At 67.2% G+C, this 41,197-nt stretch carries 32 protein-coding genes and 1 pseudogene (1 of these 33 running past the window's edge); 12 read left to right on the forward strand and 21 right to left on the reverse strand.

All coding sequences use genetic code 11. From position 1 onward, the window contains the following. A protein-coding gene (locus AC5L35_RS33955; RefSeq protein WP_495063874.1) for a helix-turn-helix transcriptional regulator crosses the window boundary here: on the forward strand, positions 1-1,581 show its 3' portion. It extends 1,125 nt beyond the left edge of the window; the window shows 1,581 of its 2,706 coding nt (coding positions 1,126-2,706); its start codon lies beyond the left edge, outside the window; its stop codon occupies positions 1,579-1,581. A 511-nt stretch (positions 1,582-2,092) separates the two neighbouring features. On the opposite strand, the gene AC5L35_RS33960 is transcribed toward AC5L35_RS33955, so the two are convergent. Together AC5L35_RS33960 and AC5L35_RS33965 are read right to left on the reverse strand one after the other, a co-directional pair. After that, a complete protein-coding gene (locus tag AC5L35_RS33960) occupies positions 2,093-2,674 on the reverse strand; it encodes a carboxymuconolactone decarboxylase family protein (RefSeq protein ID WP_495063842.1) in 582 nt (193 codons plus the stop codon). Between the two features lie 399 nt (positions 2,675-3,073). Then, on the reverse strand, positions 3,074-3,202 hold the full coding sequence (locus AC5L35_RS33965) for a hypothetical protein (RefSeq protein WP_495063843.1): 129 nt from the start codon (positions 3,200-3,202) through the stop codon (positions 3,074-3,076). A 327-nt stretch (positions 3,203-3,529) separates the two neighbouring features. Between AC5L35_RS33965 and AC5L35_RS33970 the strand changes: the two genes are divergently transcribed. The 5 genes from AC5L35_RS33970 (at position 3,530) to AC5L35_RS33990 (ending at position 9,113) form a co-directional block, all read left to right on the forward strand. Next, entirely contained in the window at positions 3,530-4,141 is a 612-nt protein-coding gene (locus AC5L35_RS33970; RefSeq protein ID WP_495063844.1) for an FAD-binding protein, read from the forward strand. A gap of 685 nt (positions 4,142-4,826) precedes the next feature. Next, entirely contained in the window at positions 4,827-5,681 is an 855-nt protein-coding gene (locus AC5L35_RS33975) for a LysR family transcriptional regulator (protein ID WP_495063845.1), read from the forward strand. An 832-nt stretch (positions 5,682-6,513) separates the two neighbouring features. Continuing rightward, on the forward strand, positions 6,514-6,954 hold the full coding sequence (locus AC5L35_RS33980; protein ID WP_495063846.1) for a DUF3574 domain-containing protein: 441 nt from the start codon (positions 6,514-6,516) through the stop codon (positions 6,952-6,954). 512 nt (positions 6,955-7,466) lie between these two features. Continuing rightward, positions 7,467-7,964 carry a cupin domain-containing protein gene (locus AC5L35_RS33985; RefSeq protein ID WP_495063847.1) on the forward strand — a complete coding sequence of 166 codons (498 nt, stop codon included), beginning with the start codon at positions 7,467-7,469 and terminating at the stop codon, positions 7,962-7,964. Between the two features lie 720 nt (positions 7,965-8,684). Continuing rightward, positions 8,685-9,113, forward strand: coding sequence for a transposase (locus tag AC5L35_RS33990; RefSeq protein WP_495063848.1), 429 nt, complete (start codon positions 8,685-8,687; stop codon positions 9,111-9,113). A gap of 285 nt (positions 9,114-9,398) precedes the next feature. Here AC5L35_RS33990 and asnB read toward each other — a convergent pair whose 3' ends face one another. Further along, positions 9,399-11,234 (reverse strand): asparagine synthase (glutamine-hydrolyzing), encoded by a 1,836-nt coding sequence (asnB, locus tag AC5L35_RS33995; RefSeq protein WP_495063849.1) that lies wholly within the window; start codon positions 11,232-11,234, stop codon positions 9,399-9,401. 962 nt (positions 11,235-12,196) lie between these two features. On the opposite strand from asnB, the gene AC5L35_RS34000 reads away from it, so the two are divergent. Beyond that, positions 12,197-13,174: a GlxA family transcriptional regulator gene (locus AC5L35_RS34000; protein WP_495063850.1), complete on the forward strand. Its 978-nt coding sequence runs from the start codon at positions 12,197-12,199 to the stop codon at positions 13,172-13,174. An 893-nt stretch (positions 13,175-14,067) separates the two neighbouring features. On the opposite strand, the gene AC5L35_RS34005 is transcribed toward AC5L35_RS34000, so the two are convergent. The 12 genes and pseudogenes from AC5L35_RS34005 to glyA form a co-directional block, all read right to left on the reverse strand. Further along, the gene (locus AC5L35_RS34005) at positions 14,068-14,889 is read right to left on the reverse strand and encodes an alpha/beta fold hydrolase (RefSeq protein WP_495063851.1); all 822 of its coding nucleotides are present in this window, start codon (positions 14,887-14,889) and stop codon (positions 14,068-14,070) included. A gap of 371 nt (positions 14,890-15,260) precedes the next feature. Then, positions 15,261-15,470: a hypothetical protein gene (locus AC5L35_RS34010; protein WP_495063852.1), complete on the reverse strand. Its 210-nt coding sequence runs from the start codon at positions 15,468-15,470 to the stop codon at positions 15,261-15,263. Between the two features lie 119 nt (positions 15,471-15,589). Further along, positions 15,590-16,207, reverse strand: a complete 618-nt coding sequence (locus AC5L35_RS34015) for a hypothetical protein (protein WP_495063853.1) — start codon at positions 16,205-16,207, stop codon at positions 15,590-15,592. 1,281 nt (positions 16,208-17,488) lie between these two features. Next, positions 17,489-17,907: pseudogene (locus AC5L35_RS34020) on the reverse strand (IS5 family transposase); the annotation flags it as partial. Next, positions 17,861-18,436 (reverse strand): hypothetical protein, encoded by a 576-nt coding sequence (locus AC5L35_RS34025; protein WP_495063854.1) that lies wholly within the window; start codon positions 18,434-18,436, stop codon positions 17,861-17,863. The pseudogene AC5L35_RS34020 and the gene AC5L35_RS34025, both read right to left, overlap by 47 nt. 25 nt (positions 18,437-18,461) lie before the next feature. Beyond that, entirely contained in the window at positions 18,462-19,409 is a 948-nt protein-coding gene (locus tag AC5L35_RS34030) for a xanthine dehydrogenase family protein molybdopterin-binding subunit (RefSeq protein WP_495063855.1), read from the reverse strand. Between the two features lie 3 nt (positions 19,410-19,412). Next, complete coding sequence (locus AC5L35_RS34035; RefSeq protein ID WP_495063856.1) at positions 19,413-19,769, reverse strand: hypothetical protein; 357 nt, start codon at positions 19,767-19,769, stop codon at positions 19,413-19,415. A gap of 283 nt (positions 19,770-20,052) precedes the next feature. Next, positions 20,053-21,084: a PAS domain-containing sensor histidine kinase gene (locus AC5L35_RS34040; RefSeq protein ID WP_495063857.1), complete on the reverse strand. Its 1,032-nt coding sequence runs from the start codon at positions 21,082-21,084 to the stop codon at positions 20,053-20,055. A gap of 1,076 nt (positions 21,085-22,160) precedes the next feature. Then, positions 22,161-23,534 carry an L-serine ammonia-lyase gene (locus tag AC5L35_RS34045; protein ID WP_495063858.1) on the reverse strand — a complete coding sequence of 458 codons (1,374 nt, stop codon included), beginning with the start codon at positions 23,532-23,534 and terminating at the stop codon, positions 22,161-22,163. Positions 23,535-23,576: 42 nt separating this feature from the next. Beyond that, positions 23,577-24,548 (reverse strand): dihydropteroate synthase, encoded by a 972-nt coding sequence (gene folP / locus AC5L35_RS34050; protein ID WP_495063859.1) that lies wholly within the window; start codon positions 24,546-24,548, stop codon positions 23,577-23,579. Beyond that, positions 24,533-24,706 (reverse strand): hypothetical protein, encoded by a 174-nt coding sequence (locus AC5L35_RS34055; protein WP_495063860.1) that lies wholly within the window; start codon positions 24,704-24,706, stop codon positions 24,533-24,535. Before AC5L35_RS34055 ends, folP begins: the two co-directional genes overlap by 16 nt. After that, positions 24,703-26,025 carry a serine hydroxymethyltransferase gene (gene glyA, locus AC5L35_RS34060; RefSeq protein ID WP_495063861.1) on the reverse strand — a complete coding sequence of 441 codons (1,323 nt, stop codon included), beginning with the start codon at positions 26,023-26,025 and terminating at the stop codon, positions 24,703-24,705. Before glyA ends, AC5L35_RS34055 begins: the two co-directional genes overlap by 4 nt. A 568-nt stretch (positions 26,026-26,593) precedes the next feature. Here glyA and AC5L35_RS34065 point away from each other — a divergent pair. Next, positions 26,594-27,328, forward strand: a complete 735-nt coding sequence (locus AC5L35_RS34065) for an IclR family transcriptional regulator (protein WP_495063875.1) — start codon at positions 26,594-26,596, stop codon at positions 27,326-27,328. Positions 27,329-27,696: 368 nt separating this feature from the next. Here AC5L35_RS34065 and AC5L35_RS34070 read toward each other — a convergent pair whose 3' ends face one another. After that, positions 27,697-29,421 carry a BCCT family transporter gene (locus AC5L35_RS34070; protein WP_495063862.1) on the reverse strand — a complete coding sequence of 575 codons (1,725 nt, stop codon included), beginning with the start codon at positions 29,419-29,421 and terminating at the stop codon, positions 27,697-27,699. Between the two features lie 633 nt (positions 29,422-30,054). Between AC5L35_RS34070 and AC5L35_RS34075 the strand changes: the two genes are divergently transcribed. Continuing rightward, positions 30,055-30,501: a hypothetical protein gene (locus AC5L35_RS34075; RefSeq protein ID WP_495063863.1), complete on the forward strand. Its 447-nt coding sequence runs from the start codon at positions 30,055-30,057 to the stop codon at positions 30,499-30,501. Positions 30,502-30,666: 165 nt separating this feature from the next. Here the strand turns inward: AC5L35_RS34075 and AC5L35_RS34080 are convergent, their stop codons facing one another. The 5 genes from AC5L35_RS34080 to AC5L35_RS34100 are packed head-to-tail and all read right to left on the reverse strand — an operon-like array spanning position 30,667 to position 37,548. Further along, positions 30,667-32,364, reverse strand: coding sequence for a formate--tetrahydrofolate ligase (locus AC5L35_RS34080; RefSeq protein ID WP_495063864.1), 1,698 nt, complete (start codon positions 32,362-32,364; stop codon positions 30,667-30,669). Beyond that, positions 32,364-33,260 carry a methylenetetrahydrofolate reductase gene (locus AC5L35_RS34085; RefSeq protein ID WP_495063865.1) on the reverse strand — a complete coding sequence of 299 codons (897 nt, stop codon included), beginning with the start codon at positions 33,258-33,260 and terminating at the stop codon, positions 32,364-32,366. Before AC5L35_RS34085 ends, AC5L35_RS34080 begins: the two co-directional genes overlap by 1 nt. Before the next feature lie 30 nt (positions 33,261-33,290). After that, entirely contained in the window at positions 33,291-34,265 is a 975-nt protein-coding gene (locus tag AC5L35_RS34090) for an electron transfer flavoprotein subunit alpha/FixB family protein (protein WP_495063866.1), read from the reverse strand. Further along, the gene (locus tag AC5L35_RS34095) at positions 34,262-35,032 is read right to left on the reverse strand and encodes an electron transfer flavoprotein subunit beta/FixA family protein (RefSeq protein WP_495063867.1); all 771 of its coding nucleotides are present in this window, start codon (positions 35,030-35,032) and stop codon (positions 34,262-34,264) included. The genes AC5L35_RS34090 and AC5L35_RS34095 overlap by 4 nt, the downstream gene beginning before the upstream one ends. A 5-nt stretch (positions 35,033-35,037) precedes the next feature. Continuing rightward, on the reverse strand, positions 35,038-37,548 hold the full coding sequence (locus tag AC5L35_RS34100; RefSeq protein ID WP_495063868.1) for a GcvT family protein: 2,511 nt from the start codon (positions 37,546-37,548) through the stop codon (positions 35,038-35,040). Between the two features lie 340 nt (positions 37,549-37,888). On the opposite strand from AC5L35_RS34100, the gene AC5L35_RS34105 reads away from it, so the two are divergent. Genes AC5L35_RS34105 through AC5L35_RS34115 form a run of 3 tightly spaced genes read left to right on the forward strand, consistent with a single transcriptional unit; the run spans position 37,889 to position 40,468 of the window. After that, positions 37,889-38,659, forward strand: coding sequence for an IclR family transcriptional regulator (locus tag AC5L35_RS34105; protein WP_495063869.1), 771 nt, complete (start codon positions 37,889-37,891; stop codon positions 38,657-38,659). Next, complete coding sequence (locus tag AC5L35_RS34110) at positions 38,656-39,072, forward strand: cobalamin-dependent protein (protein WP_495063870.1); 417 nt, start codon at positions 38,656-38,658, stop codon at positions 39,070-39,072. The genes AC5L35_RS34105 and AC5L35_RS34110 overlap by 4 nt, the downstream gene beginning before the upstream one ends. Before the next feature lie 49 nt (positions 39,073-39,121). Further along, positions 39,122-40,468, forward strand: a complete 1,347-nt coding sequence (locus AC5L35_RS34115; protein WP_495063871.1) for a glycine cleavage T C-terminal barrel domain-containing protein — start codon at positions 39,122-39,124, stop codon at positions 40,466-40,468. The last annotated feature ends 729 nt before the right edge of the window (positions 40,469-41,197 follow it).

A 41,197-nucleotide genomic window follows, 5' to 3' on the forward strand; every position in this document is an offset into this window, starting at 1 on the left:
GCCGAAATCCTCATCGACGCCAGCCGGATCAGTCCCGACCGGGCCGAGCGGGAGAACCTGCTCATCCGGGCGGTCGACGCCCTCGCAGGCGCCGGCCTGATCGGCCAAGCGGTCAACGCTCTCCCCGACATCGAGGCGCTGCCCCCGGGAGCCCGGCGCGACGCCGTGCTCGCCTACGTCGCCGTCCAGCGCGGACGCCGCACCGAAGCCGCCGACTACCTCGACCACGCCTGGGAACAACGGGGCAACGACCGACAGGCCGCGGCAACGGTGTCCCACCGGCACGTTCTGCACGCCCTCGCCGAGTGGGACGGCGACCAGCTCGTCCGATGGGCAGGACGCGCGCTCGAGCACGCTGAACCTGGCGCGCCCGCAGCCGTCGAGACATGGGCGATCGTCGGGCTCGGCCACGCCGCCCGCGGCGACATCGACCAGGCCTTTCACGCCTACCACGTGGCCATCGCCCAGAGCCCCGCTGGACCGCAGCACCAGCGCGCCCGGATGGGGCGAGGCTGGCTCCTCATGGCCCAGGACAGGCCGGAGGCCGCCCGTCACGATCTCGAGTACGCCGCATCCACCGTCCGACGCACCGGCTCCAACCGCATCGCACTGTGGGCGCTGATCTGGCTCGCCCGCACCCGATTCGCCCTCGGGGACTGGGCCGGGGCAGTGCGCTGTATCGACCAGGGCGAGATCCTCCTGGGCGCTACCGACCTCGAACTGCTGCGCCCGCTCGTCCACTGGACCGGCGCCCAGGTCCACGCCCTACGTGGCGAGCCCGAGGCCGCCGAGCGACACCTCGACCTCGGTGGGGCCGCGGACCACGACTACACCGTCATGATCGTGCCCGCCCTCCTCGCCCGCGCACACGTCGCCGAGGCCCGGTCCGACTACGAGGCCGTCGTCCGCCACCTCGCCCCGCTGGCCGCCCGCAGCATCCACGGCGGACTGGACGAGCCCGGGTTCTGGCCGTGGCACGACCTCTACGCCAACGCGCTGGTCCTCACCGACCGCCTCACCGAGGCCGACGAGTTCCTCATCCCGCTGGAGGCCCTCGCGAACAAGCGGGAGCACCGGTCCACTATGGCCAGGCTCGGATACGCCCGCGGCCGGCTGCTCGGGGCACGTGGAGAGTCGTCGGCCGCGGACGAGACCTTCCGGCACGCCCGGGCACAGCTCGAGAACCTGCCCTTACCGTACGAGCGTGCGCGGATCGACTTCGCACACGGGATCACCCTGCGCCGAGCCGGGCAGCGCCGGGACGCCGCAACCGTTCTGACGACCGCGCGGCAGGCGTTCGCAGCCCTCGGCGCACAGATCTACGTCCAGCAATGCGACCGGCAGCTCAAGACCGCCCGGCCCGGTGCCCGGCTGCACGAGAGCGAGATCAATACGCTGACCGAACAGGAGCGCAGCGTCGCCGAACTCGTCGCCAGAGGCATGACCAACAAGGAGACCGCCTCGACGCTGATGCTGTCGGTCAAGACCGTGCAGTTCCACCTCACCCGGACCTACGCCAAGCTCGGCGTGCGCTCCCGATCCGAGCTGGCAGCGCACTTCCCGCGCCCCTCCACCCGCTGAGGATCGTGGGCTCACCGCTGGACGCGCCTGGCAGCCCCGCAGCGGCCTGCCGAACTCCTGGGGCAGCTGACCATCAAGCTGCAGCTGCAGGCGGTGAGTGCGACGCAGCACCAACCCTTGCAGGCCGCTGGATTGGCACGCGGGCTGAGCGTGCGATCCGCAGCCGCGGCAATGCGCGACAGCTTCTCCGCCGCATCGCTGAGCGCGCCGCCGGTAGCCCGCACCTGGCCCTGACATCGAAAGGGCGCCCGGTCATGTTGCCAGCTCGCTAGCACCGCGGGCGTAGCGCAGGCGTCCCACGGACCAGGCAACGGGCCGGTCCCGGGTGACCACTGCAGTCGTGGTGGGTGGGATCGCCCCTGGGGCTGGTACGGCGTCCGCCGGCCACGATCCTCCGCGCTCGCCGCTGCGCACGTAATTCTAGAAGGGAAGCGACACTCGAACTGCTGCAGGAGACCCGGCAGGCGGTTGACATCGCCCGGGTGTGGGGAATGGCTAGGCCCGGGTGTCGTCAGTCGTCGAGATGTTCTTCGCGGCCCGGCACGGAGGCATCGAACGCATTAAGCGTGACACCGACCATTGAGAAGCAGCCGACCAGGTAAACGATCTCAGCCAGGCCGTGCTCACCGAAGGCGTTGAGCGCCGCCTCGTACGTCGTCTCGGCGAGAGTTCCACCTCGGCCAAGAGCCGCGGCCACGTCATAGGCGACGTGCTCGTCGTGGCTGAGGTCCGCTGGGCGCTCACCCGCAGCAATGGTGGCGATCACCTCCTCACGGAGGCCTGTCCGCCGCGCGAAGTACTCGTGCCCGTAGACCTCGTAGCGGGCACGGAACCTCGCCGCCGTCACCAGGATGACGAGCTGATGGATCGACGGCGGCAGGACGGTGTGCTCGTACATTGCCCGGTTGAAGGCCCAGGCTGCCTTCCCGAACTCGGGGAAGTGCAGCCACACGTTGAACGGCCCGATCAGTGCGCCATCTCTCCGGCGTGCCACGAGGTCGCCGAAGCTGTCCGTGATCACTTCCATCATGTCGTCATAAAGTGCTTTCTGCTCGGCACTCAAACTGGCGGGAGGTAGAAGCGGCAAACGCATCTGGTGCTCCTCACATCGTGGATTGACCGGTCCTGGTACACCGGAACATCGTGCAGGGACCATGGAAACCCATTGTCCACGACGTCGGGCGACAAGCCGGACGTCGGTCAACACTCACCGGCGTCCTCATCCTGGCGTGCAGTGGTGAGCAAAGCTAATAGTACGCCCAGTCCGTGAACAGTTCCCGTAGCGGCGTATCCATGCTGCACGCACATAGATGAGGGAGGCGTCTTCGACGTGAGGTTGAGGCTGTCGCCCTTCCGATCTCGCGCCTTATGCAGGTGCAGGCGTACCTGTCTACAGTTCGACTCGTTAACCACGGCAACTACGTCAGGTGATCCCGCCGGAGCGTTGGATCTTCGTCCCGGTGCTGGTGTGCTCGCCGACGGTCCTGCGGATTTATTGATCCTCTTGCGACAAGGCGCTGATGGCCGTCATGAAGAACGAGCCCGTCACGTTCGCGGTGCCGATGAGCGCGCACGTCAGCAGTGCACTCCGGTTCGTGATCCCGTTCAGGGTCTTGCTCACTCACCTCCGGTGGCACGGTCATTGTCTGACTGGCAGCCGCGGCGCTCTCGGTCGCCACCGGCAGCGCGACATGACGGTGTGTTCCGCACGCCACGGCTGGCAGCAGACCCAGCCGACGCTCCGGACGACGATAGCGGTGCCGAACCGTGTGTCCGTCAGGGGCATCCACGTGATCTCGGCCGAGCCTACGTGCTCGGCCGCCACGCACCTTCGCGCGTGGGACTCGCCGAGCATCTGAAGAAATGTTACGTCGGAGACAGTCGACATCACGGGCACGGCGCCCACCTGCGTTAGGAGGCGGTGCCTACCAGTGCTCAGCGATACGTCGTGGACGCGCTCGAGTGCGGCGAGTTCCCTCAAGGTGAACGGACCGTCCCGAAAGGAGCGCCGATGCAGTTTCGTCGGTACGTCGGCACAGGTGTCGCTGCGATGCGGGTGGCGGCCCGGGCGCGAGCCGCAGTGCTGACCAAGCCGCATCCCAGGCGGTGGCCCACGGGCACGGCCCAGGGCGGCATGTGTACGGAGCGGCCGGACGTCGACGGTGACAGCCACGAGCGGCACGCGTTCGACATCGTCGAAGGCAGTGACTACCTGTGCGTCGCCGGGCTAGGACGCCACCAAGGCTATGGTCGCGAAGCCATTGACGCGGCGCTGTGCAGCCTGACCACTGAAACGGAGTCCGGACCGGTCGCGTCGAGCGGTGTTCTCCTCGGCCGCGCACCCCGGGCACGAACGCAGTGCCGTCACCGTGGGCAAACGGTGGACGGGCGTGCTGCGGGAGTGCCGGACAGCCACATCCCGCAGCCGCCCGGGGCGCCGTCGAGCCTCGCGATCGATCCCGAGGTCGGACAGTTAAGCCGATCCACGCGCATCCCTCCGACCGACCTCACCACGCAACCGCGACCCCGCTCCGTCGGGCTGCCCCAGAGACCCTTATGAAAAGCCGCCGGATCGTGATCGTCGGTCATCGAAGAACGGAGGAAACTCCGTCCCGGTCGACTGAATACGACCCACTGTACTACAGGCGCATGGCCCCCTATGTACATAGGATTGAATTCCGGCGGGCGTCCTCAACATTGGTCAGCCTTGCTGGGGCGGTGCTCACCTCAACACCTCCGCTCCAGGAAGGCCTGGAACACGCACGGCGGCCCAGTCGGACGGCCGCCAGCGGACTGACCCGACCACGCGGTGACCGACGTAGGGCTGTCGTCCACTCACACGTGCCGCCAACGCGGCGATATCCGAAGCACGACCAACTGATTACATCAACCGCAAGTCCTGAGCACGGACGCGTACCGCCCACGGCAGCTAACTGTGCGCCATCGGGGCTCATGCCGGTTTACGGCAGTCGCGGCTGCAGACCCAGGACCCTTTTCGCCTGCCGGCTCCACCCATCACTAGTGCCTCTTTCTAGCCTCCGGCACCCTTCCTTCGATACAAGATATCCGTTATGTCGCGCGTCAACTACGATTCTTGGAAAACTAAACTTCTGCTCAGAGGCGATCGATTCCAGCCTTCACCCTCGGAAAGCAGGTGGTGCGGTAGTCACGTCGAGCGGGTCCGACACTCCGCTCCGATACACACGCAGGAATACGCAGGGGCGGTCAATGTGCATCCGCTCCTCATGAACGTGGACCTCGAGTTGCGTCACCTGCGCGCCTTCGAGACGGTGGCCCGCCTCAAGTCCTTCACCGCCGCGGCCAAGGAGCTCTTGATCACGCAGCCAGCACTGAGCCGGACTATCCGCCAGCTCGAAGCGGAGCTGCAGGTAACCTTGCTATACCGCAGCTCCCGCCATACCGAGCTGACCGCAGACGGGGAGTTGTTCCTCGGGCATGTCGAGAAAATCCTTGAGCAGCTGGACAGGGCTATCGGCGTTGTTCGTCAACGGATCACCATCAAGCTCGGCTTCAGTTGGCTGCTACCGGATCCATGGGCACAGAACGCTATCGAACGCTTCGAACGCCTGACCTGCGGCGAGGTTAATCTGATACGCAGCGACGATCCGCTCACCGCCCTACACGAGAACAAGATCGATGTTGCGCTCATCCGCGGACAGATACGCTCATCCTCGGTGCGCGCGGTGCATCTATTCGACGAGACACGAGTGGCGGTCTGCTCGGTGAAATCGACAGTAGCCCACCTCGAGCAGATGGACTGGCGCGAGGTCCCACTGTGGCCGCTCGTAGTGAACGTCGTCAGCGGTACCACCGGTACATGGTCGTGGCCAGAGGATGAGCGGCCCCCGAAGGTTGTCGAAACGAGAAACTTCGACGAGTGGCTGGAGTCGATCGCAGCCGACCGAGGTATTGGTGTCGTCCCGGAGGTCGCAATGCGACGGAACGTTCATCCGGCCGTGAAGTTCATCCCGCTGTGGAAGGCCCCGCCGAGCCCTGTCTTCGTGGCCTTCCAGCCTTACGCCCAGAGCGGCCTCGTTGACCCCTTCCTCAAGGCGTCGGTCGACGCCGTGGAGACCTGAACGCTTCCACCTCACTACAGCCAGACTCGCGACATTCCGAGCCGGCCAAAAAATGATAGCACTAAAGCTTCGGATGATCGGTATTCATACTGCTGCGTGCGTCAGTACAAGCTACGATGTCACTGCTGGACGAGGCAGCCCGCGCTGGTAGACCCAAGGTCTACTGAGGACCTTCCAGGGTTCACGGCAATTTATCCGTCAAGACGCCACAGCTTGACCATTCCGAACGCTCAAAAGGGAAAGGCAGAATTAACATCAGCACTCGAAGTAGGCAGCGGGAAGATGACTCACAGCAGATCGCCGCGACAACACTGATACTTCCGCGAAGGACGGGACGATCGTGGTCGCGCCGAGAAGAGGGCGGTGGCGATCTCCGGGCCCGGCGCATCGAGGCCGCGCCCGGGAATTCGCCGCGGTGCTTACGCAGACCGCTGGCCGTTGCGCGATTCTGCCCGAGGACATCGCCTGCTGCCGGCGTTCCGCCAGTCGATACGGCTGTCCCGTCCTCCCGCTGTGGGCGGCCGTAGTACGAGAGTCTAAGTGGCCTTGACAGGGAGCCTGGTCGGTGCCGGATCTGATCTTGCATTGTTCTGCAACGGATCCTTGATTCGACGCGAGTCACGATTGAGCCGGTGATACCGCTGCTCCACCAACTGACCACGGGCCAGTCGCAGCACTCGAACCGCGCAGAATGTAAGTCATCATCAATGGAGGAACGGTGAATTTCATTCACAGCCAGATCCGTCCAGCAGGACGAGGTTGGCGGCGGCCATCGGAGGCGTCCTTCCGCTGGATAAGAGCTCTCACGGCTTCGCGCCGAGTGTTCTTGACGGTGACTCTGATCGGGATCTGGATGGCGCTGCTCGGTGGATTTTCCGGAGCGAGCGCGGCCTCAAGTCCCGGGAAGCACACCATCGCCGGCCACCCGGAACCGCCCGGCTGCCTGCGCTACGCGCTGACCGAGTTGTTTTTCGGCACCAACAAACCTGGCGGGGTGGTGAGTGAACGGCAGTTTCAGGAATTTGTCGATACGAAAATTACACCACGGTTCCCTGACGGTCTGACTTTGCTGACCGGGTACGGACAATACCGAGGTTCGGACAGCAAGGTCGATCGGGAACGCAGCAAGGTACTGATCCTGCTATACCCAGAAAGCACTGGCATGGATGACAACAAAAAGATCGAGCAGATCAGGAACCTGTACAAGCAGGCGTTCAGTCAAGAGTCGGTGCTGCGAGTAGATGAGCCCGATCCCGCTTGCGTCACGTTTTGATGCGGCTCTCCTGGGCGGAGCTATCAACTACCAGGTACCGATTCTCGGCGGGTGGCTATTATTCGAATTCTCAGCCGACGAGAACTCCTCCGCCCGCTCCGGGGAGGCAGTGCACCACTCGCCCAAGGAGAGCGTCACGTGATTCGCTATACGTCTATTTCCAACCTGACTCGGGACGGCGGTCGCCAAACCATATCAGGGTGTCAAGAGTGGGACGTCGATTATCGATCCTGCTGAAGCCTGATAGCTGCGATGTGGCGCACTCCAGCCAAGGCTAAACTGGCAATGATCGATGGTTGGCGTCTTTTATTCTTCCGCTCGAGCGGATGGATGATTAGTGTCCACGCCTGTCGACGCCCTGGAGGTGCGTGATTCGTTCCGTCGGAGCGAGAGGTCGAAGGCCGACACCTACTAATGATGTCAACAAGACCTGTCTTCCACCCTGTGATCCATTCGGCCGGATGTGAGCATTAAGTGGCGATCAGTTCCAAGCAGACGACAATAAAGGAGGAATGTTGAAAGAACAGTCACGCGATTGGGGTCCGGATGGCTGGGCTGTACCACCCGACGGCGGAGAGCACGTTATTCTGAACGGTCCCCACTGGCCACAGATCCTGGTTCGAGGCGACCAGGTGGACGGGGCCCTTGGTGTCTTCCTGTTCCACCACGGAGTCATCACAGAGAACCCACCGCATGCTCACCACAAGTTCGCGAAAATCGCCTACGTCCTGAAGGGAACGTACGAGTTCCGGGTCGGAACCGCGGTCTTCTCCGGTGGGCCTGGCACGACGGTGGTGGTCCCGCGTGGCTCTCAGCACACCTTCGTGACGGCGACCGGGGGCAAGATGCTATTTGTTTCCTCGCCCGCCGGTAACGAAGAGTTGTTTTTAGAACTGGGTCGGATCGGACCTAATGCGACTGCGGCAGAGCTCGCTGAGATCAACGCCAGGTTCGCCACCACCGGACCGGAGGGCGACGCCGGCCGTCCGTGGCAACAGCTGCGAAAGTGACTTTTGTGCCACGCCTGGCCTGCCGCGTGGAACAGTCGGCCGACGACCGGTACATATTTCAGTTAGTCGGCGGGCCGGGGCGGCGCAGTGAACCGAGGGAAGCACACCTTAATCTGAGATGATCTTGATCTGAGCCTCGGCATTGCACGCTGAGGTCAAGGCTTCGCAGCGGATCCTTGCGTGTAATGCGCGACCTTCCAGGTCGCCACGGTCGCGCAGAATTCGCCGCGATCGGCGGTTCCCCGTGGATCGGCACGGCTTGCGGCGGTGCTCTTATCGGTGATGTAGGGCATGGCTGAGCAAGCGCGCTGGACGGCCGGATCACTTGCTTGTGCAGGCAATAGGCGCCGACCTGCTTGCCCTCGTCGGTGGTACCGCTGCGCGGTCGGCGTTCCTGATCCCCGACGGGACCCCGTTGTGGATCGACCGGGGCAGCCGGGGCCACGCGGCTCGGTGCCCGAACATGGGTGAGGTCTCCGCTAGGTGATCAACGACCAAGAAGACCATCCGTCCGGAGACCTCGTTGAGCAGCCTATCGATCGAAGCACGTAAGGACCTGACGGACCGGCAGTGGCGGATCCTGGAACCGCTGCTCCCGGCTGCGGCAGGCAGGCGCCCAGCCCCGGAAGTGGAGCCGCCGCACGCTGATCGACGCTATGGGCACTGGCAGTCGATCATGGGTTGTTCCGATGTTGGCAGCGGCAGAAGGTGTGGGCGCTGGTGTGGTCGACACTGCTGGCGTGGGCTGATGCCGGCGGAGTGATTCGCTGGGACATCTCGGTCGACTTCACGATCAGCCGCACCCACCAGCACGGCGCCGGGGCTCGATGTGACCCCGGCGCTGAGGTCGAGCCGCCGGGTGACGAACAGGCCGATCACAGGATGGGGCGATCCCGCGGCGGCCTGTCCACGAAGATCCACCTGGCCTGCGAACAGGGCCGCGCCCCGGTGACTGCGTCAATCACCGCGGGCCAGTGCGGCGACTCACCGCAGTTCATCCCGGTCCTACACGCGCTGCGGGTGCCTCGGCTCGGTCCGGGACGACCGCGGACCCGGCCGGAGCCGGTGTTGGCGGACAACGCCTACTCCTCGACGGCGAACCGCAACTACCTACGCCGCCGCAAGATCGCCGCGACGATTCCGGTCTAGCTCGACCAGCAGGCCCACTGACAGGCCCGAGGCTCCGCCGGTGGTCGCCCACCGGCTTTCCACGCGCAGATCTACCGGCAGCGTCACGCCGTCGAGTGCGGCATCAAGCCGGTCAAACAACACGGCCTAGCGAGCGCCACACTAAGTGGGCAGAAGTGGACGACGGGTCAAGCAAATCGAATGCCCACTCCCCCACGTAACGATGCAGGCCTAGACGATGGGCCAACCCAGACGGTGCTGGTTGAGCGGTGCGGCCACGTCCAATCTCATGCAGTTTCTGCAACATCAGATTTTCAGTGTCGGCTTGTAGAGATCGAGCCAGATGGCCATGTCGATCGTGCGTTCCAAACCGCGGCGGGTGCTCGGGCTCGCAGGCCCGTCTTCCGTGACCGCGCTGGTCAGCCATTGCCGGTCGATCACGGCGAACACGGGATGCCCGGGACCGGTGATGTAGTCGCGACATATGTGCCGCAGCTTGGTGACGTAGGTGGGGTCCTGCGTGGACGGGTAGTTGGCCTTCTTGCGTCTGAGTACCGAGGCGGGGAGAAGGTCGCGGGCGGCTCCCCGCAGCAAGGACTTCTCCCGTCCATCGTAGGTTTTGAGCGCCCACGGCACGTTGTAGACGTATTCGACCAGCCGGTGATCACAGTACGGCACCCGAACCTCCAAGCCGACGGCCATGGACAACCGGTCCTTGCGGTCCAGCAGCATGCGAAGGAACCGGGTCAGGTACAGGTTACTGATCTGGCGCATCCGGTACTCGCGCTCGTCTTCCCCGTCGTGGCGTGGCACAGCAGCGATCGCGGTGTCGTAGGTGTCCTGGACGTAGTCGTCCAGCTGCAGCAGGGCCCGCAGTGCTGGATCGAGGCTTCCGGTGTCGAGGCCCCTCATCGGAGTCACGTCCGTCATCCAGGGAAAGGTCCGGGCCTGGAGTGCCACGTCACTGAAGAACTCCCGGTAGCCGCCGAAAATCTCATCGGCCGACTCTCCGGACAATGCCACCGTGGAGCGCGCCCGGATTTCTCGGAACAGCAGATACATCGAGGTGTCCATATCACCGAGGCCCTGCGGCATGTCCCGGGAGCGCACCACCATGGCGCGAACCTCTAGGTCAGTCAGGTCGTCGGGATCTAGCAGGATGTCCTGGTGCGCCGTGCCGGCATGAACGGACACCTCGTGGGCAAACGGCGTGTCAGGAGCGTCGCGAGCACCATCGGCGATGAACCGCTCGGTCTGGCCGGCGTAGTCGACGGAGAAGCTCCGCAGGGTCTCGCCGATGGGGCCCAGCTGGGCTGCGGCGATCGTGGTGATGACAGACGAGTCGAGGCCACCGGACAGTAGGGTGCAGCGCGGCACATCGGACGCCAGCTGACGGAGAACGATGTCCTCGAGCAACTCCCGGACGTGTGCGACGGTGGTGGTCTGGCTGTCGGTGTGTTCGCGGGTGGGCAAGCTCCAGTAGCGCGTGGTGCGGATGCCACCGCGGTCCACGGTGACCACGCAGCCCGGCTCGACCTCGCGCATGCCCTCCCAGACGACCGCACCCGGCGACTTTGCTTGGCTGAACATTTCTCGAAGTCCGTCTAGACCCACGACGTGCTCAGCTAGTGGATTGGCCAGGATCGCCTTCGGCTCCGAGCCGAACAGCACACCGTCAGCGGTTTCGTAGTAGTAGAGCGGTTTGACGCCCAGCCGGTCGCGGATCATGACAAGCTGCTGGATCCGGGAGTCCCACACAACGAACGCATACATCCCATTCAGGCGCTCGGCCACCGCAGCACCCCATTCCAAATAGGCACGCAGAACGACCTCTGTGTCAGAACGGGTCACAAAATGGTGACCTCGACCGACGAGTTCGGTGTGCAGTTCCGGGAAGTTGTAGGTTTCCCCCGAATAGACGAGAACTACTGGACCATCTGGGGTCTCCGCAATCATCGGCTGCTGGCCACCCGCAAGGTCGATGATCGACAGGCGGCGATGCCCCAGGGCCGCGTGTTCACTCATCCACGTACCGTGATCGTCGGGCCCTCGACAAGCCAACGTCGCGGTCATTGCATCAACGACGCGCAGCTCTGAGCGCAGGTCGTCATCAAACGCTACCCAACCCGTGATTCCACACATCGAACCCTCCGGTTAATTGTTCCTCGGATCGATGCCGCGAGAAAATTCGCCACCGAACTTTAGAGGAAGCAGGTGCTTTCCTTACCAAACGCAACGAAGCTCAGGCCCTACGCCGAGTGGACCTGGGCACTGAACCTGCATATCGACATCCTCGCTCACAGCGCGATAGCTTTAGGGAATCTGCATGACGAAACCGATCACGCTACCCGTTCCCAGTGAACACACGCCAAGAAAAACCAATTACCCCTCCTTCCGTTATACCACCTCCACCCTGCCATCGTCGGGGTGAGGTATCTCTCTTCGTCGAAATGCACACCGGTACCTCCTACAGTCAGCTCACCTTCCCCATATGGCGCAGCTTGAACCAGCCAGATTCCGATCGATTCCGGCCGTCCCGACGCTGCCCTCCACTCGTGGAGCAGGCCCGAACCTCCACACGGCCGTCGCCAGTGGTCAGCTAGCGCGCAGGACGACGTCCGGGCGCCCGCCTCTCCCGTTCCATGCCGGTCAGGCATAGCTGTGCCACCGAAAGCATTTCTCATGGCTATCACTCGTCGCTAGTCTAGGGGGCAGCAAGGGGACCACTTCTCTCGTTGGGAGCGAGCAGATTTCCCGGCATGTACGGACATTGTTGTGTCAGGCTGCTGATCGAATTTCAACTCGCCGCACTGATGTCAGCAATGTGCGCGAATATCGAATAATATTGAGCAGTACGATCGACTGCCTAAAGCGTCGCGCCGGCCACGTCGGCCGATTTAAACCACTCACGTTGCAAGGATGTGTGCCTAGCCTCGCGGATTTCGAGGAATGTGTCCGCGGGCTTGCTGCGGGATGATCTCCGTTCCGGCCCGTCCTAGGTCCGACCTATTCGGCTTCCCGACCTGTTCGGTCCGGACAGTCCCGAGAGATGTTGTCCGGCGCGGCCCGGATCCAAGTCGGACGACGCGAGGTTGGGAGGCCTGATGACTCGCGACAAAGCCAGCATCGCGGTGGTCATGTTCGACCGGGCATCGATGTTCGAGATGTCAGTGCCGATCAGTGTCTTCGGCGTCGAGCCTACGATCAACGGACAGTTGCGGTTCAACCTCCTGTCGGTACACGGGGAGCCGGGCGTGCTCACCACCAGCGGTGGCATCCGGCTCCGGGCCCCCAATGGTCTGGAAGCGGTGCAGAACGCCGGGATCGTGATCGTCCCGTCATGGCGCAACCCCCGGGAACGCCCGCCAGAACCATCGCTACGGTCGTTACGAGAGGCACACGAGGGCGGTGCGCTGATCGTGGGCCTGGGCATGGGCGCGTTCGTCCTGGCCGCCGCCGGGCTGCTCGACAGCCGACACGCAACGACCCACTGGTATCACGCTCCGGTCCTCGCGGCCATGTATCCCCAGGTCACCGTCGACCCGACCATTCTGTACAGGGACGACGGCGACGTCGTCACCAGCGCCGGAGCGGGCGCTGGAATCGACGCCTGCCTGCATGTCGTGCGCCGCTACTGGGGAGCGGAAGCAGCTACGGCGATCGCCCACCGGATGGTCGTGCCACCCCACCGAAGCGGTAGCCAAGCCCAGTACATCAGCCAGCCTTTTCCCGAGATCCCCAGCGATGACGACCTCGGCAAGGTGATGGCCTACGCCGTGGAACACCTCGACGAGCGCCTCGGGATCGAGGCCCTGGCCGCCCGCACCCAACTCAGCCGACGCACGTTCGACCGACAGTTTCGGGCGGCGACCGGCATCTCCCCCCTGCAGTGGCTCCTGCACCAACGCATTCTCCGGGCGCAACACTTACTCGAACACACCGGCCTCTCGGTCGAGACCATCGCTCGGCAGGTCGGATTCTCCGCCGCCGTCTCCTTACGCCCCGCGTTTCGCCGAATTGTCGGGGTTAGCCCACATGAATACCGTGCAACTTTCCAAGCAAGGGAAACCAGGCACTACTGACTGCATTCATTCAGAAATCCGCCGGGTGACACTCTCAGCGCAATGCAGCTCGACTTGGATGCAAGGATTACAAGTCGCACTGGCAGGCACCGACATCTATGCTTTCCGACGCCCAAATGCCTTGACGGCAGATCATGGAATTCACCAGAGATCTGGATTCGCCACTCGATATCCGCGCTGCTGGACGCGGCAACCCCGGTCACCCTCGACACCCTCGGTGCCAAGGAGTTCGCCAGCGGCGATCACGCCATCTTCCCTGACCCTGACCCTGCCGGGCTGCCGCCGGCAACACGGATCCTGACGACGACACCGACCGCCTGCCCGACATCTCCACCCGCGCGGTGCTCACCCGCCTGGGCACGATCGTCGCCAACGGCGACGAGGAGACCGCTGACTACTTGTGCCCGCCTCCGCGGTGCGGACCCTATGGGACAAGGGGCCTCGGCATCGTGGGGTTTACACGCGTCGACTCAACCATCAGGCGTCACGCTGATCTGGATCACTGCTAGCGAGCCTTCGGGGGCGTCGCCCGTTATGCCGGTGTCGCGGCAGCTCACGGACGCTGGCCGGATGCCCCCGCCCTCGTGCTCAGCCGCTGCTTCAACGCACTCGCCCGCAACCCGGCCGGGCACCGTGCTGTTCAACGCCTTCACCTATTCGGATATCTTTGCTGCTCAACATGTTCGGCGATCCGGTGGCCCACACGTTCTACATCGACTTGCAGCACGGGGTCGCTGCGAGCACAAGACGGCAGCTGCAGCCGCGCTGCTGACAGGGTCTAGCGCATGTCAGCTCGTCATCTGCCGCGGCTCAGGACGGGCTTCCCTTCCGCCTGGAAGCGACCGCCATCTTTACGACTCGTTCCCGCGGCCGCCGGACCCGCGTCGTTCTTGTCAGCCCTCGAGAGGGTGCTGGCGGACGAAGTTCAGAACGGTTTGTGCCACCAGAGACGGGTTCTCGAGAGGCATCGCATGACTGACCCCGCGGAGACTGACACGCTCGGCTCGCTTCAGGCGCTCAGCGAGCGCCCGGTTGCGTGCCCGGTAGGGGCTGTCGAGGATCTCGCCCTCGGCTCCGTCGACGAGAAGAACCGGCTGCTCGATAGCCTCGATGCCCGCGGCGTCCGAATCCCATCCCGCTAAGGCCTGAATTTCGTGGTCGAAGAAGTAGCGACTGCTGTGCACGGCTGCCGCGAGTCCCGCCTCGCCGAGGGTCCGGACGAAGACCTGCCGATAGCCCGGGCTACACACGCTCCCGAGGAAGTGGTCGAACGCTTCGTCGAGCTTGTCCTCTTTGGCGGCCCCTATGGCGAGACGCATGGCGTTGCTCTTCGGCTCGTCGGGCGCGTACGGACGAGCCGGCTCCAGCAGGACCATCGACCGAACCAGCTGTGAATACGTCGAGGCCAACTGCAAAGCAATGCTGGCGCCACTGGAGTGACCGACTACATGTGTCCGCTCGATACCTTGAACCTGAAGCACCTCGGCAAGGTGCCGCGTGTGGTCGACCAGGGTCAGCTGTCTATTTTCGTCCCGACTCTCCCCGTAGCCTGCCCGGTGCGTACGGACAACCCGATAAGCGGGCAGTAGCCCACCAAGGGGCGCAAACCAGTCGGCCGAGAAGGAGGCGTGCACCAGGAGGATCGACTCACCGTCACCTTTGTCCCAGAAAGCGATGTTTGAGTCCCCGAGGTTGAAATAGTTGGCGATTGTCACGGATGTATTCCTCGTCTAGGTGAGATGTGAGAAGCGCGAGCGTCCTCGGCCGGATACCTGGCGGAGGAAACGCGCGAATGCGTGCGACCGCTAACGTTACCCGGTTCGGCCAGCGTATGGCGACACCTCTCCGGTCCGGACGAAGTTGCAACCTGGGTGAATATACGGCGAATCTCCCCGTTCTGCCAGAAAGTCGCCATGCGATGAAAGGCAAAATCGAGGCTCGCCGCCGTTGCTGCAGCTCCGGGGCAAGACCCTCTTCGTCGAGGTGGAGACGAACGTGCCGCCATAGGTAGACCTGATCGGCGGGCATCATCTACCAGGGGAAACCCTCTCGAGACTGGCCAAGCTCCTTGGAGTGGGCTGCGGATTCACCCTGTGACCACCTGACTATCTTCGAGTTCGGTTCGTTCTTCGAGGCGACGGTCGGGCGTCGATTGGCTGACGCAGACGGCGAGCAGCCCAGCCGCGGCGAACTGCGCGTGCAGCGGACGGGACGGCACACCGGGAAAGGCGCTCCTCGTCGAGTTCGACGGCGGCGGCCCTACGGCAATCGCGGCGTCCCAGAACCTGCTGATCATCTGCCAGCTGGCACGCGATCAACAACACTCATGGGCACTACGGTGAGGTGCTGATGGGAGACGTCGGCCTGAAGGGCGGTCGGGGTCGCTGCTCCGGTAGATCGACCCGCGCGCACAGCTCAGTGGCTGGGCCAGTCACGTTGCACGGCGGCCCGGACCACGATGTAGGCCTTTGTGCGCCAGGACTTGGCTGCGGACCGCTCCAGCGCCTCGTCCCGCAAGTGGTCGAGAAGTTTCTCCATGCGCGCCGCGCTGTCCTCGTCGCGCCATGTGGTCATGAACACGATATTGCCCGAGCTGGGGTCGACGAGCAACTCGGCGCTGGAGAGGCCGGGGACGTTCCGCACTGACGGCATCGCCTCGATCTGGAAGAACTCGATGCCGTCTGCGAGCCTGGCCGGCTCGATCTGAAACCGCGTCAGCCGGGCCGCGGCTCCTGCCATCGGCACCGACAGCCGCTCGGCGATCATGACCTCGTAGCGCTCGACGACCATGTCATCGTCGGCCGCAGCGGCGATTCTCTCCCGTGCTGTGGTCAACACGGCGCCCGAGGACTGCAGGGGCTCGTCCCAGTAGGAGATGGCGACGATGACCCCGTCCTCCCGGTTCACCAGTGTCGTCAGCCCCCAGTTTCCGCCGGCCACCTCGACAATGCCCCGTTCGGCATCCTCGATGTGAGCGATCCTGGCGTCGACCCGCTCCGCCGCACCGAAGATGAAGTTGACCCGCGCATACATCCGATCTCCCTTCCCGAACTGGCCCCCGTGCGCCACGATCGTCCTGCGCTCAGCCGCTCGGCAAGGGACGTGACCCGACAGGCACACACGTGCCTCGCCGGGTGTCACCGGGGACGTGCTGGACGCCGTGTCCGGCGCGACGCGGGGCACAGCGGACCTGTCGTTGCAGCGGAGCCGTGGTCGACATGGGGAGCGCACCGGCGGCGCGTGGCGCCCAGCAGCATGCCCGTTGATCGGGGGGCGAATCTCCGGCAGCGGATCCGCCGCCGTCCTGACCACCCGTACCAGGACGAGTCCACGGCTCCCGGCCCACCGCAGTCCCGTCCCACCACGTGTGCGCACGCGAGGCGACGCCGGCAGAGTCGCCGGCGCCTGGTTCGGAGGAGCCGTCCGCCGGCTGGTGCTCGACACCGCCGCCCCCCGGTCACCCGGTCCACCGGACGCCCGAGGGGCGGATCGGGCCTTGGGGATCGGGACTTGCTACCGCGCTCGGTTGCTCGATCGGTGGGCTGCTCGGGCGTATTTCGTCGGCCGCGCAGCCCGGGGTGCGCGGGACGCCGACGCGGGTGACATCGCCGCGACGGCGACCGAGTGCTGATGCTCGCGCTGGTCGGTTTCTCCCCGACCTATACAGCCGGCCCGATGACAAATGCGTAGCGGTCCCCCGCTACCTTCTTCGTCATTCCTGATCAAGGAGCTGTGAGCTGTGAGCTGTGGCCACCGGTCTGGATTCCCTGTCCCCCGCGCAAGTCGACCTCGTATTTGCCGGCGGTTCCGCAATGGGAAAGGACATGCCGCGCCGCCCGGCTCGAACCACCGACGGTCCGCGAGGTCACCAGCTGGATCATGACCCACCAAGACCGCATCGAGCCGTCGCCCCCGCGCAGCTCCACGTCGAAGGGCTTTCCACACCGCGGACATGTCCGGCGTGCTCGGCTCCGTGCGTCCCGCGAACGCGGGGGTGGTCCCGCGACGATCGAGTCCCAGTTGGTGACGATCAGGTGCGCCACCGCGGGCGCGGGGGATGATCCCGGATAGGGGTGTGTCGCTCTGCTCCCGTAAGTGCGCACCGCAGAAGCGGGCTCCCTCGGTGATGCTGCTGGGTCACATTGCCCGATCGATCAGCGCTGACCGGACCGTATGAATCGACTGCTCGCCGGACACCTTCGAGATCGCACTCCAGACCTCGCACCGGCCGTCTCCCGATCGTCCGGCCTGCGTGCGCAGGAGATAACCCTCAGTCCGGATGCGCCCAGAACGTCACCGGATGCGGAGGGTTGGCATCGGCAGCCCGCGCCCGTCGACGGCGAGGTGGATTTTGCTGGTCAGGTCCGCCGAGGGATCGTCCGAGGGTTTCTCCGACGACGGCGAGGGCTTCTGCCCATTCGGTGGTGCAGCCCCTCTTTCCGGGCCCCGGCGGAGTGCTGGTGGGCCCGGACGTTGCTGGAGTCGATGCTGAAGGTCCACTCGACGTTCCCGACGGAGTCGTCCTTGACGATCACGTCGTCGAGGATGCGTTGCCAGGTGCCGTCCGCGGTCCAGATCCGCAGCCGCTCATGGGCGGTTTTCCAGGGGCCGTAGCGTTCGGGTAGGTCCCGCCAGGGTGCGCCGGTGCGGAGTTTCCACAGGATCGCGTTGATCACCTGCCGGTGATCACGCCACCGGTGCCCGACTGCGAGCGGCACGGCTACGGGCTGAACGCCAGTTGCCGGGAGAAGAACGGTAGGACCTTCTCCTCGAGGCGCTGCGGGACCCCGCTGTTGTGGTCGCCCTCGTAGGTCTCGAACGTGTGCGACACGTCGAACCTGGTGAGGCGGTCGACGAAGACCTGGTTGCCGGCGAGCAGGCTGTCCTGCAGTCCGATGTCGAGCGCGATCGCCTTGTACTTCTTGAGGTTCCCGACGTACTGGTCGAGCATGACAACCGGCGAGTTCGCCGCCCACTTCTCGGCGATGTCCGGTTGCACCTCGCCGTTCTTCGTCGGCAGGTCGAAGAAGAACGGCGGATTTGCCGGATTCGGGCCCAAGCGGCGGCCCGGGCCAGCGTGCCCATCACGTCACGATTACCCTTCGCCTCTTCAGGACTCCTGATCGCCTCAGCCAGGGGGGTCACACCGCTGCCCGGCGGGCGGATGGTCCCTTCGTTCAGGCAGCAGGAACTGAGGGCGTAGACCGCGCTGAACACGTCGGGGCGCTTCATGCCGATGCGGATCGTCCCGTAGCCGCCCATCGAATGGCCCGCGAGCCCGCGGCTCTCACGCGTCGCGCATCGACCGGGGCTCGGGTGTGCGCCGGGACCACCCGAACCGTTCGGCGCCGACCGTGTAGCACTCGCGCAGCGCCTTGCTCGACCACGGCAGGCCCAGCGCCGGATGCACCTCGGCGTAGTTACGCAGTCGCAGGTCCACCGGATCCATGCGCAGCGCGTACGCCAGCTCGTCCAGCGCCGATTCCAGTGCGAAGTTGCCCTGCGCCTCGGCAGGTGCCCGCATCGAGACGGGGGGCGGGACGTTCGCCCGCACCTGCTGGTCCCTGGTGATCACGTTGGGACACGCGTAGGCGGTGGCCGAGCCTGCCGCGCACGGTTCGTAGTCGTCGTCCTCGGCGCCGAGCAGCGACCGGCTGCGGTGTTCGAGCGCCAGGAGGCGGCCGTCGGCGGTGGCGCCGAGCCGTACCCGCTGCACCCCCTTGGGTCGATGCCCGATCGAGGTGAACATCTGCGGGCGGGTCAGCACCAGCTTGACCGGCCGACCAAGGTCCCGCGCCGCGTGCACGGTCAGGATGACGTGTGGCCAGGCCCGCAGGCCGGCCCCGAACCCGCCGCCCAGGAACGGGCTGAGCACCCGCACCGACGCCTCCGGTACGTCGAAGATCAGCGCGAGGGTCTCTCGCACCATCGACGGCCACTGCGTCGCGTCGTGCACGGTGAGCCGGTCGCCGTCCCACTCGGCCAGGGTGGCGAACAGGCCGAGCGGGTTGTTCGTGTTGTCCGGCGTCGTGTAGACGGCCTCGACCGTCGCATCCGCGGCGGCCATCCCGGCCTCGACGTCGCCCCGTCCGCTGTCCTGGCCCCACGGGTTGTCGTCGGTGACTGCCCGCGGATCGTCCAGATCCAACACCGGTTCCGTGGACGCGTACTCGACGCTGACCAGGCGCGCCGCCGCGGCGGCCTGCTCACGGGTCTCCGCGACGACGAGTGCCACGTGCTAGCCGTGATGCAGAATGCGATCGTCCTGGATCGGGGCAAGCGGCGACGCCCCGAGCAGGGTCAGCGGTCCCCGCTCCAGCCGCGGCACATTCAGGTGGGTGAACACCTTGAGCACGCCCGGCGCCGCCTCCGCGGCGACGGTGTCGATCTCGACGATCCGGCCGGCCGCGACCGTCGGATTTCGACAGGCCGGGCCAGGCGCACTGTCGAGGAGACGCAGATACGGCGGCCGCACTTGCCCACCCATGGCGGGCGCCAGCGTCCGCGCCTCCGTGTGACTGCGGCCAAAGCGCACGAACTGGCTCGGACGGAAACGCGCCCGGGAGCATCGCACCCCGTTCGAAGTGAGCGTCAATCGGCTGCACCCCATTGCCCGCGGCCAGACGATGCAGTTGCCGATGCGGGTGGCGCTGCGCGACTACCGGCACGAGGCCGTCGAGGGCTTCTCGGCCGGTTGCTCCGCGTCGTCGTGCTGCCGGGCGGGGCGCAACGCAAGACCTGGTTGCTGCCCAGCCGTTGGCAACAGGCCGCAGCCGCGACACCCTGCTTGGCTGTGATCCAGGCAGGTCGCGGTCCCGCTGGACGTCAAGATGCTTCCGGCCGTCGTGGAGACCCTGCGCTACCGCTCTCGTAGGCCGTCACGGGGACTCGAGGGGCAGTGCGACCTGCACCATCGTGCCTTCGCCGCTCGGACTGTCCAGCGAGATCCAGCCACCGAGCGCCTCGACCCGGTCCTTGAGCCCGACCAGGCCGGACCCGTGGCCGAAGCCCGCGCCGCCCCGTCCATCGTCACATATCCGGATCCACAACACGCCGTCGCGGGCGGCGACCTCCACGCCGGCGGCGGAGGCGTTGGCGTGCTTCGCGATGTTGGTCAGCGCCTCGGAGACCACGTAGTAGGCAGCGGTCTCGATCGGTTCGGGCAGCCGATCAGCCGACGGGACGTCCAGGTGGACAGGTACGGCAGACCGTCGGGCCAGCGCCCTCAGCGCCGGGCGGACGCCGCCGTTGGTGAGGACGGCGGGATGGATGCCGCGGGCTACCTCGCGCACCTCGTCGAGCATGTCGTCGAGCTCGTCGGCCACCTCGTCGAGCTGGGCGTGCAGCTCGCCCGCCTCCGCCGGCACCGCGGCCTGCACGGTGCCGCGCAGGTGCAGCGCGAGGGAGACCAGCCGCTGCTGGACTCCGTCGTGGAGATCGCGTTCGATCTTGCGGCGAGCGTCGTCCGCGGCCTTCGCGATCCGCGCGCGGGAGGCCTCGACCTCACCGAGCCGCAGCCGCTCCGAGACATCGTGGAATGCGACAACCGCCCCGCGTCCGTCCGCGAGGTCGATCGGTGCGGACGAGTACGAGACGACGACCTGCGTCCCGTCCTTGCGCACCACCGTGTCCCGCTCGATGTGCACCGCCTCTCCGGTGAGACGGGGACGCAGCAGCGGGCACTCCGCGACAGGAAACGGAGAGCCGTCCGGGCGGAGATAGTGCACCGTGTCGTGGCTGACCCGGCCGAGCAGCTCCCGCTCGTCGGCGTAGCCGAGGAGCTTCAGAGCAGCAGGATTCAGGAAGAGGATGCGTCCTGCCCCATCGACCACGTACAGGGCGTCCGCGACCGACGCGACAGCTCTGACGAGGGTGTCGGCGTCCCAGTGCCAGCCCACGAACGCGGCCACACCGGACATCCTCGCCTGCTCACACCCGCGACGTCTACCTGGCTGACACTGTTCGAGAGTCGATGAACTCCATGCTGATCTGACATGTCGACCTCGTGATCGACGGACTGGGCTGCCCGCAGGTAGCGTCGTGCACGACAGGTGCCGCCGCCGGACTGCTGCGCGTCCCCCAGCCGCACGAGAGCTTCAGAGCCAAAGGACCGCCCGCGGGTCCATCTGACAGTCGATGTGAAGCTCGCCGTCGACAAAACTCGAAGCCACCCCGCTCGGCAGCGGGTTCATTGACAGCAGGTTCATCGACCTGCCGGTCGACGGGCGCGCCACGGGCTGACACGACCTTCGTCGTACAGACCGAGCAGTTGCGGCCGGGCGTTCTGCTCGGCCGGGTGCCCGCAGCTGGCGAAGCTCCCTCACCGACAGCCAGCCTGCCGGGCTCATCGCGGTATCGGCGGGTCTTCGCGCTCGGCGTCGAGGGTCCGGATCGAGGACATCTCCCGCCTGGTCGGGCACAGCGGCACCGCGGTCACCGAGCGGGTCTACCGCCATCAGCTGCAGGCCGTGCTCGACGAGGGCACCACCGCGATGGACGCCCTGTTCCCCCACAACGAGCCCGACAGTCACTCACATAGTCATTGAGCAAGAAACCATGATCGAGAACAAAGCGCCACCCGGCTTCAGCCCGAGGCGACGGGCGATCCCGTCAGCGCAGCCTTTCCGCAGGTAGAAATGCTGATGGGCGGCTCCCCCGACGAAAGGGAACCGCCCATCATGCCGTCGGGACGACAGGATTTGAACCTGCGACCCCTTGACCCCCAGTACGTGCGGCCCACTATCCGTGCACGTCACAGGCGCTCATCTGGACGCAAGACGCTCGCGTCGGCTCCGCACGCGCAGGTTCGCGGACAACGTGCAGTCCCCGCTGGTCCCCGACTTTCCTCGAAGCCACGACCGGTCGCGGAAACAGTCTCCAGTCCCGAGTGGTTCGCTCAACTGCGTCCAGCCTCCGCCCGGACGCTTTGACAAGCGGTTCGAGCACCCGACCAACAGTTCCGAACGTGGCCTTCGCGCCGAGTTCCTCAGCACTCGACGACGTTGAGAGCGAGGCCGCCCCGGGCCGTCTCCTTGTACTTGTCCTTCATGTCAGCCCCCGTCTCACGCATTGTCTTTATCGCCTTGTCCAGGGAGACGTAGTGACTGCCGTCACCGCGTACGGCTAATCGAGCAGCGGTGATTGCCTTGATAGATGCAATGGCGTTTCGCTCTATGCAGGGGATCTGCACGAGGCCGCCGACGGGGTCGCAGGTGAGTCCCAGGTTGTGCTCGATACCGATCTCGGCGGCGTTCTCGACCTGCTGCGGAGTGCCTCCGAGAACCTCGGCGAGCCCTCCGGCGGCCATCGAGCAGGCTGAGCCCACCTCACCCTGGCAGCCGACCTCGGCACCGGAGATCGAGGCGTTTTCCTTGAACAGCAGCGCGACCGCCGCAGCGGTGAGCAGAAAGCGGACCACGCCGTCTTCGGAGTAGGAGCCCACGAAGTCGCGGTAGTAGTGCAGGACGGCGGGAACGATGCCAGCGGCTCCGTTTGTGGGCGCGGTGACCACGCGGCCACCGGACGCGTTCTCCTCGTTCACGGCCAGCGCGTAGAGGGTGACCCAGTCCATCGCCCGCAGCGGGTCGTGCTCGTCGCCGCAGGCTTCCAGGTTCCCCCGCAGGGTGGCCGCCCGGCGCCGGACCCGCAGCCCGCCCGGCAGCACCCCGGTCGCCTGGGTGCCGCGCTCCACGCACTCCTGCATCACCGACCAGATATCCAGCAGCCCCGATCGGACATCATCCTCGCTGCGCCACGACACCTCGTTGGCCAGCATGATCTCGCTGATGCTCAGCCCGGTCTCCCGCGCGCGCTGCAGAAGCTGCCCAGCGGTGGTGAACGGGTATCGTACGGGCGTCGACTTCTCAACGATGACGGGACGGCCCGCCTCGTCCTGGTCGAGAACAAACCCACCACCGACCGAGTAGTACTCGCGTTCCAGGAGCGTCCGCCCGTCACCGTCCATTGCGGCAAAAAGCATTCCGTTGGTGTGGAATGGGAGCCGCTTGCGCCGGTGCAGGACGACGTCGGCGCCGACGGCGAAGGCGATGTTGTGCTTTCCGCCCAACCGCAGTGCTCCGTTGGCGCGCACGACCGCGACCCGCGGCTCGGCGGCCGTGGGGTCGATGCAGTCCGGTTGCTCGCCTTCGAGGCCGAGCACAACGGCCTTCACGGTTCCATGCCCATGCCCGGTGGCACCAAGCGAGCCGAACATCTCCGCCCGAACCCGAGCGGTGTGGGCGAGCAGGCCGTCGGATTCCAGGCGAGTGACGAACGAGTGCGCGGCCCGCATCGGTCCGACCGTGTGGGAGCTTGATGGCCCGATGCCGACCTTGTACAGGTCGAATGCGCTGATGGTCATGTCTGCCTTCCCCGAAGGAGCCAGGTTGGTGCCCGGAGCGGACTACGGTGGTTCCTCGTGGTGCTCGACGGCGGCCAGCACCGCCAGCACGTCGCGGGTGGCGGCGACGTCGTGGACGCGGAAGACGCTCGCGCCGCGCTGGGCGGCGATCATGGCGGCTGCCACCGAACCGGTCGACCGTTCTTCCACGGGACGCCCGGTGACTGCACCGATCATTCCCTTGCGGGACAGTCCGACCATGACGCGGACGCCGAGTTCCACCAGTTCGTGCAGCTCCCTGAGGAGCCGCAGATTGTGATCGAGGGTCTTGCCGAACCCGAATCCGGGATCTACCACGAGTTGCCCGCGCTCCATGCCGACGCGCTCGCAGGCCCGTAGCCGCTCGGCGAGGAACTGTTGGACATCGGCGACGACATCGTCGTATACGGGGTGGTACTGCATGCGGTCCGGCTCACCCAGCATGTGCATCAGGCAGACAGGTAAATCGAGCTCAGCGGCCGCCGCGAGGGCGCCGGGCAGACGCAGTGCCCGCACGTCGTTGATCATGGTTGCTCCAGCCCGTGCCGCTTCCCGCATCACCTCCGGCCGGGACGTATCCACCGACAGCGGGACAGCGACGGACCGGGACAGCGACTCGATGACCGGAACCACACGGGCCAGTTCGTCCTCGACGGTCGGCGGCCGGGCACCCGGTCGGGTCGACTCGCCTCCGACATCGATCAGGTCAGCTCCCTCGGCCGCGATTCGGCGGCCGTGCTCCACCGCTGCGGCTTGATCGGTGTAGCGGCCGCCGTCGTAGAAGGAATCGGGGGTGACGTTGAGAATCCCGCACACGAGAGCGCGCGACGAGGCGAGCACCGCAGCCGCCGGAGTGGACGCCGCAGCGCGGGTCGAGGGGGGCCCGGTAGCCGGCAGGGGCAGCCGGCCGCGTCCGTCGCGGTCCACACGCTCGGACTGGTTGCCGCGCAGCCCCAGCTCCGTGCGGCCCGCGCTGCCGATCACCTGTCCGGCCATCGGTGTTCATCGCTTTCTGCCGCCGCGCCTGGCTTCGAGGCGGGCGAGGGGATGCGGAACGGTGAGCAGGAGACGTAGTCGGGGCCGACGTGGTGGAGGTAGTAAATCCCGAGGTAGATCGAGAAGGGCCGGACCGGGTCACTGTCGACCGACGTCATCGCCAGGTCTCCTTCAGCATCGGGTAGAGGGGGTGGGCGGCCGCCACCGCCGCTACGCGGTCGCGCAACGCATCGAGCGCGCGCTCGCCGGTCGACGGACGTAGCGCCTCGGCGACGATGTCGGCGACCATCGCGAACGCGGGCGCATCGAGGCCCCGCGCGGCGAGCGCCGGTGTCCCGATCCGGACACCGGAACTGACCATCGGCGGCCGGGGGTCGAAGGGCACGGCGTTGCGGTTGACGGTGATGCCCACCCGCTCCAGGCGGTCCTCGGCCTGCTTGCCGTCAAGCTCCGAGGCCCGCAGGTCGACCAGGACCAGGTGCACGTCGGTCCCGCCGCTGACCACGCCGATGCCGGCCGCACGAGAGTCCTGAGCGAGCAGGCGGTCGGCGAGCAGCCTGGCGCCCTCGATCGTCCGCAACTGACGGTCGCGGAACGCGTCACCCGCGGCGAGCTTGAACGCCACGGCCTTGGCAGCGATCACGTGCTCGAGGGGGCCGCCCTGCTGCCCTGGGAAGACATTCGAATTGAGCTTCTTGCGCAGATCCGGCTCACACTCCGTGGCCAGGATGACCCCTCCGCGCGGCCCGCCGAGCGTCTTGTGCGTGGTGGAGGTGACGACGTGGGCATAGGGCAGCGGCGACGGGTGCAGACCTGCGGCAATGAGCCCGGCGAAGTGCGCCATGTCCACCATCAGATAGGCGCCGACCTCATCGGCTATCCGGCGGAAGGCGGCGAAGTCGAGGTGGCGCGGATAAGCCGACCACCCTGCGATGATCACCCTGGGCCGCTGTTCGCGGGCCAGTCGTCCCACCTCGTCCATGTCCACGAGGTGGTCGTCCTCCCGGACGTGATACGCCGCGGCCCGGTACAGCTGGCCCGAGAAGTTCAATCGCATGCCGTGCGTGAGGTGACCGCCGTGCGCGAGGTCGAGGCCGAGGATGGTGTCGCCGGGGTGTAGGAGCGCGGCCATGGTGGCAGCGTTCGCCTGAGCACCCGAGTGCGGCTGCACGTTCGCGTAGTCGGCACCGAACAACGCCTTGAGGCGGTCGATCGCCAGCTGCTCGATGACGTCGATGTGTTCGCAGCCGCCGTAGTAGCGACGCCCCGGGTAGCCCTCGGCGTACTTGTTGGTCAGGACCGAACCTTGGGCCTGCATGACGGCGAGCGGAGCGAAGTTCTCGCTCGCGATCATCTCCAGGCCTGACTCCTGGCGCGCCAGCTCTGCCGAGATCGCCGTGTGCACCTCAGGATCTGTCTCGGCAAGGCCCCGGCTCAACACCGGGTCAGCCCCGCCGCGTAGCTCGGTCGTCTGCACGGCCATGACTCTCACCCGTCCCTTCTCGGGAGTTTCGCGATCCGGATCTTGTTCGCGCCCGTGACCCGATCCGGTGGTCACCTCGGGCTACCAGCGGGTGAGCAGCAGGGCTCGCTGGGGGCGGTCGATGCGGCGGGCCCGGCCGGCGCCGGCCGGCAGAACCTTCATCGGGGCGTCGGTCCACTACGCGTGTCCGACGTGGATCGAGCTGCTGGTGACCCACCGTGGTGCTCGCCGGGCACCAACACCCCGCCGGTGGCGTACGCCCTCGAGTTGGCCGCGAGCTGGCACCGCTCGGCGGTGGCGAAGTTCTGCTCGCAACCCGGTGGATTCGATGGGTGTCGATGCGACGAGACGCCTTGGCCGTAGCGCGGCGAGAGAGGCTCCGTCGACGGTGCGGTGTTCCACATTATGCAACCAATCGCGATCAGCGCAACGCGATGGTATGTTTGTGCTGGGGCCGTGTCAAGGCTCGTGCTCGGTCGCTGTGGCTGGGTATTCGACCCGGAAGGTGGCGAACAGTGCCGTGAGCAGTGGCAGCGAGTCCGGGCCGTCGCAGGTCCAGTCGGTGGATCGGGCTATCGCGGTCTTGCATCTGCTCGCGCAGCGGGGGGGTGCGAGGGTCACCGAGGTGGCCGCCGAGCTCGGCGTGCACAAGTCGACGGCTTTCCGAGTGATCGCCGCGCTCGAGAACGGAAGCCTCGTCGAACAGGACGGCGAGCGGGGCAGGTACCGCCTCGGACGTGGCGTCCTCCGGCTGGCGGCGGCGACGGCCGCACAACTGGAGTTGCCGACCGAGAGTCGGTCCGTGTGCCGGCGCCTGGCCACGGAACTGGGCGAGGCGGTCGACGTCGCGATCCTCGATAGCGGCGAGGCGACGAGCATCCTGCAGGAGTACGCGCCGTCGGCGATCACCGGTCGCAACTGGCTCGGGCAGCGCACTCCGCTACACGCGACCGCGAGCGGTAAGGTGCTCCTGGCCTGCACGGACGCTGTGACCCTGAAGAAGATTCTGGCTTCTCAGCTGCATCGCTACACCTCGCACACCGTTACGAAGCCGACATCACTGAAGGCGGAGCTGGCGAAAGTGCGTGAGCAGGGTTGGGCCTCCACGGCCGAGGAGCTCGAGATCGGCCTCAACGCCATCGCCGCCCCGATCCGCGGCGGGACCGGGGAGGTGGTTGCTGCGGTCGGAGTGTCCGGGCCCGCCTACCGGCTCATAGCCGAGTCCTTTCCCGCCGTGGCTGTACACCTCGTCGAGGGCGCCAGGGAAATAAGCGCCCGGCTCGGTCACTTCGGGTAGGGGCCTTTGCAGTCGCAGTAGCGGCCCAAGCGTTCGATGCCGCTGACGGCGGCCACCTCGTGCACCCGTCACGGGCACGACGCCCGGTTGAGCCGTATCACCGGCTCGTTGCGCGCCGGGTCGTCCACGCTCGGGACCACACCGAAGGACCCAGCGCGACGACGGGCCGCGGCCCGGAACCCGGGACAGGCCCAGCACGACGAGCCACGCGCACGGCAACCCCAGTGACGGAGCATCACCAGTCGGCCGTGTCGGTCAAGTGCGTGTGCGTACTTCGTCGGGCCCGCGCGCCTTGCTTACCCGCCCCTGTCGGCCAGGTCGACGCGCAACACGGCTGTCGGGTCGTTCTCCTGCGCTGGACCCGCCGGTTACTTCGCGCCGTCCCTGGATCTGGAAGCGGACGCCCCATCCGGGTGCGGTTTGACTGGGAGGTAGAAGCGGTCGCCGTAGTTCTGCGTGCCGAACTCGACGGCCTGCTCGACGGCGGTGGTGCAGCGGTGCGTCCGGCGCATCAGTGGGTCGTTGCGCAGGTCCTTCGTCAATGCCACGCACATCAGGACCATGACGATCACGAACGGTGCCGCCATGATGATGGTGATGTTCTGAATGCCGGACAACGCGTCGTTCCCGCCGACCAGCAGCATGATCGTCGCGATGGCGCCGAGCACGGCGCCCCAGAACACGACGATGCCGCGCGAGGGATGGATGGTGCCGCCCTGCGACAGCGTGCCCATGACTACGGATGCCGCGTCGGCGCCCGACACGAAGAAAATCGCAACCAGTGTCATGGCGACGATGCCGAGCAGACCGCCGAGGGGCAGGGTGTCGAGTAGCCCGAAGAGTTGGCCCTCGATGGACTGCGACGCGAGGTCGATGCCGCCTCGCTGGGCGGCGATCGCCGCGCCGCCGAAGACCGCGAACCAGAGCAGGCTCACCGTGCTCGGGATGAGAACGACGCCCGCGACGAACTGGCGGATCGTGCGGCCGCGGCTGATGCGCGCGATGAACATGCCCACGAACGGCGTCCACGAGATCCACCAGGCCCAGTAGAAGACCGTCCAGCCGGATAGCCATTCGGCTGTGGCGTCACCGCCGGTCGCCGCGGTGCGGGCGGCCATCTGGGCAAGGTTGCCGAAGTAGTCTCCGATCATCGTGGGTAGGAGGTTGAGGATGAACACGGTCGGTCCGCCTACGAACACGACGATCGTGAGCACCGCGGCCAGCACCATGTTGATGTTCGAAAGCCATTGGATGCCTTTGGCCACCCCGGTGACGGCGGAGGCCAAGAAGGCGATAGTCAGCACCACGATGATCGCGACGAGCAGCCCGGTGCCGACCGAGGCCATGAACCCGCCCGCCACCAGGCCGCCGCCGATCTGCAGCGCCCCGAGCCCGAGCGAGGCGGCTGAGCCGAACAACGTCGCGAAGATCGCCAGGATGTCGACGGCGCGCCCGAACGCGCCGCTGGAGCCCCGCCGGCCGAACAGCGGCGCAAACGCGGAGCTGATCAGCTGGCAGCGCCCGCGTCGGAAGGTGCTGTAGGCGATAGCCAGGCCGACGACGGCATAGATCGCCCACGGGTGCACCGTCCAGTGGAACAGCGTGGTCGCCATCGCGACATCCAGCGCCTCCGGTGTTCCGGGCTGCGCCGTCCCGGGCGGGGGCGAGACGAAGTGCGCCAGGGGCTCGCCGACGCCGTAGAACATCAGGCCGATCCCCATCCCGGCGCTGAACATCATCGCGATCCAGGAGACGGTGCGAAATTCCGGCGGCTCGTTCTCGCGGCCCAGCGGGATCCGGCCGTACTTGCTGAACGCCAGCCACAGCGCGAACACGACAAAGCCGCTTGCGGCGAGCACGAAGGCCCAGCCGCAACCGGTCATCAACCCGCCGAGCACGGTGCTCGCGACCCTGCTCAGCGACTCGGTGCGGAGCGTGCCCCAGGCGATGAACGCGATGACGAGCACGGCGGCCACACTGAAGATCACTCGGTCGACTGGGTAATGCTCCTCAGCCGAGGCGGCGAGCGACGGTGGCTCGAACGGTGGCGGAACCCCAGCGTCGGCGTGCTCGTGGTGGTGGGGTAAAACCATGACAGCAGCCTCCTCGCGACGTACAGGTCGGACGGTCGGGTCGTGGGCTGAAGTGAGCTTCGTCTCGCGCTGCACGGGGAATCTGGCGTCGTCCTCGGAAGCGAACCGGGCCGCTGGCGGTCGTCAGCACAAAACTGCATTGGAGTGTGCCGGTAACGCCGATTGCAGCTGGACAGGTGAAGGCAGACGGCATACATGTCAGTGCCCCCGGCGCAATCCCCTTCACCGGGTGCGGCACCTCCGCGCTGGCCGCCGGATTCACGTGGTAGCCGTGCTCGTACGTACGCCATCCCAATCACCGGTGTCCGCCGACCCCGAGCGCGATCTTCTCGACGTCGTGCGCGGCGTCGATGACGATCCCCTCGTTGGCGTCGCCGACGATCCACATGTTGAGGTCGACGTCCCACGGGCCACTGTCGAGGGAGAAACGACGATCGCTGCCTTGAGACCCAGCGATCGGCAGGTGGCCGCGACCTCCGTCCGATGAAGCCGGCCCCGGTGGCGGGGGCCACGTGCTCGGCACCATCGGTCAGCTCGGCACGGAGAACGTCCGCATGCTCCACGGTGCGCAAGGCGTGCACGCCCAGCAGCCCGTCGGCGGCCGGCAGCCGGCGCGGTACGCCACCGGTAGCAATGACGACTCCGTCGGCGCTGAACGACGGCAGTTTCGGCAGATTAGTCATCATCTGCCGCGTGGGCCTGCGCGAACTCGGGCAGCACCGCCACCCGGCCAACGTCCTGGAAGAGCGCCGGCTGCAGGAGCGTGAATCGCGGCGGTCCTCGAACTTCGCAGCCTGCTCATGGGCCTGCTGCCAGGATTCAGGCGGTGGCGGACCGCGCGACGCCACCCCCGTGGCCCGCCGAGATGATGTTGGACAGCGCCTCGCGCAACTCATCACAGCGCAGGTCAATACCCGCCCCCCAGCCACAGGGCGCCTCACCGGAGAGGTGTCCTTCGGCTTGTACGACGTGCCGTGCAGCAAAGAGCAAGGCATGAAGACGCTGATCATCATCCGCCACGTCCTTGTGCGGGAGTGTCAGTATGCCACCGACATCGCTGTCGCAGGTTCCACGACGTGAAACCCGCGGTGGCCCGACCGACGAACGGCCGCGGGTAAGCCCGATCGGGACGACTTGTGCCTGGCATTCAGAACTCGTGTGCCGGTGTCCGAGTCGTTGATCCTCCTCGGCCAAGACGCCTCGGCAGCAGCGACTGATCGACGACCGGCTACTCGCGGAATCGGGTCAGGAGAGGTTGACGATGTTGCCCTCGGCGTCGATGTCGATCTGGTGGGCGTTCGGGTGCGCGCCGAGGCCGGGCATCGTGCGCATGTCGCCGCAGATCGGGTAGATGAAGCCTGCGCCGACCGAGGCGCGCACCTCGCGCACCGGCAGGCGCCAGGCGGTGGGCGCCCCTTTGAGCGACGCGTCGGAGGACAGCGAGAGGTGCGTTTTGGCGATGCAGACCGGGAGGTCGCCGAATCCGTTGTGCTCGTAGACAGCAAGCTGGCGGGCTGCGGCGGGGTGGTAGTCGACGCCGTCGGCGCCGTAGACCTTCGTGGCGATCGTCTCGATCTTCTCCGTGAGCGACGCCGAGTCCGGGTAGAGGAACCGGAAGTCCGACGGCTCGTCCGCGGCCTCGGCCACCGCCTCGGCGAGCTCCCGCGCCCCGCGCCCGCCCTCGGCGAAGTGGGTGCACACGGCGACCCGCGCGCCCATCTCCGCCGCGATCTCCGCAATTGCCGCGTGCTCGGACGGGTGGTCGTCCGGGAACGCGTTGATCGCCACCACCGGCGATACCCCGTGCAGCCTGATGTTCTCGATCTGCTTGCGCAGGTTGGCCCCGCCGATGTGCACCTCGTCCGGGTTCTCGATAAGCAGGCCCTCGGGCAGCGGCCTGCCTGCGATGATCTTGTGATGCCCGGAGTGCGCCTTGAGCGCGCGGACGGTCGCGACGACGACGGCGGCGTCCGGGGTGAGGCCCGACGCCCGGCACTTGATGTTGAAGAACCGCTCGGCACCCATGTCGGCGCCGAAGCCTGCCTCGGTGACGAGGAAGTCACCCCCGTGGATCCCGATGAGGTCGGCGACCACCGAAGAGTTGCCGTGCGCGATATTGCCGAACGGGCCCGCGTGCACGAGCACGGGAGTGTTCTCGAGGGTCTGCATGAGGTTGGGCTTCAACGCATCGCGCATGATCACCGTCATCGCGCCCGCGCCGCCGATGTCCTCCGCCGTCACCGGCTTGCCGTCCTCGGTGTAGCCGACGACGATCCGGCCGAAGCGCGTCCGCATCTCCTGCAGCGACGACGCGAGTGCGAAGATCGCCATCACCTCGCTGGCCGCGGTGATGTCGAACGCGGTCTGCCGGGGGATGCCATCCATGCGGCTGCCCAGTCCGACGATCACGTTGCGCAGCGCGCGGTCGTTGACGTCGAGCACCCGGCGCCAGGTGATGTTGTGATGGTCGAGACCGGCATCGTTGCCCTGGTAGAGGTGGTTGTCCAGGATCGCCGTGAGCAGGTTGTGCGCCGCGGTCACTGCGTGGAAGTCGCCGGTGAGGTGCAGGTTGAGGATCTCCATGGGCACAACCTGGCTGTAGCCACCGCCCGCGGCCCCGCCCTTGATCCCGAACGTCGGACCCATCGACGGCTGGCGGATGGCCACGGTGGCCCGTCGACCGATGTGCGCCATTGCCTGGCCGAGCCCGACGGTCGTGGTGGTCTTCCCCTCACCCAGCGGCGTCGGTGTCACCGCGGAGACCACGACGTACTTGGCCCGCGGCCGGTCGGCCAGCTCGGCGATCGCCTTGAGCTTGATCTTGGCGACGTTCTCGCCGTACGCCTCGAGCAGGTGTGGCCCGATGCCCATCCCATCGGCGATGTCACCGAGCGGCTTGAGCAACGCAGATCGGGCGATCCGGAGGTCGGGTGGGAAGGACATCAGGCGCTCCTGCTCGATCTCGGGGTGTGGCGGGTGCGCAGGCCCGTCGCCCACTCTGCGGTCGGGACCAGCGACCCGAACGGGAAGAAGTGCACGGCATGGATGAGGCTTCCGGGATCGGCGGCCACGGCGGCCGCCACGTCCAGCAGGGTCTTGTCGGGGTGGTAGGCCGATGTGGTGGCGAGCTTGAAGAGACCGCCGGTCTGTTGGCGCAGCACCTTCAGTGAGGGGCCCACCCCGCAGGACAGGCCGAACCGCAGCAGGTTGGTCGGCGAGGCGAGCCCGGGCAGGCCGACGCGGATGGGAAGCTCGTTGCCCGCCTCGCGGATCCGCCGTTCCCACGCGATGATCGGCTCCGGGGCGAAGCAGAACTGGGTGACCAGATGGACGTCGAGCCCGCGCTCGCGCGCGATCCTGTTCTTGGTGGCCAACGCGCGTGCCAGCTCGTCGTCGGCGACGTCCGGGTGCCCCTCGGGGTGGCCCGCGACGCCGATGCGGCGGATCCCGGCCTCCTCCAGGCATCCCGAGTCGAGGATCTGGGCCGACTCGTGGAACTCCCCGACGGGGTCCACCCCGCCGGCGACGACCAGCAGGTCCGCGACACCGACGACGGCGAGGTCGGCCAACATGCGGCGCAGGGAGTCGTCGTCGGGCACCGCACGGGCCGCGAGGTGCGGCACAGGCCGCATCCCGGCGTCCGCCACCCAGCGGGCGGCCGCCACCGTCTGCTGCCACCGGTTGCGCGGCAGGAACGTGAGGTATACGGCCGTGCCCGGGTCCAGGACGTCCGACAGCGGCGGCAACTTCGACGCCTCCCGTGGCGTGATCTCCACGCTGAACGGGTGCAGCAACCCGCGCAGCGCCGCATTGACGGCCGTCTCCGAGGGTGTGGTCATCGCATCCTCCCCAAGGCCTGTTTCGCCCGGTCAGCCGCGCCGTCGCCGGATCTCGGCGTTGATCGCGGGCACGACCTCGGCCATGTCGCCGATGACGACGTAAGTCGCCTTGGTGACCATGGGCGCGTTCTCGTCCGTGTTGATCGACAGGATGGTCTTGGAGCTCGAGCAGCCCGCCCAGTGCTGGATGGCGCCGCTGATCCCGCACGGGATGTAGAGCTCAGGAGAGATCCGGCTGCCCGTCTGCCCGATCTGCTCGTGGTGGGGGCGCCAGCCCAGGCTGGTCACCACCCGGGAGACGCCGAGCGCGCCGTCGAGCAGCTCCGCCAGCTCGATCACGCCGTCGAACCCGCCCGCGCCACCGGCGCCGCGCCCGGCGCCCACGACGACGCGGGCCGAGGTCAGCGCCCCCGACTTGTCCGGCTCGGCGGACTCGGTCGCCACGACCCGCGCCAGCAGGTCGGCCGCGGCCACCTCGAGGTAGTTCTCGCGCAGCGTGGCGGGGCCGGGTTCGGCGGCTTCTGCCGCCTCGACGGCGTGCCCGGCGACGGTGAGCACCGCGGGCTGCTCGGACAGAAGCATCTCCTCGAGCACGGCGCCACCGAGCACCTGCCGGGTGACCTGCATGGGCGCCGTTGCGCTGACGCCGACGACGTTGGCCGCCATCGCCACACCGAGCCGGGCGGCCACATGGGCCAGCACCTCCATGCCGCGCGGAGTGCCTGCCGCGAGCACGGCGTCTGCGCCCGTGGCCGAGGTGACGGCCTGCACGGCCGCGGCCCAGGCCGCCCCGGCGTAGGCCGAGAAGGCGTCGCCGATGACGTGGTGCACCTCGCTCACTCCGTACGCGCCGAGCTGGTCGACGAGCTTCTCCGGTCGCGCGCCGACGACGACGGCGCCCACCGGCCCACCTGCCCCTGCAGCGAGGGCGCGCGCGAACGTGACAGTCTCCAGCGACACCTCGGTCGCGCCGTCCGCGTCGGTCTCCACGAACACGAGGATCATCGGGTCACCCCCAGGCGCTGCAGCAGGTCGACCACGGCGGGCGCCGCGCCCGACCCTTCGCCGAGCACCTCGACGCTGCTCGGCTGGGCGGGCGGCAATGTGAGCCGCACGCGCCCGGAGCCGCGCGGCGCACCCCGCGGCGATACGGTCTCGATGGTCGTCTTCTTCGCCTTCATTCGGCCGGTGATCGTCGGGTAGCGCGGCTCGACGCCACCCTCCAGCACCGTGACGACCGCAGGCAGGGGGACCACGGAGGTCTCCACACCGTCGATGCCGTCGCCGCGCGCGGTCGCGACGCCGTCGCCGACCTCGACCGTCCGCACGCCGTTGACCACCGGTCGGCCCAGCTCGTAGGCGAGCCGGATGCCGACCTGGAAGTCGCCGGTGTCGGCGGCGTCGTTGCCGAGCAGGATCAGGTCGTAGGTGTGGCCCTCCGCGGCGTGCGCGTTGACGACCGCCGCGATCTCCCGGGACACGTCCGCGGGCCCGAACCCGACCGGGTCGGTTTCGATCAACACCGCCGCCGAGCAGCCGACGCCGAGCGCCGATCGCAGTTGCTCGACGGCCGCGTCGCTCCCCAGCGACAGCACGGTCGCGGTGCCGCCGCCTGCCGAGGCGACCCGCACCGCCAGCTCGACGGCGCAGTTCTCGTGAGCACTGACGGTGAACCCGACGAACCGGGCGTCGACGGCCTGCTCGTCGGCCGTCAGCAGCACCTCGCCCGCGGTGTCGGGCACCCGTTTGATGCAGACCAGCACGTTCGTCATGACGGTCAGCCCTTGATCCGCTCGTTTGCCGGGTCGAACAGCGGCGTGGCGTCGTTCGCCCGGACGGTCACCGGGTAGAGCTCCTCCATGTAGGAGACGGCGAGCGCGTTGCCCACCACGGCCTGGTCCGGCGGCAGGTAGGCCATCAGCAGGTGCTTACCCAGAGACGGGGCCGATCCGGCCGAGGTGACATACGGGTGGTGGCCGTGGCCGTCGATGAGTACGCCGCCGTCGCGGGTGAGGATCGGCTCGCCGCCGAGCATGTACCGCCTGCCGCCGCCCGCGGAGGTGTGGTCGTCCACGGTGAGCGTGCACAGCACCGCCGCCGGCTCGGCGGCCCGCTGCGCGAGGTAGGGCTCACGCCCGACGAAGTCCGCGTTCTTGACCTTCGGCCGGGCCGTCCCCGCCTCGACGATCGTCCGCTCGCCGTCGAGCTCGAACCCGAAGGCCCGGTACCCCTTCTCGAGCCGGCCTGTGGTGCCGTAGACGCCGATGCCGACCGGGACGACCCCGTCGGACCTCCCCACCTCGTGCAGGAGGTTCCACACCCGCGCGCCCTGCTCCATCGGGACGTAGAGCTCCCAGCCCAGCTCGCCGACGTACGAGATCCGCGAGGCGAGCACCCCGAGGCTGCCGAGCTCGATGCCCCGGCAGGTGAGGAACGGGAAGCCGGTGTGGCTGATGTCGTCGTCGGTGAGGCGGCCGAGGATGTCACGGGCCTTCGGGCCCCAGAGCCCGATCGTGGTGAACGCCGAGGTCTGGTCCACCACCTGGGCGCCGGGTGGAAGATGATCGACGAACCACTTCATGTCGGCCATGCCGTGGAGGCCGCCGGTGACCACGCGGTAGCGGTCGTGCGCGAGACGCATCACCGTGAGATCCGACCGGAACCCGCCCTTCGCGTCGAGCACCGGGGTGTAGATCACGCGGCCCTCTGCCACGTCGGCCTGGGCCACGACCGTCCCCTGCACCGCCTGGGCGGCGGCGGGCCCGACGACGTCGAAGATGGCAAAGGCTGACAGGTCCACCACCCCGGCGCGCTCGCGCATCGCGAGGTGCTCGGCGTTGATGATCGGCGACCACCAGCGCGAGTCCCACTCGTGCTCTCTCGGCATGACGGCGTCGCCGTACTCGCCGAGCACGGCCTCGTTGGACGCGTACCACATCGGCCGTTCCCAGCCGACGGTCTCGAAGAACACCGCGCCCGCCTCGCGCTCGGCGGCGTGCATCGGGGCCAGCCGCTTGCCGCGCTCGTGCGCCCACTGCTCGGACGGGTGCACGATGCCGTAGGTCTTGTTGAAGCTCTCGTTCGTCCGCGAGCGCACGTGCGCGCGGGTGCGCTGGTGCGGATAGAAGCGCGCGATGTCCGAGTGGTGCACGTCGATCTCGGAGTGCCCGTGGGTCATCCACTCCGCGACCGCGCGCCCGACGCCGGGGCCTTCCTTGATCCACACCGCCGCAGCCGACCAGAGACCCTTGACCTCCGGCGTCTCACCGAGAATCGGGGCGCCGTCGGGGGTCAGCGAGAGCAGGCCGTTGATGGCGTAACGGATCTCGGCGCCCTCGGCGCCCAGCGCGTCCGGCATCAGCTCGAGCGCTCGCTCCAGCTGCGGGTCGAAGTCGTCGGCCGTGAACGGCAGCTCGGTCGGGGAGAGCCTCGCCTGCTCGATGGACGGGATGTCCTGCGGGTCGTGCAGTATCGGTCGGTGGGCGTAGGAGCCGACCTCCATGTCGGCACCGTGCTGGCGCTCGTAGCAGAACGTGTCCATATCCCGGACGATCGGGAACGAGATCTCGCCCGGACGCTCGGCCAGCTGCGGGATCGGCCCCACCGAGATCATCTGGTGCACGGCGGGGGTGAGCGGGATCGCCGCGCCCGCCATCCGCGCGAGCTTCGGGCTCCACACCCCACAGGCGATCACCACGGTCTCTGCCTCGATGTCGCCGCCCGTCGTACGCACCCGCCAGATGCGCCCCTGCTCCACATCCATGCCGAGCACCTCGACGGTCGAGACGACCGTGAGCGCGCCCAGCGCCATCGCGGACTCACGCATCAGCGTGCCCGCCCGCAGCGAGTCGACCACGCCGACCGACGGCGTCCACAAGGCGCCGAGGATCCGGTCCTTGTCCAGGAACGGGATGCGCGCCACGACGTGGTCCGGTGTCACCAGCTCGGTCTCGATCCCCCACGCCCGCGCCGACGACATGCGCCGACGCAGCTCCTCCATCCGCTCCTCGGTGCGGGCGACCTCGTAGCCACCGGACTCGGTGAACACGCCCAGCTCCTTGTATTGGCGCATCGAGTCGAGCGTGAGGTCGGCCAGCTCACGGGAGTGGTCGACGGGGAAGATGAAGTTCGAAGCGTGGCCTGTGGAACCGCCCGGGTTGGGCAGCGGGCCCTTGTCGATCTGGACGATGTCCCGCCAGCCGAGCCGCGCGAGATGGTGCACCAGGCTGTTGCCGACGATGCCTGCGCCGATCACCACCACCCGTGCACCGGCCGGGGTGCTGACCATGCACCTCTCCCTCCCGTGTGCCGGGACGCCAACGCGTGGCGGCCCGTGTGACGTCCTCGTCTTGATCGAGGCCTAGGACGAACCGGCTACCGCACCGGACCGCGTCGTCCCCGACCTTCTGCCCTGGCTGCCCGAACAGCCCCGGCGTCGCGCGCCGCGCCGAACCACACGCCGATCTCCCGGACCAGCCGCCGCTGCCCCCGTCGAGGTTCGGCGGCCGGCCATGACTGTGCGGAACATGCGCGCGCTCCTCCCCTCTTGACGTGGTCCTCGACCAGCGTCACCCTAACCTCAACCAACGGAACACTGGTTCCATGTTATGGAACATTGGGGTGGATCAATGTCGACGCAGCTGGGAAGCCAGGCCGTCGAGCGCGCGAGCGCTCTGCTCAGCCTCATCGTGGAGTCCGCAGCGCCCCGCACCTTCAGCTCACTGGTCGATGAGCTCGGGTTGGCGAAGTCCACCACCTCGCGGCTGTTGCAGGCCCTCGAGCGCAGCCGGTTGGTGCATCGCGACCGGGCCGGGGCGTTCCGGCCGGGCGCGCTGTTCTTGGTGCACGCCGCCCGGCCCAACGCGCTGCACGATCTCTCCGAGCTCGCACGGCCAACCATGGAACGCCTGTCCGAGCTCTCCCGGGAGACGGTGAACCTCGCGGTGCCCCGCGGCAAGCAGGTCGTGCAGATCGACCAGGTCGAAAGCCGGTACCTGATCGGGGCCACGAGCTGGGTCGGCGTCGACGTGCCCGCGCACTGCACGGCGCTGGGCAAGGTGCTCTACGCCCACGGCGCGCTGCAACTCCCGGAGGGCAACCTGGAGCGCCGCACACCACACTCGCCGGTCGACCGCGGTCAGTTCGACCACGCCCTGGTCGAGGTGCGTCGCCGCGGCTGGGCGGCCTCGCTCGACGAACTGGAGCTCGGCCTGGCTGCGGTCGGCGCCCCGGTGCGCGCCGTCGACGGCACCGTCGTCGCGGCCGTATCGGTCTCCGGGCCCACGAGCCGCGTCAACGACTACGGCATCACCAAGCTCGGCGATCTGCTGGTGGCTGAGCTCCGCGGCCTGTCGGCGTTGCTGGGCCATCAACCCGGCCGGAAGGAAGGCGTGGCGTGAACCGCGACGACATCGTGCGGAGCTCTCTGACGAGAGCCTGGTCGGCAACGCGCCCCCCGCGTGCTCGAACCGACCCGCGAGGGCCTCGGCGCGGGTCCGGCGCCGGGACAACGCTGTTCGACGCGCTGATCCCGTCGCTGGAGCAGGTCGGCGCCGCGTTGAGCGCGGGGGTTTTCGTGATCGATCTCGCCGTGCAGGTATCGCCGGAGAAGGTGGTCGAGAAGATCCTCGAGCACGAGCCCGACATCGTCGGCTTCTCCGCGTTCATGCCGATGTTCAAGGCCGACATCGACGTGCTGCAGAAGGCGGGCCTGCGCGATCAGGTGATTGTCATGGTCGCGGCCGACGCCGCGATCGGATGTGGCGGGTTCCATGATGTGGAACCCATTGAGCACTTTACGGAATCGGAGTAGCTTCCGCGCCGCGGAAATCCGCTGATGCACGAGTGATGGAGCCGCAGAGATGTCGAACGACGCTGCCTTCGCTGTGGATGCTGCCGTTTTGGCGCATCCCAACCACCCTTCGGTCGACCAGTCGGACCGCAAGGTCCCGATCAACCTCCGTCAGACAGGCCCGACCCCGGTCGAACTGCTGATCTCCACCCGGATCCGCAAGTCGCCCTACTGGCACCTGTCCATGGCCGCGGGCTGCTGGCGGGCCGAGGTGTACAACCGGGTCTACCACCCGCGCGGCTACGTCAAGCCCGACGACGGCGGGGCCATGGTCGAGTACGACGCTCTGGTCAACCACGTCACCATGTGGAACGTCGCGGTCGAACGACAGATCCAGGTCAAGGGCCCGGACGCCGCGGCGTTCGTCAACTTCGTGATCACCCGCGACGCCACCAGGATCCCGGTGATGCGCGCCCGTTACGTGATCCTGTGCAACGCGGCGGGCGGCATCCTCAACGACCCGGTGCTGCTGCGGGTCGCCGAAGACGAGTATTGGTTCAGCTTGTCCGACTCGGATCTTCAGCTGTGGCTGCAGGGCGTGAACGTGGGTAAGCGGTTCGACGTGCGGATCGCCGAGATCGACGTGGCGCCGGTGCAGATCCAAGGGCCCAAGTCGCTAGATGTGATGGTCGACCTGTTCGGACCCGAACTGGCCGATTTGCCCTCCTACGGGCTGATGGAAGCCACCGTGGCCGGCCACCCGGTGATCATCTCCCAGACCGGGTTCACCGGGGAGAAGGGCTATGAGATCTACCTGCGCGACGCCACGCTGCACGCCGAGGACATGTGGAACGCCGTCCTGAAGGCCGGCAAGGCGCACAACCTGCAGGTGATCGCGCCTGCCCACCACCGCCGGGTGGCCGCGGGCATCCTGTCCTGGGGCCAGGACATGGACAACGAGACCCTGCCGTTCCAGGTCAATCTCGGCTACCAGGTGCCGCGAACGAAGGAGGCCGACTACATCGGCAAGGCAGCGCTGGAGCGTGCCCGGCAGCAGATCGAGGCGGGCAACCCGCCGTTCCAGCTGGTCATGGCTGGGTTGCGGCTGGGCGGCAGACCGATCGACGAGTACGCCCCGGACTTCTGGCTGATCCGCGAGACCCCGGACGGCGAGGCGGTCGGCTTCCTGACCTCGCCGTGGTGGTCACCCGAGTTGGAGACGAACATCGCCCTCGGCTACGTGCCGGTCAGACTGTCCACGATCGACACCAAGCTATTGGTCAGCCTGCCCGATCAGTTCGCCGAAATTCCCGGTGTGCCTGTCGAAGCCACCGTGGTTGAGGTGCCGTTCCGGCCCTCGCTCAACCCGAACCAACGTGAACTGCTGAAGAAGCACGGCCTCGACGCCGCAGTCTGAGCCACCGACGGCAGTCGGCGCGCGGCCTATAAACCGACCCCGCGCGTCCTCCCTGCGCAGCTCGGTGACGTTCAGCGCGACCGCGTATCCGAACGTGGGGGAAGGATTCGGATCATCGGGTCCAGCTCGGCGTCACAGGTCGCGCCCCCACCGCCCGGCCTGGCGGCACCACTGCGCGGCCGCCTCCAGCTGGCCGGCGGTGAGCGCGATCTGAGGGTGCGCGAGCTCGCGTTACCGGCCGCGCCATATCGGCACCGGCCAGCGCATTCAGCCGATCCACCGCGGCCGCGGCGGAATCCAGCCGCCCGGCCCGCAGCCCGACCGGAAAGGGCTGATCCCTTGACCACGCCCCATCCGCCCCGTCGCGGCCGCAACACCCCGCACCGTCAGGGGTCCTGAACCGGCCCAGACCGATACCCAACCGAGCCGAACTGCACCGCAACCCTGGAGCAGACCGTGATCCCATTTCGCGGTCGACGACGCCGTGCTCCAGATTTGCTCCAGCCGACCGTGCACCGACGACGGCGATGCCCGCCGCCCAGATCATCAAACATGCGACGCAAGATCGCCCACACAGCCGTTTCAGCAGGTAGAAATGCTGATGGGCGGCTCCCCCGACGAAAGGGAACCTCCCATCATGCCGTCGGGACGACAGTGTCTGAGTTCAGGACATCGTTCACACCTGTCGCGCGACATCGTGCACACCCGAGGACAAGGGGTGCACGATGG

It is taken from the genome of Pseudonocardia sp. OZ21 (genome assembly GCF_059359135.1).

Excerpts from the sequence above, each read along its gene's own strand:
- AC5L35_RS33960 (WP_495063842.1), bottom strand. The coding sequence starts at position 2,674 with ATGCGTTTGCCGCTTCTACCTCCCGCCAGTTTGAGTGCCGAGCAGAAA.
- AC5L35_RS33975 (WP_495063845.1), top strand. The coding sequence starts at position 4,827 with ATGAACGTGGACCTCGAGTTGCGTCACCTGCGCGCCTTCGAGACGGTG.
- AC5L35_RS33985 (WP_495063847.1), top strand. The coding sequence starts at position 7,467 with ATGTTGAAAGAACAGTCACGCGATTGGGGTCCGGATGGCTGGGCTGTA.
- asnB (WP_495063849.1), bottom strand. The coding sequence starts at position 11,234 with ATGTGTGGAATCACGGGTTGGGTAGCGTTTGATGACGACCTGCGCTCA.
- AC5L35_RS34000 (WP_495063850.1), top strand. The coding sequence starts at position 12,197 with ATGACTCGCGACAAAGCCAGCATCGCGGTGGTCATGTTCGACCGGGCA.
- AC5L35_RS34010 (WP_495063852.1), bottom strand. The coding sequence starts at position 15,470 with ATGATCAGCAGGTTCTGGGACGCCGCGATTGCCGTAGGGCCGCCGCCG.
- AC5L35_RS34015 (WP_495063853.1), bottom strand. The coding sequence starts at position 16,207 with ATGTATGCGCGGGTCAACTTCATCTTCGGTGCGGCGGAGCGGGTCGAC.
- AC5L35_RS34025 (WP_495063854.1), bottom strand. The coding sequence starts at position 18,436 with ATGGGCGGCTACGGGACGATCCGCATCGGCATGAAGCGCCCCGACGTG.
- AC5L35_RS34045 (WP_495063858.1), bottom strand. The coding sequence starts at position 23,534 with ATGACCATCAGCGCATTCGACCTGTACAAGGTCGGCATCGGGCCATCA.
- folP (WP_495063859.1), bottom strand. The coding sequence starts at position 24,548 with ATGGCCGGACAGGTGATCGGCAGCGCGGGCCGCACGGAGCTGGGGCTG.
- AC5L35_RS34055 (WP_495063860.1), bottom strand. The coding sequence starts at position 24,706 with ATGACGTCGGTCGACAGTGACCCGGTCCGGCCCTTCTCGATCTACCTC.
- AC5L35_RS34070 (WP_495063862.1), bottom strand. The coding sequence starts at position 29,421 with ATGGTTTTACCCCACCACCACGAGCACGCCGACGCTGGGGTTCCGCCA.
- AC5L35_RS34075 (WP_495063863.1), top strand. The coding sequence starts at position 30,055 with ATGACGACTCCGTCGGCGCTGAACGACGGCAGTTTCGGCAGATTAGTC.
- AC5L35_RS34080 (WP_495063864.1), bottom strand. The coding sequence starts at position 32,364 with ATGTCCTTCCCACCCGACCTCCGGATCGCCCGATCTGCGTTGCTCAAG.
- AC5L35_RS34085 (WP_495063865.1), bottom strand. The coding sequence starts at position 33,260 with ATGACCACACCCTCGGAGACGGCCGTCAATGCGGCGCTGCGCGGGTTG.
- AC5L35_RS34090 (WP_495063866.1), bottom strand. The coding sequence starts at position 34,265 with ATGATCCTCGTGTTCGTGGAGACCGACGCGGACGGCGCGACCGAGGTG.
- AC5L35_RS34095 (WP_495063867.1), bottom strand. The coding sequence starts at position 35,032 with ATGACGAACGTGCTGGTCTGCATCAAACGGGTGCCCGACACCGCGGGC.
- AC5L35_RS34100 (WP_495063868.1), bottom strand. The coding sequence starts at position 37,548 with ATGGTCAGCACCCCGGCCGGTGCACGGGTGGTGGTGATCGGCGCAGGC.
- AC5L35_RS34105 (WP_495063869.1), top strand. The coding sequence starts at position 37,889 with ATGTCGACGCAGCTGGGAAGCCAGGCCGTCGAGCGCGCGAGCGCTCTG.
- AC5L35_RS34115 (WP_495063871.1), top strand. The coding sequence starts at position 39,122 with ATGTCGAACGACGCTGCCTTCGCTGTGGATGCTGCCGTTTTGGCGCAT.